Source organism: Pseudarthrobacter cremeus (genome assembly GCF_051857465.1).
Classification (GTDB): domain Bacteria; phylum Actinomycetota; class Actinomycetes; order Actinomycetales; family Micrococcaceae; genus Arthrobacter.
The window spans coordinates 57,672-114,264 of sequence record NZ_JBPZHC010000009.1; the positions used below are offsets into that span (position 1 = coordinate 57,672).

At 66.2% G+C, this 56,593-nt stretch carries 50 protein-coding genes, 2 tRNA genes and 1 riboswitch (2 of these 53 only partly in view); of the genes, 38 read left to right on the forward strand and 14 right to left on the reverse strand.

The window, feature by feature from the left end; translation table 11 throughout:
• From ACS5PJ_RS16345 to ACS5PJ_RS16385, 9 genes are all read left to right on the forward strand, one after another.
• Window positions 1-303 carry the 3' end of a hypothetical protein gene (locus ACS5PJ_RS16345; RefSeq protein ID WP_439435925.1) on the forward strand. 402 nt of this gene lie to the left of the window's left edge, so only the last 303 of its 705 coding nucleotides appear in the window; its start codon lies beyond the left edge, outside the window; the stop codon is at window positions 301-303.
• A complete protein-coding gene (locus ACS5PJ_RS16350) occupies window positions 300-4,745 on the forward strand; it encodes a type VII secretion EssC family protein (protein WP_439435926.1) in 4,446 nt (1,481 codons plus the stop codon). Before ACS5PJ_RS16345 ends, ACS5PJ_RS16350 begins: the two co-directional genes overlap by 4 nt.
• Window positions 4,746-4,867: 122 nt before the next feature.
• Entirely contained in the window at window positions 4,868-5,452 is a 585-nt protein-coding gene (locus ACS5PJ_RS16355) for a hypothetical protein (RefSeq protein WP_439435927.1), read from the forward strand.
• A 147-nt stretch (window positions 5,453-5,599) separates the two neighbouring features.
• Entirely contained in the window at window positions 5,600-5,863 is a 264-nt protein-coding gene (locus ACS5PJ_RS16360; RefSeq protein ID WP_354147146.1) for a WXG100 family type VII secretion target, read from the forward strand.
• A gap of 128 nt (window positions 5,864-5,991) precedes the next feature.
• Window positions 5,992-8,304, forward strand: a complete 2,313-nt coding sequence (ligA, locus tag ACS5PJ_RS16365; protein ID WP_439435928.1) for an NAD-dependent DNA ligase LigA — start codon at window positions 5,992-5,994, stop codon at window positions 8,302-8,304.
• Window positions 8,301-9,119, forward strand: coding sequence for an inositol monophosphatase family protein (locus ACS5PJ_RS16370; RefSeq protein ID WP_439435929.1), 819 nt, complete (start codon window positions 8,301-8,303; stop codon window positions 9,117-9,119). The genes ligA and ACS5PJ_RS16370 overlap by 4 nt, the downstream gene beginning before the upstream one ends.
• 26 nt (window positions 9,120-9,145) lie before the next feature.
• Window positions 9,146-9,649: a GNAT family N-acetyltransferase gene (locus tag ACS5PJ_RS16375; RefSeq protein ID WP_439435930.1), complete on the forward strand. Its 504-nt coding sequence runs from the start codon at window positions 9,146-9,148 to the stop codon at window positions 9,647-9,649.
• A 47-nt stretch (window positions 9,650-9,696) separates the two neighbouring features.
• Window positions 9,697-10,080, forward strand: coding sequence for a RidA family protein (locus ACS5PJ_RS16380; RefSeq protein ID WP_439435931.1), 384 nt, complete (start codon window positions 9,697-9,699; stop codon window positions 10,078-10,080).
• Between the two features lie 108 nt (window positions 10,081-10,188).
• A complete protein-coding gene (locus ACS5PJ_RS16385) occupies window positions 10,189-11,748 on the forward strand; it encodes an HNH endonuclease signature motif containing protein (RefSeq protein ID WP_439435932.1) in 1,560 nt (519 codons plus the stop codon).
• Window positions 11,749-11,879: 131 nt separating this feature from the next.
• Here the strand turns inward: ACS5PJ_RS16385 and ACS5PJ_RS16390 are convergent, their stop codons facing one another.
• A complete protein-coding gene (locus tag ACS5PJ_RS16390; RefSeq protein WP_439435933.1) occupies window positions 11,880-12,542 on the reverse strand; it encodes a response regulator in 663 nt (220 codons plus the stop codon).
• Window positions 12,535-14,355 (reverse strand): sensor histidine kinase, encoded by a 1,821-nt coding sequence (locus ACS5PJ_RS16395; RefSeq protein WP_439435934.1) that lies wholly within the window; start codon window positions 14,353-14,355, stop codon window positions 12,535-12,537. The genes ACS5PJ_RS16390 and ACS5PJ_RS16395 overlap by 8 nt, the downstream gene beginning before the upstream one ends.
• A gap of 225 nt (window positions 14,356-14,580) precedes the next feature.
• Between ACS5PJ_RS16395 and ACS5PJ_RS16400 the strand changes: the two genes are divergently transcribed.
• From ACS5PJ_RS16400 to ACS5PJ_RS16420, 5 genes are all read left to right on the forward strand, one after another.
• Window positions 14,581-16,068: a CitMHS family transporter gene (locus ACS5PJ_RS16400; protein WP_439435935.1), complete on the forward strand. Its 1,488-nt coding sequence runs from the start codon at window positions 14,581-14,583 to the stop codon at window positions 16,066-16,068.
• Window positions 16,069-16,214: 146 nt separating this feature from the next.
• On the forward strand, window positions 16,215-16,511 hold the full coding sequence (gene gatC, locus ACS5PJ_RS16405) for an Asp-tRNA(Asn)/Glu-tRNA(Gln) amidotransferase subunit GatC (protein WP_108598482.1): 297 nt from the start codon (window positions 16,215-16,217) through the stop codon (window positions 16,509-16,511).
• Window positions 16,512-16,514: 3 nt separating this feature from the next.
• A complete protein-coding gene (gene gatA / locus ACS5PJ_RS16410; RefSeq protein ID WP_439435936.1) occupies window positions 16,515-18,110 on the forward strand; it encodes an Asp-tRNA(Asn)/Glu-tRNA(Gln) amidotransferase subunit GatA in 1,596 nt (531 codons plus the stop codon).
• Entirely contained in the window at window positions 18,110-19,618 is a 1,509-nt protein-coding gene (gene gatB / locus ACS5PJ_RS16415; protein ID WP_439435937.1) for an Asp-tRNA(Asn)/Glu-tRNA(Gln) amidotransferase subunit GatB, read from the forward strand. Before gatA ends, gatB begins: the two co-directional genes overlap by 1 nt.
• 207 nt (window positions 19,619-19,825) lie before the next feature.
• Entirely contained in the window at window positions 19,826-20,434 is a 609-nt protein-coding gene (locus ACS5PJ_RS16420) for a hypothetical protein (RefSeq protein ID WP_439435938.1), read from the forward strand.
• 33 nt (window positions 20,435-20,467) lie between these two features.
• On the opposite strand, the gene ACS5PJ_RS16425 is transcribed toward ACS5PJ_RS16420, so the two are convergent.
• Window positions 20,468-21,379 carry a LysR family transcriptional regulator gene (locus ACS5PJ_RS16425; RefSeq protein WP_439435939.1) on the reverse strand — a complete coding sequence of 304 codons (912 nt, stop codon included), beginning with the start codon at window positions 21,377-21,379 and terminating at the stop codon, window positions 20,468-20,470.
• A 139-nt stretch (window positions 21,380-21,518) separates the two neighbouring features.
• Between ACS5PJ_RS16425 and tdh the strand changes: the two genes are divergently transcribed.
• The 5 genes from tdh (at window position 21,519) to ACS5PJ_RS16450 (ending at window position 27,067) form a co-directional block, all read left to right on the forward strand.
• Window positions 21,519-22,565: an L-threonine 3-dehydrogenase gene (tdh, locus tag ACS5PJ_RS16430; RefSeq protein WP_439435940.1), complete on the forward strand. Its 1,047-nt coding sequence runs from the start codon at window positions 21,519-21,521 to the stop codon at window positions 22,563-22,565.
• Window positions 22,566-22,573: 8 nt separating this feature from the next.
• A complete protein-coding gene (locus ACS5PJ_RS16435) occupies window positions 22,574-23,782 on the forward strand; it encodes a glycine C-acetyltransferase (RefSeq protein ID WP_439435941.1) in 1,209 nt (402 codons plus the stop codon).
• A 53-nt stretch (window positions 23,783-23,835) separates the two neighbouring features.
• The gene (locus tag ACS5PJ_RS16440) at window positions 23,836-24,960 is read left to right on the forward strand and encodes an NAD(P)/FAD-dependent oxidoreductase (protein ID WP_439435942.1); all 1,125 of its coding nucleotides are present in this window, start codon (window positions 23,836-23,838) and stop codon (window positions 24,958-24,960) included.
• Window positions 24,961-24,971: 11 nt separating this feature from the next.
• Window positions 24,972-26,183, forward strand: a complete 1,212-nt coding sequence (hutI, locus tag ACS5PJ_RS16445; protein ID WP_439435943.1) for an imidazolonepropionase — start codon at window positions 24,972-24,974, stop codon at window positions 26,181-26,183.
• Between the two features lie 95 nt (window positions 26,184-26,278).
• A complete protein-coding gene (locus ACS5PJ_RS16450; protein ID WP_439435944.1) occupies window positions 26,279-27,067 on the forward strand; it encodes a DeoR/GlpR family DNA-binding transcription regulator in 789 nt (262 codons plus the stop codon).
• Between the two features lie 56 nt (window positions 27,068-27,123).
• Here ACS5PJ_RS16450 and ACS5PJ_RS16455 read toward each other — a convergent pair whose 3' ends face one another.
• Entirely contained in the window at window positions 27,124-27,804 is a 681-nt protein-coding gene (locus ACS5PJ_RS16455; RefSeq protein WP_439435945.1) for a histidine phosphatase family protein, read from the reverse strand.
• A 127-nt stretch (window positions 27,805-27,931) separates the two neighbouring features.
• On the opposite strand from ACS5PJ_RS16455, the gene ACS5PJ_RS16460 reads away from it, so the two are divergent.
• Complete coding sequence (locus ACS5PJ_RS16460) at window positions 27,932-28,711, forward strand: CPBP family intramembrane glutamic endopeptidase (RefSeq protein WP_439435946.1); 780 nt, start codon at window positions 27,932-27,934, stop codon at window positions 28,709-28,711.
• 107 nt (window positions 28,712-28,818) lie between these two features.
• Here ACS5PJ_RS16460 and ACS5PJ_RS16465 read toward each other — a convergent pair whose 3' ends face one another.
• Window positions 28,819-29,457 (reverse strand): VOC family protein, encoded by a 639-nt coding sequence (locus ACS5PJ_RS16465; protein WP_439435947.1) that lies wholly within the window; start codon window positions 29,455-29,457, stop codon window positions 28,819-28,821.
• Window positions 29,458-29,629: 172 nt separating this feature from the next.
• Between ACS5PJ_RS16465 and ACS5PJ_RS16470 the strand changes: the two genes are divergently transcribed.
• The 5 genes from ACS5PJ_RS16470 to mmsB all read left to right on the forward strand — a co-directional run bounded on the left by ACS5PJ_RS16470 (window position 29,630) and on the right by mmsB (window position 36,096).
• Window positions 29,630-31,015 (forward strand): bifunctional o-acetylhomoserine/o-acetylserine sulfhydrylase, encoded by a 1,386-nt coding sequence (locus tag ACS5PJ_RS16470; RefSeq protein ID WP_439436055.1) that lies wholly within the window; start codon window positions 29,630-29,632, stop codon window positions 31,013-31,015.
• A 69-nt stretch (window positions 31,016-31,084) separates the two neighbouring features.
• Window positions 31,085-31,199, forward strand: a riboswitch (SAM riboswitch).
• A 12-nt stretch (window positions 31,200-31,211) separates the two neighbouring features.
• Window positions 31,212-32,327 (forward strand): homoserine O-acetyltransferase MetX, encoded by a 1,116-nt coding sequence (metX, locus tag ACS5PJ_RS16475; protein WP_439435948.1) that lies wholly within the window; start codon window positions 31,212-31,214, stop codon window positions 32,325-32,327.
• 262 nt (window positions 32,328-32,589) lie between these two features.
• A complete protein-coding gene (locus ACS5PJ_RS16480; RefSeq protein ID WP_439435949.1) occupies window positions 32,590-33,969 on the forward strand; it encodes an MFS transporter in 1,380 nt (459 codons plus the stop codon).
• Window positions 33,970-33,978: 9 nt separating this feature from the next.
• Window positions 33,979-35,097 carry a zinc-binding dehydrogenase gene (locus ACS5PJ_RS16485; RefSeq protein WP_439435950.1) on the forward strand — a complete coding sequence of 373 codons (1,119 nt, stop codon included), beginning with the start codon at window positions 33,979-33,981 and terminating at the stop codon, window positions 35,095-35,097.
• 90 nt (window positions 35,098-35,187) lie between these two features.
• Complete coding sequence (gene mmsB / locus ACS5PJ_RS16490) at window positions 35,188-36,096, forward strand: 3-hydroxyisobutyrate dehydrogenase (RefSeq protein ID WP_439435951.1); 909 nt, start codon at window positions 35,188-35,190, stop codon at window positions 36,094-36,096.
• Window positions 36,097-36,120: 24 nt separating this feature from the next.
• Here the strand turns inward: mmsB and ACS5PJ_RS16495 are convergent, their stop codons facing one another.
• From ACS5PJ_RS16495 to ACS5PJ_RS16505, 3 genes are read right to left on the reverse strand one after another with little or no spacing between them, the layout of a single operon-like run.
• Entirely contained in the window at window positions 36,121-36,624 is a 504-nt protein-coding gene (locus ACS5PJ_RS16495; protein ID WP_439435952.1) for a hypothetical protein, read from the reverse strand.
• Window positions 36,625-36,637: 13 nt separating this feature from the next.
• Window positions 36,638-37,873, reverse strand: coding sequence for a winged helix DNA-binding domain-containing protein (locus ACS5PJ_RS16500; RefSeq protein WP_439435953.1), 1,236 nt, complete (start codon window positions 37,871-37,873; stop codon window positions 36,638-36,640).
• A gap of 60 nt (window positions 37,874-37,933) precedes the next feature.
• Entirely contained in the window at window positions 37,934-38,782 is an 849-nt protein-coding gene (locus ACS5PJ_RS16505) for an SGNH/GDSL hydrolase family protein (RefSeq protein ID WP_439435954.1), read from the reverse strand.
• Window positions 38,783-38,877: 95 nt separating this feature from the next.
• Here ACS5PJ_RS16505 and ACS5PJ_RS16510 point away from each other — a divergent pair, with 95 nt between their 5' ends.
• Complete coding sequence (locus tag ACS5PJ_RS16510; protein WP_439435955.1) at window positions 38,878-39,528, forward strand: alpha/beta hydrolase; 651 nt, start codon at window positions 38,878-38,880, stop codon at window positions 39,526-39,528.
• Between the two features lie 65 nt (window positions 39,529-39,593).
• Here the strand turns inward: ACS5PJ_RS16510 and ACS5PJ_RS16515 are convergent, their stop codons facing one another.
• On the reverse strand, window positions 39,594-39,830 hold the full coding sequence (locus tag ACS5PJ_RS16515; RefSeq protein WP_439435956.1) for an RNA-binding S4 domain-containing protein: 237 nt from the start codon (window positions 39,828-39,830) through the stop codon (window positions 39,594-39,596).
• A gap of 32 nt (window positions 39,831-39,862) precedes the next feature.
• Between ACS5PJ_RS16515 and ACS5PJ_RS16520 the strand changes: the two genes are divergently transcribed.
• From ACS5PJ_RS16520 to ACS5PJ_RS16530, 3 genes are all read left to right on the forward strand, one after another.
• On the forward strand, window positions 39,863-40,870 hold the full coding sequence (locus ACS5PJ_RS16520) for a DMT family transporter (protein ID WP_439435957.1): 1,008 nt from the start codon (window positions 39,863-39,865) through the stop codon (window positions 40,868-40,870).
• Window positions 40,871-41,010: 140 nt separating this feature from the next.
• Window positions 41,011-42,396: a glycine--tRNA ligase gene (locus tag ACS5PJ_RS16525; protein ID WP_439435958.1), complete on the forward strand. Its 1,386-nt coding sequence runs from the start codon at window positions 41,011-41,013 to the stop codon at window positions 42,394-42,396.
• A 2-nt stretch (window positions 42,397-42,398) separates the two neighbouring features.
• A complete protein-coding gene (locus ACS5PJ_RS16530; RefSeq protein ID WP_439435959.1) occupies window positions 42,399-43,436 on the forward strand; it encodes a GNAT family N-acetyltransferase in 1,038 nt (345 codons plus the stop codon).
• Between the two features lie 109 nt (window positions 43,437-43,545).
• Here ACS5PJ_RS16530 and ACS5PJ_RS16535 read toward each other — a convergent pair whose 3' ends face one another.
• Together ACS5PJ_RS16535 and ACS5PJ_RS16540 are read right to left on the reverse strand one after the other, a co-directional pair.
• The gene (locus ACS5PJ_RS16535) at window positions 43,546-44,346 is read right to left on the reverse strand and encodes a DUF1295 domain-containing protein (RefSeq protein ID WP_439435960.1); all 801 of its coding nucleotides are present in this window, start codon (window positions 44,344-44,346) and stop codon (window positions 43,546-43,548) included.
• A complete protein-coding gene (locus ACS5PJ_RS16540; protein WP_439435961.1) occupies window positions 44,343-45,095 on the reverse strand; it encodes an alpha/beta hydrolase in 753 nt (250 codons plus the stop codon). The genes ACS5PJ_RS16535 and ACS5PJ_RS16540 overlap by 4 nt, the downstream gene beginning before the upstream one ends.
• An 83-nt stretch (window positions 45,096-45,178) precedes the next feature.
• Between ACS5PJ_RS16540 and ACS5PJ_RS16545 the strand changes: the two genes are divergently transcribed.
• The 7 genes from ACS5PJ_RS16545 to ACS5PJ_RS16575 all read left to right on the forward strand — a co-directional run bounded on the left by ACS5PJ_RS16545 (window position 45,179) and on the right by ACS5PJ_RS16575 (window position 52,977).
• On the forward strand, window positions 45,179-46,678 hold the full coding sequence (locus ACS5PJ_RS16545) for a YibE/F family protein (protein ID WP_439435962.1): 1,500 nt from the start codon (window positions 45,179-45,181) through the stop codon (window positions 46,676-46,678).
• 76 nt (window positions 46,679-46,754) lie between these two features.
• Window positions 46,755-47,933, forward strand: coding sequence for a tRNA dihydrouridine synthase DusB (gene dusB / locus ACS5PJ_RS16550; protein WP_439435963.1), 1,179 nt, complete (start codon window positions 46,755-46,757; stop codon window positions 47,931-47,933).
• Window positions 47,917-49,215 carry a deoxyguanosinetriphosphate triphosphohydrolase gene (locus tag ACS5PJ_RS16555; protein WP_108599964.1) on the forward strand — a complete coding sequence of 433 codons (1,299 nt, stop codon included), beginning with the start codon at window positions 47,917-47,919 and terminating at the stop codon, window positions 49,213-49,215. Before dusB ends, ACS5PJ_RS16555 begins: the two co-directional genes overlap by 17 nt.
• 87 nt (window positions 49,216-49,302) lie before the next feature.
• Window positions 49,303-51,228, forward strand: a complete 1,926-nt coding sequence (dnaG, locus tag ACS5PJ_RS16560) for a DNA primase (protein ID WP_439435964.1) — start codon at window positions 49,303-49,305, stop codon at window positions 51,226-51,228.
• A gap of 79 nt (window positions 51,229-51,307) precedes the next feature.
• A tRNA-Asn gene (locus tag ACS5PJ_RS16565) sits at window positions 51,308-51,380 on the forward strand.
• A gap of 125 nt (window positions 51,381-51,505) precedes the next feature.
• Window positions 51,506-51,578: transfer RNA gene (locus ACS5PJ_RS16570), tRNA-Asn, on the forward strand.
• Window positions 51,579-51,780: 202 nt separating this feature from the next.
• A complete protein-coding gene (locus ACS5PJ_RS16575) occupies window positions 51,781-52,977 on the forward strand; it encodes an FAD-dependent monooxygenase (protein WP_439435965.1) in 1,197 nt (398 codons plus the stop codon).
• A 7-nt stretch (window positions 52,978-52,984) separates the two neighbouring features.
• Here the strand turns inward: ACS5PJ_RS16575 and ACS5PJ_RS16580 are convergent, their stop codons facing one another.
• From ACS5PJ_RS16580 to ACS5PJ_RS16590, 3 genes are all read right to left on the reverse strand, one after another.
• A complete protein-coding gene (locus tag ACS5PJ_RS16580; protein WP_439435966.1) occupies window positions 52,985-53,392 on the reverse strand; it encodes a hypothetical protein in 408 nt (135 codons plus the stop codon).
• Between the two features lie 89 nt (window positions 53,393-53,481).
• Window positions 53,482-53,661: a YMGG-like glycine zipper-containing protein gene (locus ACS5PJ_RS16585; RefSeq protein WP_439435967.1), complete on the reverse strand. Its 180-nt coding sequence runs from the start codon at window positions 53,659-53,661 to the stop codon at window positions 53,482-53,484.
• Window positions 53,662-53,686: 25 nt separating this feature from the next.
• Window positions 53,687-54,910 (reverse strand): multidrug effflux MFS transporter, encoded by a 1,224-nt coding sequence (locus ACS5PJ_RS16590; protein WP_439435968.1) that lies wholly within the window; start codon window positions 54,908-54,910, stop codon window positions 53,687-53,689.
• Between the two features lie 188 nt (window positions 54,911-55,098).
• On the opposite strand from ACS5PJ_RS16590, the gene ACS5PJ_RS16595 reads away from it, so the two are divergent.
• Window positions 55,099-55,953: a phage holin family protein gene (locus tag ACS5PJ_RS16595; protein WP_439435969.1), complete on the forward strand. Its 855-nt coding sequence runs from the start codon at window positions 55,099-55,101 to the stop codon at window positions 55,951-55,953.
• Window positions 55,954-55,999: 46 nt separating this feature from the next.
• Window positions 56,000-56,593: the 5' portion of a CDP-alcohol phosphatidyltransferase family protein gene (locus ACS5PJ_RS16600; protein WP_439435970.1), read on the forward strand. It continues 48 nt past the right edge of the window; 594 of the gene's 642 nt are visible here — the first part of the coding sequence; it begins with the start codon at window positions 56,000-56,002; its stop codon lies off the right edge, out of view.

The window sequence follows — 56,593 nt, forward strand, 5'->3', positions numbered from 1 at the left end:
CGGGCCCTCATTGTGGCCCTCGCAGAACCCATGCTCCGCCGCGAAGGGACGGGCTTCAGCGCCATCCCGTCGTCGGCTGCAGCCGCCAAGACCCTTGGCTGGGCCCTCACCCGGTTCAACCGGAAACTCGACAACGTCTGCGACAAACTCGACCGGGTGGGCGTGGTGGGGCTGCGCGGCGGCGGCGGCAAGCTGGCCACCAACCGGCGGGCGAGGCTCGTCGAACACGCAGTCACCTCGCATCTGGTCACGGCAGAGGACCTGCCTTTGCTTGAAAAGATGAGGGGCGTGGACGAAGGATGAGAATCCGGCTGACACTCCGCCGGGACCCGGCGGAAACGAAGGACCTGGCCGTCACGGTTGACGGACTGGCCACGGTGGCGGACATCGCCACCCAACTGTGGGCCGCCGACCCCGAGCGGAAGGGATCAACCCCTCCGGAGAACCTTTCGCTGCGCATCGACGAGGCATTTGTGGCCGGCGGAATGCGCGGCAACGTCCTTTCCCGTTCGGACAACCTTCTGGAGTCGGGCCTGCGGCCGGGGTCCGTGGTGTCGCTGACCGAGGTCAGCGAACTCTTCAACGTTCCGGGCGCCAACCGCGGCCCCGCCGCTGCGACGCTCCGGATCCTTTCAGGGCCCGACGTCGGCCAGGAATTCTCGCTGCCCTCCGGCACCAGCTACATTGGCCGGGACCGGGACGTTGACATCCGGCTCTCCGATCCACTGACTTCGAAACGCCACGCGCGCATCAACGTTGGCGAAAGCGTGGAAATCGTTGACACCAACTCCGCCAACGGGCTGCTGATGGACGGCCTTCCCGTTACGCGGGCCACGCTGAACTCGTCGGACACGGTGACCCTGGGTGATACGACGCTCACAGTGGTTCCACTGGGCCGCAACCATGCGGCAGCACCGACGTCGCCCCTTGTCGATTTCAACCGCTCCCCACGCGTGGTTCCCCGCTTCGAAGCCCCCAAACGTGTGCCGCCGGCCGGGCCCAAGAGGCCCGACCACCAGCCGTTCCCGTACATCATGCTGATGGCCCCGCTCCTGATGGGCGGAATCATGTTCGCAGCCACCCGGAACGTGCTGTCCGTGGTGTTCATGATGATGATGCCGCTGTTCATTGTGGGCCATTACGTGGACCACAAGATGCAGGCCAGGCGCCAGCAGAAGGAACAGCTCAAGCACTTCCGGGAATCCATGGCGGCTTTCCGCCAGGACATCACCGAGCTGCAGCATGTGGAACGCGCAGTCCGCCTGCAGGAGGCCCCGTCGGTCAGCGACACCGTGGATTCCATCTACAAACTGGGCCCGCTGCTGTGGACCCACCGTCCGGAGCACATCGGCTTCCTGGGCCTCCGGTTCGGGCTCGGCACCAGCCCCTCACGCATCATTTTCGATGAACCGGCCAGCAACGACACCGACGTTGAGCACATGCGCGAGATCCAGGACTGCCTCAAGCAGTTCCAGGACATAGAGGGCGTCCCTGTGGTCTCCCAGCTCCGGGCTGCGGGGTCTTTCGGCGTAGCCGGGGCGCGCGGCCTCGTTGACGACGTCGCCCGCGGCATGGTGCTGCAGTTCGTGGGACTGCACTCGCCGGCGGAAGCCGTGGTCACCGCCATGACGTCGGCGCAGTCCCGGCAGCGCTGGGACTGGCTGCAGTGGCTGCCCCACGTCGGCTCGGGCCACAGCCCGCTCGCCGGGGACCACCTTGCCGCAGGTTCCGCCAGCGGCTCAACCCTGCTGGCCAGGCTGGAGGACCTGCTCGACGCCAGGGAAGCCATAGCCGGACGCTCAGCCCCCGAGCCCAGGGCGGAAATCAACCCGGCCAGGGACGAGCTCCCGGCTCCGGTGCTCCCGGCAGTCCTGGTGATCGTCGAAGATGACGCCCCGGTGGACCGTGGCAGGCTGACCCGCCTCGCTGAGCGCGGGCCGGACTCCGGCGTGCACGTGATGTGGGTGGCTACCGACATCCAGGCCCTCCCGGCTGCCTGCCGGGACTTCATGGTGGTCGACGGCGAGAACGGCACCACCACCGGGCAGGTCCGCCTGGGGCGCCACTCCTACCCGGTCAGCTGTGAAAGCCTCGACGCTGAACTGGCCGCCCAGCTGGCCAGGATGCTCGCGCCGGTGGTCGACGTCGGCAAACCCGTCAGTGACGACTCGGACCTGCCGCGCGCAGTGTCCTATGCGACATTGATCGGCAAGGACTTCCTGGACAATCCGAAGGCCGTGGCGGAGCGCTGGGTGGAGAACAATTCCGTTCACGCGTCCGCTGTGCCGAACCGCAAGGACAATGGCACACTCCGCGCGCTGGTGGGTTCCAAGGGCATCGAGCCCCTCTACCTGGACCTTAAGAACGAGGGACCGCACGCACTGGTGGGCGGCACCACCGGTGCCGGCAAATCCGAGTTCCTGCAGTCCTGGGTCATGGGCATGGCCGCCGCGTACAGCCCCGACAGGGTGAGCTTCCTCTTTGTCGACTACAAGGGCGGCGCGGCGTTCGCCGATTGCCTCAACCTGCCCCACACTGTTGGCCTGGTCACGGACCTGTCCCAGCACCTGGTCCGCCGAGCCCTGACGTCCCTCCGCGCCGAGCTGCATTACCGCGAACACCTGCTGAACCGGAAGAAGGCTAAGGACCTGCTGGCGCTCCAGCGCGAAGCTGATCCTGAGGCCCCGCCGTACCTTGTCATTGTCGTGGACGAGTTCGCGGCACTGGCCACGGAAGTACCGGAATTCGTGGACGGGGTGGTGGATGTGGCTGCCCGCGGCCGGTCCCTGGGCCTGCACCTGATCCTGGCCACGCAACGTCCGGCCGGCGTCATCAAGGAGAGCCTCCGGGCGAACACCAACCTCCGGGTTGCTTTGCGCATGGCTGATGAGGACGATGCCACTGACATCCTCGGGGTGCCTGACGCGGCCTACTTCGACCCGACCATCCCGGGCCGCGGCGCCGCGAAAACCGGCCCCGGCCGCATCCAGGGATTCCAGACCGGTTACGCCGGCGGCTGGACCACCGAGAAACCCCAGCGGCCCCGGATCGACATCGTCGAAATGGCGTTCGGCTCCGGGCCCAGCTGGGAGGCGCCTGCACCGGAGAAGCCTGTCAGGGAAGCCCCGGCCGGACCCAACGACATCTCCCGGATGACCACCAACATCGTCAGCGCAGCCGATTCGCTGGCCATCAGGCCGCCGCGGAAACCGTGGCTGGACGAGCTGGCCAAGACCTATGACTTCTCCTTGTTGCCCAACCCGCGCACGGACGAGCGGCTGCTGCTGGGTGTTGCGGATGACCCCGCGCGCCAGGATCAGCCCACGGTGTTCTACGAGCCGGACAAAGACGGCAACATGGCCATCTACGGCACCGGGGGTTCCGGAAAGTCCGCTGCCCTGCGGGGCATTGCGATCGCCGCAGCGGTCACGCCGCGCGGCGGTCCGGTGCATATCTATGGGATAGATTGCGGTTCCGCGGGACTGAGCATGCTTGAAGACCTGCCGCACGTGGGCGAGATCATCAGTGGCGACGACATCGAACGCGTCGGGCGGCTGCTGCGCCTGCTTCGGGACATCGCTGACCAAAGGTCAGCCCGGTTTGCCGACGTCAGGGCATCCACCATCGGCGAATACCGGACCCTTGCCGGCAAGCCGGACGAGAAACGCATCTTTGTGCTGGTGGACGGCATGTCAGCCTTCCGTGAAACGTACGAATACAGCCGCCTGTCCGCGCTCTGGGACATCTTCCTCCAGCTGGCCACGGACGGCCGTCCCCTCGGAATCCACCTCGTGGTCACCGGTGACCGTCCCAGCTCTGTACCGGCGTCGTTGCTCGCATCGATCCAGCGCCGGCTGGTGCTGCGGCTTTCCTCCGAGGAGGACTACCTGTCCTTGGACGTTCCCAAGGACGTCCTGAGCAGTTCGTCGCCGCCGGGGCGTGGCCTGCTGGGCGGCATGGAGGTTCAGCTGGCAGTCCTGGGCGGCAACTCCAACCTGGCGCTGCAGGCCCGCGAGGTCCATAAGCTCAGCCAGGCGATGCTGCGCCAGGGACTGGAGCAGGCACCGAAAATCCAGCGGCTTCCGGAGCAGGTGGACCTGGACGTCCTCCCCGCCGGCAGCCCGGACCTGCCCGTCATCGGCGTCGATGACGAGACTCTCCAGCCCGCCGCGATCATGGCCAAGGGCACCCTCCTTCTCGCAGGTCCTCCCGGGGCGGGCCGGACGGTGGCCCTGGTCAGCCTGGCCTACGCCCTTCGCCGGTCCAACCCCGACACGGAGCTGGTCTACATCGGTTCGCGCCGGTCAGCGGTGGCCTCGCTGCCCGTCTGGAACCGGTCGGTGGTGGGTGCTGATGACCTTTCGGACGTCGTCGAGGACCTGATCGCGCACTCCAGCGGAAACCCGGGCAAGGTGGCGATCTTCATTGAGGGACTGACCGAGTTCACGGATTCTGTGGCCGAATCGGGCGTCTCGCAGCTCGTGACGGCGTCGCTCAAAGCCGACCAGTGGGTGATCGGAGAGTCCGAAACCTCCACCTGGTCCTCGGCGTGGTCATTGTCCCAGCCGTTCAAATCGGGGCGCCGGGGCCTGCTCATCAACCCCGGGGACATTGAAGGGGACAGCCTGCTCAATACGTCGCTGGGCCGGGTCAGTCCGGAGTTCATTCCGGGCCGGGGCTACATTGTGGGACGGGGCAAGGCACGCAAACTGCAGATCGCGTTGCCGCCCGAAAACAGGGACTGAAAACCGGCTTTTCCGGCGGAGCCGGGAACCGGGGGATTTGCGGCCCCGTTGTGCGCTGTAGGAGACTACGGGAAACACAAGTTCGCCGCGGAGGGGTGCCGCGCGCCGTCGAAAAGGAAAACATGATCCGATCCTCCGCTGTGCTCCGGAACGTCTCCGCAACTGTTGCAGGTGCGTTTCTGGCGTTGTCGGTGGGGCTCTCGGCGGCTGTACCGGTGCATGCCCAAACCGTTGAACCCACCCCGTCGTGCCTGCTCAACTGCGGTGTCATCCTCGTCGACTCCGGGGATAAGACACCCCCCGGGAACCCCGGAAAACAGGACCCCAGGCCGACCATAGAGCCACCCGCCCCGGCGCCGGCGCTTCCTGCACCACCGGCGGCGCCGGCACCTGCAGCCCCGGAACCGATCGCCACCACGGCTCCGGAACCAATCGTTTCGCCAACCGAGGAGACGGCATCTTCCGCGCCCTCCACCACTGGCCCCAGCACATCGCCGTCGTCCACAACCCCGTCCACGGAATCGAACTGGAACACACCAGTCACCAAGTCGGCCAAGCCCACCCAGGCCGCCGGGGTGTCGCGGAACGACGGCTCCGGCCTCTTCGGCAGCCCCGGGCTGCTGGCCATCATGGCCGGGGTGCTGCTGGTGGGCGTCGCCGGGCTGGCATTTGCCTGGTGGGGCCGGAACCGGCTCTCCTCGCACTGACCTGCATGGGCAGTCCGGGATGGGCAGCGGTGCCCATCGACAGTGTTTCGGGGGCCGGGATAGGTTCTAGGTGATGGATCTTCCGGATGAGCCGGAGGCCGCTGGGGATGCCGACGAGTTCGGATCCAAGATATGAGGAGAAAACTGATGGCTATTTGGGGCGCAGATGTAGAGCAGCTCAGGACTCTGGGAAACAAGCTGAAGGCCGGTGCATCGGAAATCGAGCAGCAGCGGACCAACCTCGGCCGCGTGCTGGAGAGCACCAACTGGGAAGGCCCGGACGCACAGCACTTCCGCAGCGAATGGAACGGCGCCCACACCAGCGCGCTGAACCAGGTCATCCAGGCGCTGAACGAAGCCGGCCAGAAGGCCACCAAGAACGCCAACGAGCAGGACCAGGCTTCACGCTAGCCGCCGGCACCACAAATATCACCGCGAGGGCCCGGACACAGCACAGTGTCCGGGCCCTCCGGCGTTGAGGAGCCACGGTGCCACCTGGCGTAAGGCAAGAGATGCTGCGGGTAGGGCAAGATAGGTTTGTGAGCAAAGCACCCGTCCCCGCAGGGAAGACAGCCGCCAGCACCGATGACCCTACCGGGCCGGACCACGTTCCCTCAGGGTCAGTGCGCGAGGAATACGAGAACCTCGCAGACCTCGTCCGGAAGTACAGGTTCGCGTACTACCAGGAGGATGAACCCCTGGTCTCGGATGCCGAATTCGACACCCTCTTCCGTCGGCTGGAGGAGATCGAGGCGCTCCACCCCGAACTGGTGGCCAATGACTCACCCACGCAGGAGGTGGGCGGCGAAGTCTCCGCCGCGTTTGCCGCCGTCGAACATCTGCAGCGCATGTACAGCCTTGAAGACGTCTTTTCCCTCGAGGAGCTGGAGGCGTGGATCACCAAAGCCGAGGCATCAGTCGCCAGGATCGGGAACGGCACGGCCGGGCCTGCCTGGCTGACGGAACTGAAGATCGACGGCCTGGCCGTCAACCTGCTGTACCGCGACGGGAAACTGGTACGCGCCGCCACCCGCGGGGACGGCACCACCGGCGAGGACATCACCCACAACGTGCTCACCATCAAGGAAATCCCGCAGGAACTGACCGGCACCGGCTTTCCGCCGGAGATGGAAGTCCGGGGCGAGGTCTTTATTCCCTCCAAGGCGTTCGCGGAATTCAATGAGGCACTGATCGAAGCGGGAAAGGCGCCGCTGGCCAACCCACGGAACGCCGCGGCGGGGTCCATCCGCCAGAAGGACCCCGCAGAAACCGCGAAGCGTCCACTGAAGATGTTTGTCCACGGCATCGGGGCGCGCGAGGGGCTGGAGACGCAAAGCCAGTCCCAGACGTATGCCGCGATGGAGAATTGGGGGCTCCCCGTCAGCCCCTACTTCGAAGTGCTCGGCAGCCTCGAGGAAATCCTTGCGTTCATTAAGCGATACGGCGATAAACGCCACAGCCTGATGCATGAAATCGACGGCATTGTGGTCAAGGTTGATGATCTCGCCACCCAACGCGCCCTGGGTTACACCACGCGGGTGCCGCGCTGGGCCGTCGCGTACAAGTACCCGCCGGAAGAAGTCCACACCAAGCTGCTTGATATAGCCGTGAACGTCGGGCGCACCGGACGCGTGACCCCGTTCGGGGTGATGGAGCCCGTGAAGGTGGCCGGGTCCACAGTGGGAATGGCGACTCTCCACAACCAGGACGTAGTCAAGGCCAAGGGCGTGAAAATCGGCGACATCGTGGTCCTGCGGAAAGCAGGCGACGTCATTCCCGAAATCGTGGGTCCCGTGCTCGCACTCCGCGATCAGCAGGATCCGCCTGTCCGGGACTTTGTGATGCCCACCGAATGCCCCTCGTGCGGTACTCCGCTTGCCCCGGGCAAGGAAGGGGACGTGGATATCCGCTGCCCCAACTCCCGGTCCTGCCCGGCGCAGCTCCGGGAACGCGTCTTCCACCTCGCCGGCCGCGGAGCGTTCGATATCGAGGCGCTTGGCTGGGAAGCCGCCATCGCCCTCACCCAGCCCGCCGAGCCGGACGTGCCGCCGTTGACCACCGAGGCTGCCCTGTTCGACATCACCCCCGAAGACCTGGCGAACGTCCGGATCAGGCGTGAGAAGCGCTCCAAGGGAGTGGCCACCGGCGAGTTCGAACTGGTGCCTTACTTCTTCAGCAAGGGCACCGCCAAGTCGCCGTCCAAGCCGACAGCCAACACGGAGAAGCTGTTCAAGGAACTGGAAAAAGCGAAGAGCCAGCCTCTGTGGCGTTTGCTGGTTGCGCTCTCCATCCGGCACGTGGGCCCGCGGGCCTCCCGGGCGCTCGCCCAGACTTTCGGCTCCATGGACGCCATCCGGAACGCCTCGGAGGAAGACCTGGCCCATGTGGACGGGGTTGGCCCCACCATCGCGGCCGCACTCAAGGAATGGTTTGCCGAGGACTGGCACCTGGAAATCATTGACCGCTGGGCGGCAGCCGGGGTCCGGATGGAGGACGAACGGGACGAGTCCACACCGCGCACGCTGGAAGGCCTGACCATTGTGGTGACGGGCTCGCTTCCGAACTTCAGCCGGGACGAGGCCAAGGAAGCAATCCTGGTCCGGGGAGGAAAGGCCGCGGGCTCGGTATCGAAGAACACCAGCTATGTGGTGGCCGGCGAAAATGCCGGCACCAAGTTGGATAAGGCCGAGCAGCTGGGGGTGCCGGTGCTGGACGAGGACGGTTTCCGGGAGTTGCTGGCCAACGGCCCGGCTGCGGCCGCCGCCTCTGCGGGAGCCGTCGACGACGGCGCGGCCGTCGCATCTGCACCTGCCGGAGAAGCTGCGGCCAGCGAACCGGATGAGGCCGAATGAACCACCCGGACCTCGTCACCGAGCTGCTGGCGGTGGCCAGGCGCGCCGCCGCTGCGGGCGCCGCCGTTCTGGCCTCCCGGAACGGCGATGCCCTGGAAGTCAGCAATAAAGGCGACTCGGGCGACTGGGTCACAGCCTTTGACGTCGCCGCGGAGAACGCGGTGAGGAACGCGATCACCGCTGACAGGCCGCTGGACACCATCACAGGCGAGGAACACGGCACCTTGCGGCCGGCGGAACCCAGCGGCTACCGCTGGTCCATCGACCCGCTGGACGGCACCACCAACTTCATCCGGAACATCGTTTACTACGCCACTTCGGTGGCGGTGGCGGATCCCGACGGCGTCTGGCTGGCCGGCGTCGTACACGCGCCAGCGCTGAGCCGCATCTACTATGCTGCCCGGGGACAAGGGGCGTGGCTGGAAGAACGCGACCGGGTAACGCGGCTGGAGGGCCCCGTAGCCGGCCGTGCCGGCCAGATCCTGGCCACCGGCTTCAGCTATGATCCCGCCGTCCGCACGGAACAGGCCGCTTTGCTGGCGGACCTGATGGACGGATTCGCCGACGTCAGACGGCTGGGTTCGGCCGCGCTGGACCTTTGCCTGGTAGCCGATGGGACCCATGACGCCTACGGCGAACGTGGGCTCAACGAACACGATTTCTCCGCCGGCGCTCTGATTGCCGAGGAAGCCGGCTGCTGGGTCCGGCGGCCCCGCCTGGCCAGTCCGCTGGACGGCGGACCCACCGATGACGACAGGCTCGCGGCCTGGACCTGCGCCGGAACGCTGGAGCTCTCGGGCAAGTTTCCGCTTTGACCATGCACGGCCACTAACATTGTCGGGTGCAGCCGCAGATAACCATCCGACCCGCCATTGAGGCCGACTTCGATTCCATCGCCCGGATTACCAGGGACTCCTATCTGGCTGCCGGATATTTCGACAGCCCGGACCACCCTTACATGCGGCAGATCCAGGAGGTTGCCGAGCGTGCAGCGAAGGCCACCATCTGGGTTGCCGAGCGTGAGGGGCGCGTCGTGGGCTCGGTGACCCTGGCGGTGGCCGGAGAACCGTACGCCGACATCGCGTTGGCGGATGAGCTGGAGTTCCGGATGCTTGTGGTGGACCCCGCCGTTCAGCGCAGCGGGGCGGGCAAGGCCATGGTGGAAGCCATCATCGACCACGCCCGGTCCCTCCCGGGAATCAAGGCGGTGGCCCTCACCACCGGCAAGACGTGGGAGAGCGCCCATGGCCTGTACCGGAAATCGGGCTTCACACGGGTCCCGGAACGTGACTGGCTGGTTCCAGGCACCGACATAAAGCTGCTGGTTTACCGGCTCGACGTCTAGCAGCCCTAAAGTGGTGCCGACTCATTTTCGGCACTGAAAGGCCCACCATGCGAAAAACCTTCGGCACCGGCTCCGTCTGGGAACAGACCCTCGGCTACTCACGGGCTGTCCAGGTGGACAACACGCTCTTCATCTCGGCAACGGCCGCCAGCGGTGAGGACGGCATTGTGGGCGACGACTTCTACACCCAGACCCGGTTCATCCTGCAGAAACTCGGGACGGTCCTGGCCGACGCCGGCTTCAGCTTCGAAGACGTCGTCCAGTCCAAGCTGTACCTCACGGACATCAGCAAGTGGGAAGAGGCCGGCCGGGCCCACGGCGAGGTCTTTGGCGAGATCCGTCCCACGCTCGCGCTGGTGCACGTCCTGCCGTTCCTGGACCCAGAGATGCTCGTGGAAATCGAACTCGTGGCCCAGAAAAGCGCCAGCTGACAGCGGCACTTTAACACTGAGGATGTGACGGTGGTCCGCCTGCCCACGTTATCCACATAGGCATTTAGCTTCGCCGTTTTTGTCGGTGCCCGGCGAGATGATGTGGGTATGGGAAACAGGGCAGCGGTTGAGGCGGCGGAGGCTGTTTGTGCTTCCGCGGCCTTGCTGCTCGCTGCGGCTCAGCGCGGGACTGATTCGGGCGGGACCGCGGAGCCTGCCGAGGTGGCTGGGTGTGCTGATGATGATCCGTTGCGCCGGGAAGCTGATGGCTGGTTGGACACGCTGGCGCTGACTACCAGGATTAATGCTCAGGTCGCCGCAGTGATGGTCCACGCGGCCGCCGGGTACGCGGATACGGCCCAGGCGCTGGCGTCCCCTGACATGTCTGATCGCGCCCAGGAGATGGCGGTCGTGGCCGAAGTCGCGTGTGCATTGACGGTCGGCGAAAGGACCGCCTCAGCCCTGCTGGCCGAATCCCAGGCGCTGACGACTGCTTTGCCGTTGACCCTGTCCGCGCTGACGGCCGGGTCCTTGTCGTGGCAGCATGCCCGGGTGATGGTGGATGAGACCACCAGCCTGGACCCCGCCGCCGCTGCTGCGTTGGAGGCGCATTTCCTGGACCCCGGGGTGGAGAACCCCAATCGGGGCTGCCCGGCCGGTGAACTGGTCGCCTCCAGGTTCCGGCACAAGGCCCGGATCTGGCGGGAACGGCACCACCCGGTCAGCATCGAAAAACGCCACAACAGGTCGGTCGCGGACCGGCGGCTGGAATACCGGCCGGACCGGGACGGGATGGCCTGGCTTTCGGCGTACCTGCCCGCGGACCAGGCCGCCGGGATCTGGAACCGGGTAACCGCCGCCGCCCGCGCCTTGCAGGGCCCGGACGAGGACCGCACCCTCACCCAGAGGCGGGCCGACACCGCCGCCAACCTGCTCCTCGGCGGCGACATCACGCCCAACACGGAAGCCAGCGGCACCGTGGTTCCCGCTGACGGAGGCACCGGGCTGACGGCGGACACGGGTAGCGGCAAGGGCGGAAGTGCCGCGGGGCGGGTGCCGTCGCCGCGGGCGCAGGTCCTGCTCACCGCGCCCATCATGGCGTTGCTCGGCGCCACCGATGAGCCGGCGATGCTGGACGGGTACGGGCCGATTCCGATCACCATGGCACGCAGGCTCATCGCCGACGGCGCCACGTCCTTCCACCGCGTCCTGATCGACCCCCGGGACGGTGCACCGCTGGAGATCGGCCGGACCAGCTACCCGGTCACTAAAGCCCAGCGCCAATGGCTGCGCCTCCGCGACGGGAAGTGCCCGTTCCCCGGCTGCCACAACCAGTCCCTGGACAACGAAGCGGACCACCTCCTCGCCTGGACAAAGGGCGGCACCACCGGCATCAGCAACCTGGCCCAGCCCTGCCCCAAACACCACAAGCTCCGGCACACCGGCGGCTGGGAACCCGGCCCGGCCACCAAAGACCACCCGCCCGGCTGGATCTCACCCACCGGCCGACGCTACGCCAGCGAATACCCCGACTGGGAACCACCACACTGGCCAGAAGACCTGCCGGAAGACCTGCAGGTTCACCTGCCGGCCGTGAGCATCCCCGCCGGTCCGGGGTTGCATGCTTCCTCAGGCCCGCACGAGGATGCGATACCGGTTGATCCGTGAGGGTTGCAGGCTGATTCAAGCCCGTCCGAGGATGCCATGATCCGTTGATCCGTGAGGGTTGCCGCGGCTTTCCGGCCCCGGAGTGCTTGACGGCTGCGGGCCAACGATGACTTCAGCCGGGTCGACCGAACCTACCGGGCTGGAAGGCCGTAGCGGTGTTCGGGACGGCCGGTGCTTCCATAGCGCAGCTGGATGTCCACGGCGCCGTCGTCGGCCAGCGAGGACAGGTAGCGTTGCGCCGTGGCCCGGGATACCCCCACGCGCGTCGCGACTTCAGCGGCCGAGTACTGCTCACCGGGAACCAGTGACTCCAGGACGGCGGCCTCCGTGGCCGAGCGGGGTTTGGCCGACGGCGTCACATCGCCGGGAATCAGGGCACGTTTGGCACGCTCCACCGCTTCCTGGTCCAGCACGCCCGGCTGGCCCAGGATGCGGCGGTACCTGGCATAGGACCTCAACTGCTGGGAGAGGGACTCGGCGGTGAACGGCTTCAACAGATACCCCAAGGCTCCGCGGCGGAACGCAATGCGCAGGGATGCAGCGTCCGACGCCGCGCTGAGGATCATCGTGTCCACGTCAAGCTGCTGCAGCAGGTCCAGACCGGACGCATCCGGCAGATACACATCGAGCAGCACCAGGTCCGGGCGCAGGCTGTGGATCGCCTGCAGGGCCAGCGACGCCGAACCCACCGGCGAAAGCGCGAGGAACCCAGCCACCGAATCCACATAGGCGGAGTGCAGCTTGGCCACGTGGAAGTCGTCGTCCACAATCAACACCCTGTAATCCTCAGGCATCGTTATCCCTTCCAGCTGTGTCCCTGATGGCGGCTGCGTGCTCGGTTCCAGTTGTTTCCCTGCTGCCAGCTGCCGGTCTGTCTGTTGTGCTGCTTCCTGCAGTGGTGCGGGGCAGCGACGCCATAAACACGGCGCCCGGTCCTCCCGGCGAGCCGGCCTCCAATACCCTCACGTCGCCGCCGCGGCGGCGGGCCAACTGCCGGGCAAGAGCCAGGCCCAACCCTTGGCCACCGCTGGAACGGCTGAACCCGGGAGCCCCTGATCCTTTTGCCGCTGTTGCCGCCGCACCGGACATAGTGCCCGCCGTTGTGAATCCTTCGACGAAGACAGCTTCAGCGTCCGTCCCGGCGCCCAGCCCGTCGCCGGAGTCGGCGACAACGATGTGCAGCGTGCCGCCGTCGTCGTCCGGTTCGTCGAGCACTTCCAGCTCCACCCAGCGGTCAGGGGAGGAGCCGGCGACGGCGGCGTTCACAGCATTGTCGATCAGGTTGCCCAGGACCGTGGTCACATCCTGAGGCTCGGTGACCTGGCCGCGGACCAGAGTCTCGGGGCCAATCCGCAGCGCAACGCCCCGTTCGTCTGCCTCCACACCCTTGGCGCCCACGAATGCCTGGAGGTAAGGGTCCTGGAGCAGTTCGGCCTGGTCCACCGGAAATTTGAGTGGCCCGGTGGCCGCAAGCCCCGCCAGGTAGTCGCGGGCCTGCTGGTGTTGCCCGATGCTCATGAGCCCGGCGATGGTGTGCAATTGATTTGCGAACTCGTGGCGCTGGGCGCGCAATGCCGTGGACATCGTGCCCACGGCGTCCAGCTGCCTGGTCAGCTGCTGCAGTTCGGTGCGGTCGCGCAGCATGATCACCCAGCCAAGGTCCTCCCGGCGGTGCAGGGCCTTGCGGGCGCTGACCACCAGCACCCGCCCGCCGGCCACCAGCTCAATGGCGTCCCCTTCCGTGGCATCGGGCAGTGTCAACGCTTTGAGCTGCTCCGGCACCGGCGCATCTGCCCAGGGGGTCCCGGCAAGGTCCGGCTGCGACAGGAGGCGCTGGGCGGCGGCGTTGAACACGCTGATCCTGCCATCGGCCGACACGCCGATGACGCCGTCGTCCACGCCCTGCAGCACGGCCACCTGATCGTGGACCAGGGTGCTGATTTCCTCCGGCTCCAGGCCCAGCGTCAGGCGTTGAAGTCTGCGCCGCAGCAGAAACGACGCCAACACGCCCGTCAGCAGCGCACCGGCAGCAGCCAGGGCAACCGGCCCGATGTCCCGCGCAACACTCTGGCCGACGCTCTCCATGGAGTATCCGACGCTCACTTCACCCACAATGGTCTCTGTCCCGGGTGCATACACCGGGACTTTGGCGCCGGCCGATGGGCCGAGCGTGCCGGTGTTGCGGGTGGTCACCTCCCGTCCTGCGAGGGCCTCGGAGGGATCGGTGCTGACCTTTTCGCCCAGCCGGCCAGGGTCCGGGTGGGCGAGCCGCAGCCCGGTCTCATCGGTGATCACCACAAAGAGGGCACCGGTCCGGGTGCGTGCGGCCTCAGCGGTGGCCATCAGCGGGCCGGCAAGGAGCTCCGCGGGCGGGGGAGTGCCGGGCTGTTCACTGATGGCCAGCACGTCGGCCCGTACAGACGGGTCCGAGGCCACGGTGCGTGCCAGCGTCAGGGCCTGGTTTTCGGCTTCGGCGCCGATCCTGCCGTAGGTCAGCCACGTGTGCACGCCGGCGCTAAGCACGACCACCAGCAGCACCACGCCCAACTGCAGGAGCAGGGTCTGGGTGGAGAACCGCATCGGCGGCCGGGCGGCTGGACGCTGCATGATCCTCCTTTGGAAAGCGCATCTTCGGCTGGCAGGGGCACCACGCGGAACCCTCACGCAGGGGCGCCATCCAGCGGCACCACGGCGTGAGCACAATGCGCAAAATGCTCTGAATAAGCAGTATGCCAATCAATTGAGCCAAAGGCACAGCCGTGACGTCCGCCACCCTAATGTCTGTAGCACGCGTCACGTCGTTGTGTCGCCGTTCACAAGAAGGAGCCGGCCGTGCTGGTATTACTTGGATTCGCCATGATCGCGGTATTCATGGTGCTGATCATGACGAAGAAGTTGACGCCAGTCCTGGCGCTGATCATTGTTCCCACCGTTTTTGGCCTCTTTGCAGGTGCAGGACTTGGCATCGGGGACATGGTCCTTGACTCGATGAAGTCCATGACCTCCACCGCGGCACTGCTGATGTTCGCCATCATCTACTTCGGGTTGATGATCGACGTCGGCCTGTTCGACCCGCTGGTGAAATTCATCCTCCGCAAACTCGGCAACGACCCCGCCAAGGTGGTCCTCGGCACGGCCGTCCTCGCCGCAGCAGTGTCCCTTGACGGGGACGGCTCCACCACCTTCATCCTCACCACCGCGGCCATGCTGCCGGTCTACCTGCGGCTCAAAATGAGCCCGGTGGTCCTCACCTGCGTCGCCGGCCTCGCCAACGGCACCATGAACATCCTGCCGTGGGGCGGCCCCACCGCCCGCGCCGCCACCGCCCTGAAGCTCGACGTCAACGACGTTTTCGTCCCCATGATCCCGTCCCTCATCGCCGGCCTCGTTGTGGTCTTCGCCTTCGCCTGGGTGCTGGGCATGCAGGAACGCAACCGCCTCCGCGCCACCGAACCTGACATCTGGGGCGTGCCGGATACCGCTGAAAAGTTCGACGGCGGCACTGAAGCAGGCGCCGGTGGCGCCCCCGCCGGTGGTACCGCAGCCGGTGGTACCGTCCGCAAGGGTTCCGGCATCCTCGGAACCGGGGCTCCCGCCGTCGGAGGCTCTTCAGTTGCCGTCCTTGAGCGCACCGAAACGCTGGTGGATGACAAAGACACCGCCATGGCTGACACGGCCCTGGACCCCAACCGCCCCACGCTGCGGCCCAAGCTGTTCTGGTTCAACCTGGGCCTGACCGTCGCCGTCATGGCGGTGCTGGTTGCCAACGTCGTGCCCCTGCCGTTCGTCTTCATGGTGGGGTCCGCCGTCGCCATGCTGGTGAACTTCCCCAAGGTCAAGGACCAGGGTGCCCAGCTGATCGCGCATGCACCTTCCATCGTGGCTGTGGTCAGCATGGTCATGGCCGCCGCCGTCCTGACCGGTGTCCTGAAGGGGACCGGCATGGTGGAGGCAATGTCCGCGTGGCTGGTCCAGATCATCCCCACGAGCATGGGTCCCTTCATGGCCGTCATCACCGGCGTCCTCAGCATCCCCATGACGTTCTTCATGAGCAACGATGCCTTCTACTTCGGCGTCCTGCCCGTGCTGAGCGAGACCGCCGGACACTACGGCATCAGTGCTGCCGAAATGGCCCGGGCCTCCATCACAGGCCAGCCGTTCCACCTGCAGAGCCCGCTGGTTCCGGCCATCCTGCTGCTCGTTTCATTGGCCAGGGTTGACCTGGGCGATCACCACAAAAAGGTGCTCTGGCGGACCGCTGTGGTCTCCCTCGTCATGCTCGGCGTAGGGATGCTTACCGGAGCCATCGGAATCGGTTAGTCTTATCCTGCCTGTGGCCGGCCCCCGGGGCCGGGACCACGGTACCGAGGTGCCCGTCTGAAGCCCGCTGGGGGTCGTCAGACGGGCACTGACGTTTCCCCACTAGACTGGTTCGGAAAACAATTCAAACTTTGCAGGGGAGATCCATGGCTGCGATCAACCGTGACGACGTTGCGCACCTCGCGCGGCTCGCTCACATCGAGATGAGTGCCGAAGAGCTGGACAGGATGGCCGGCGAACTCGCCGTCATCGTTGATTCGGTCAAATCAGTCAGTGAAGCCGCCGGCGACGACGTCCCGGCCACCTCCCACCCGATCCCGCTGAGCAATGTGTTCCGCGAGGACGTCGTGGGCCACACCTTTACGGCTGAGCAGGCACTCTCGGGAGCACCGGACTCGGATGACAACCGGTTCAAGGTCCCCGCAATCCTGGATGAGGCATAAGACATGACTGAACAGAACCAGAACGGGTCCATCAGCGCCGAGCGCCTGATCCGTTCCTCCGCCGCGCAGCTGGCCGGCATGCTGGCGGCCGGCCAGGTCACCTCCGTCGAGGTCACCCAGGCATACCTTGACCGGATCGCAGCCGTCGACGGCGGCGAACGCGGCGTCAACGCCTTCCTGCACGTGAACACCGAAGAAGCGCTCGCCGTTGCCGCCGAGGTGGACGCCATCCGCGCCGCCGGTGGCGCCGCAGCAGCGGAACTCCACGAACTCGCCGGCGTGCCCATCGCCGTCAAAGACCTGATCGTCACCATCGGCCAGCCCACCACGGCCGGCTCGAAGATCCTCGAAGGCTGGCACAGCCCTTACGACGCCACAGTGGTCAAGCGGCTTCGTGCCGCCAAAATGCCCATCCTGGGCAAGACCAACCTCGACGAATTCGCCATGGGGTCCTCCACCGAGCACTCCGCGTATGGTCCCACCCGTAATCCATGGGACCTGGACCGCATCCCGGGCGGCTCGGGCGGCGGTTCCGCTGCCGCCGTCGCCGCCTTCGAGGCCCCGCTGGCCCTCGGTACCGACACCGGCGGATCCATCCGCCAGCCGGGCGCCGTCACCGGAACCGTGGGAGTCAAGCCCACCTACGGCGGCGTTTCCCGCTACGGCGCGATCGCCATGGCCTCCTCGCTTGACCAGATCGGACCCGTTTCGCGGACCGTCCTGGACTCCGCCCTCCTGCACCAGGTCATCGGCGGGCACGACCCCCACGACTCCACATCCCTGCCGGACCCGCTGGCAGACCTCGTGGCTGCCGCCCGGACCGGCAACGTCGAGGGCATGCGGATCGGCATCATCAAGGAACTCCATGGCGAGGGCTACCAGGCCGGCGTCGAGAACCGCTTCAACGACTCCCTGGAACTGCTGAAGCAGGCGGGCGCCGAGATCGTTGAGGTCTCCTGCCCCAACTTCCAGTACGCCCTGGGCGCCTATTACCTGATCATGCCGTCGGAGGCCTCCTCCAACCTGGCAAAGTTCGACGGCGTCCGGTACGGCCTGCGCGTCCTGCCCGAAGAGGGCCCGATGACCATTGAGCGGGTCATGGGCGCCACCCGTGCCGCCGGCTTCGGCGACGAGGTCAAGCGCCGCATCATCCTGGGCACCTACGCCCTGAGTGCTGGCTACTACGACGCCTACTACGGCTCCGCCCAGAAGGTCCGCACCCTGGTCCAGCGCGACTTTGACGCCGCCTTCACGGTGGCTGACGTCCTGATCTCGCCCACGGCCCCCACCACAGCGTTCAAGCTGGGGGAGAAACTGAACGATCCGCTGGCTATGTACCTCAACGACGTCGCCACCATCCCGGCAAACCTCGCCGGCGTGCCGGGGCTGACCCTGCCGGGCGGACTGGCGGACGAGGACGGCCTGCCGGTTGGCATCCAGTTGCTCGCCCCCGCCCGCGAGGACGCCCGCCTCTACCGGGTGGGTGCTGTGTTGGAGTCGTTGCTGGAGGCCAAGTGGGGTGGCCCGCTGCTGGGTCAGGCCCCGGAACTTGCGGAACAGCCGGTGGCCGGACTTGTCGGAACCCAGGAGGCAAAATAATGATCACTGAACCAACCCTGAGCTTCGAAGAGGCCATGGAGAAATACGATCCCGTCCTGGGGTTCGAGGTCCACGTGGAGCTCAACACCAAGACCAAGATGTTCTCCTCCGCGCCCAACGTCTTCGGCGACGAGCCCAACACCAACGTCAACGAGGTGGACCTGGGCATGCCCGGCGTCCTGCCCGTGGTGAACAAGGCCGCTATCGAGTCCTCGATCAAGATCGGCCTTGCCCTTAACTGCAAGATCGCCGAATCCTGCACCTTTGCCCGGAAGCAGTACTTCTACCCGGACACCCCCAAGAACTTCCAGACCTCACAGTACGAGGACCCGATTGCCTATGACGGTTACCTGGACATCGAACTCTCCGACGGCACCATCTTCCGCGTGGAGATCGAACGCGCGCACATGGAAGAGGATGCCGGCAAGCTGACCCACATGGGCGGTGCCACCGGCCGCATCCAGGGCGCCGACTTCTCCCTGGTGGACTACAACCGGGCCGGCGTTCCGCTCGTGGAAATCGTCACCAAGCCCATTGAGGGCGCAGGATCCCGCGCCCCCGAGCTGGCCAAGGCCTACGTGGCAGCGGTCCGGGAAATCGTCAAGAACCTCGGCGTCTCGGACGCGAAGATGGAACGCGGCAACGTGCGCTGTGATGCAAACGTCTCGCTGCGCCCGCACGGCCGCGAACGCTTCGGTATCCGCTCCGAGACCAAGAACGTGAACTCGCTGCGCGCCGTCGAACACGCCGTCCACTACGAAATCCGGCGGCATGCGGCCGTCCTGGACTCCGGCGTGCCGGTCACCCAGGAGACCCGCCACTGGCACGAGGACACCCGCACGACGACGTCGGGCCGGGCCAAGTCCGACGCCGATGACTACCGCTACTTCCCGGAGCCTGACCTGGTTCCGATCGTTGCCTCCCGCGAATGGGTGGAGGAACTCCGCGCTACCCTGCCCGAGCCGCCCGCGGCGCGCCGCAAGCGGCTCCAGGCCGACTGGGGCTATTCGGACCTGGAATTCCGCGACGTGGTCAACGCCGGCGTCATGGACGAGATCGAAGAAACCATCGCCGCCGGTGCTACCGCTTCCGTGGCCCGCAAGTGGTGGATGGGCGAGATCGTCGGCCGTGCCAAGAACGCCGACGTCGATCCCGGCCAGCTGGGCGTACGGCCCGCCACCATCGTGGAGCTCAGCAAAATGGTGGAGGACGGCAAGATCAACAACAAGATGGCCACCGAGGTCCTCGACGGCGTGCTCGCCGGCGAAGGCACACCGGCGGAAATCGTTGAGAAGCGCGGCCTGGCCGTGGTCTCCGACGATGGCCCCCTGCTGGAAGCCATCGATGCTGCCCTGGCCGCGCAGCCCGACGTCGCCGAGAAGATCCGCGGCGGCAAGCTCCAGGCCATCGGCGCGATCGTGGGTGGCGTGATGAAGGCCACCCGCGGGCAGGCCGACGCCGCCCGCGTCCGCGAGCTGATCCTGGAAAAACTGGGCGTCGAAGGCTGATTGGCCTGATTTAACCCAACCGTGTCGCTTTAACCCCACCGGGTCGCAGCTGCTGCTGCGGCCCGGTTTGGCTTTTACCGGTGTGGCTTTAAGTAGCAGTACTCACTTTCCACAGTCCGCAAAGTACTCGTTTTCAGCGGCGGTTCCCGGACCTACACTGAAGGTTCAGGGCGCCGCCGCCCTGCAGATGCTGTGGGAGGAATGGCCATGTCGGTCCGGGAACCGTTGAGAATCCGCAAGGCATTGTTGGCCGGTGCGGTGGCGCTAGCGCTGACCGGAACAGGCGTGGCGATCGCGTGGTCCGCCTCCGACCCGCCATCACCCTCCCCGTCTGCGTCGCCGTCCGCCCCCGCGAAGAAGGACAAGTCCGACCGGCCCCAGCATGTGCACAGCGAAAGCGTGGTCAAGAAGGCGGACGGGACCTTCGAAACCGAGCTGAGCCAGCAAGGCACCGTCGAAGCCGTCAGCGCAACATCGATCACCGTGAAGAGCGAGGACGGCTTCACACAGAACTATGCCGTCAACGCTGAGACCCGGATCATCAAGTTCCCGGCGCCGAAAGCGGACGGAGCCCCTGCAACGGGCGACGACGGCAAGCGGCTGCGGCCCTCCGAGGTCACCATTGAAGAAATCGCCACGGGCGGGTCCGTCAGGGTCACGGGGGTAAAAAAGGGAAACGACGTCACGGCGCGGAACATCGTGGAAGGCGCCGGGACCGGTCCGGGCAAAGGAATCGGCAAGGGCCTCGGCAAAGGTATGGGCCAGGGCCACGGTCATGGGCTGGGCAAACCCAAGGGTTCTGGAACCGGCAGCTGAACCGCCCGCAAACCCAGTCTCAAGAAGCCGGGCTCAGCTTTCTTCCACCAGCCCGGTCATGATGGCCTGCAGCGCTTCGCACACAATCATCACCGAGCGGCGCTTCAGGTTCTCGGGACGGGCCAGGATGTCGATCCGCCGCCGGGTGCTGATGCCTTCGAGCGGCCGCAGCACGATGCCCGGGTTGAGTACCGGCCGTGCCGTGTGCCGTGGCAGCAGGCCCAGCACGCCACCGGCCGCCACCAGCGCCGCCACGATGGAGTAGTCGTTGATGCGGTGGACGATGTTCAGTTCCCTGCTGGAGACGGCCGCGACGGCGGACAGGACATCGGCGGGGGAGTAGCCCGTGTGGCTGGTCACCCAGGGTTCCCCCACGACGTCGGCCGCGGTCACCGTGTCCTGCCCGGCGAGACGGTGTCCGGCGGGGAGGGCCACGTCCAGTGGCTCGTGGGCCAGGGGGATCACGGCCACCCGCTCCTGGGGCCATCGGGGGCTGTGGTCCATCCTGTGCGCCAGCACCAGATCGTACCGGGCCGTGAGCGCCGGGAAGTCCTGCTGCGCCACATCCTCGTCGGACAGCTGGATTCTCGGCTGGCCGGGCGCGTCGAGGCGCCGCGCCAGCTGGGCGAACATGGCCTGGCCCGCGCTGTGGAACCCGCTGATGGTCACCGGGCCCACAGGTGACCCGTGGTAGGCGCCGATCGCGGTCCGCGCGTCAGCCATGGCACTGACCACGGCGGCGCCGGCGTCGGCCAGCACCTGGCCGGCTTCGGTGAGCACCAGGTTCCGGCCCTCTTTGCGGGTGAGGGGAACCTCGACGTTCCGCTGCAGCAGGGCGAGTTGCTGCGAGACGGCGGAAGGGGTGACCATCAGGGTCTCGGCGACAGCTTTCACGCTGCCCAGCGCACCAAGCTCACGGAGGATCTCCAGTTGGTGAATTTCCATGGGCTCAGTCTACGCATTAGGAGAAACTTCATCGTCGATTGAGAAATTACTGCTTGTGCTAATGCTTCGTTAGTGGCTCTAATGAAGGAAGATCTCCGCCCCCACGCCGCGGGGCGATTGCCAAGAAGTTAGGAAGCCGATGAAGGCCCTCTACAAGTCCGGCGCCCATGCCGGGTTCGAGCTCGTTGACCGCCCGGAACCCGAAACCGGCCCGGACGACGTCAAGATCCGCGTGATGACCACCGGGATCTGCGGCACAGACCTCCACATCCAGTCCTGGGACACCTGGGCGCAGGGCATGATCGAGGCCCCGTTGATCGCCGGCCACGAATTCTACGGCGAAGTGGTGGAAACCGGCGCCGACGTCCGCGACGTCAAAGTAGGGGACCGGGTCTCCGGCGAGGGGCATGTGGTCTGCGGAATCTGCCGTAACTGCCGGGCAGGCCGCCGCCAGATGTGCATCCACACCGTCAGCGTCGGGGTCCAGCGTGACGGCGCGTTCGCAGAGTACGTGGTAATCCCCGAGACCAACGTCTGGGTGCACCACGACCCCTCGATCACCCCCGAACTGGGCGCCATTTTCGATCCTTTCGGCAATGCCGTCCACACTGCCCTCAGCTTCCCGCTGGTGGGCGAGGACGTGCTCATTACCGGCGCCGGTCCCATCGGACTGATGGCCATCGCCGTCGCCCGCCACGCCGGGGCACGCAAGATCGCCATCACCGACGTGTCCGCGCCGCGGCTTGAGCTGGCGCGCCGGCTCGGGGTGGACCTCGCCATCGACGTCTCAAAAACCCGCATCAGGGAAGCCCAGCGTGAACTCGGCATGCGGGAGGGCTTCGATATCGGGATGGAAATGTCGGGCCACCCCACGGCCCTTCCTGAGATGATCGAGAACATGAACCACGGCGGCCGCATTGCCATGCTCGGCCTGCCCAGCCAGGACATCACCATCGACTGGGCCAAAGTGGTCACGCACATGCTGACCCTCAAAGGCATCTACGGCCGGGAGATGTACGAAACCTGGTATGCGATGAGCGCCATGCTCTCCTCCAATCCGGTGCTGCACGCCGCCATTTCCGCTGTTGTGACGGACAAACTGCCTGCCGCGGAATGGGAAAAAGGCTTTGAGATTGCCCGCGCCGGCCTCGGTGGCAAAGTTGTCCTCGACTGGACTGAACTCTAAGGAACGCCATGTACACCACCATCAAGGACCAGCTGCAGACCGAGCTGGACGAGATCCGCGCCGCAGGGCTCTTCAAGACCGAGCGGACCATCAGCTCACCGCAATCGAGCCACGTCACGGCCGGGCAGCTGGGCCGGCCGGGGGCACCGGTCCTGAACTTCTGCGCCAACAACTACCTGGGCCTGGCGGACCACCCGGACATCATCGCGGCCGCGAAATCCGCCATGGATTCCCGCGGCTTCGGCATGGCCAGCGTCCGGTTCATCTGCGGCACCCAGGACCTGCACCTTGAGCTGGAGGCCCGGGTCTCGAAGTTCCTGGGGACTGAGGACACCATCCTGTTCTCCAGCTGCTTCGATGCCAACGGCGGCGTGTTCGAGTCCCTTTTCGGGCCGGAGGACGCCATCATCTCCGACGCCCTCAACCACGCCAGCATCATCGACGGCATCCGGCTCTGCAAGGCCCAGAGGTTCCGTTATGCCAACCAGGATATGGCAGACCTTGAGGCCAAGCTGATCGAGGCCACCACACAGGATCAGCCCGCCCGGCGCAAAATCATTGTGACCGACGGCGTGTTCTCCATGGACGGCTACCTGGCGCCCCTGGAGGCCATTTGCGACCTCGCCGAGCAGTACGACGCCATGGTGATGGTGGACGACTCCCATGCCGTCGGATTCATGGGTGCCACGGGTGCCGGAACCCCTGAGCACGCCGGCGTATCGCACCGGGTGGACATCTACACCGGGACGTTCGGCAAGGCGCTGGGCGGCGCCTCGGGAGGCTACGTCTCCGGCCGCAGCGAGGTGGTGGCCATGCTCCGCCAGAAGGCGCGGCCCTACCTGTTCTCCAACTCCCTCGCCCCGGCGATCGTCGCAGCCACCATCAAGGCGCTTGACCTGGTGGAGAACTCGGGCGAACTGCGGACCAGGCTCTTCGAGAACGCCGGCCTGTTCCGCCGCCGGATGACCGAGGAAGGCTTTGACCTGCTGGCCGGCGAACACGCGATCGTCCCGGTGATGTTCGGGGACGCGGTGATGGCCGCCAAGGTGGCCGACCAGATGCTCCAGCACGGCGTCTTCGTCACAGCGTTCAGTTTCCCGGTGGTCCCGCGCGGGGCGGCCCGGATCAGGGTGCAGCTCTCCGCTTCACACTCAGCGGACGACGTCGAAGCATGCGTGCGTGCCTTCGTCGCCAGCCGTGCAGCGGTACAGGACTAAACCACACCGGCCAACCCGGGCGCGGCGCCCGGCAATTCTGCAAGGATGGTGCCATGGCAGCTCACTACGATGTCCTGATTGTCGGCGGCGGCATAGCCGGCCTGTCCCTGGCTTCCGCGCTCGCCGGAAGCTGCAGCGTGGGACTCGTCGAGGCGGAGCAGGAGCTGGCCTACCACGCGTCCTCCCGCTCCGCCCGCCAGCTCATTCCCAGCTATGGACCGGACGTGGTCCAGGAGCTGACCGCACGGACCCTGGAGCTGATGGCGGCCCGGGACCCGGACCTGCCCGAACCCGTGCTGTCGCCGCGCAGCTTCATGCTCATCGGCACCGAGGAAGCCGTCCTCGCGGAGGCCAGTGGCCACATGCAGGCCATTTCGCATGCCCGTGCCCTGGAGCTGTGCCCGGTGCTGGTGCCTGACGCCTTCGCGGCAGCGGGCCTGGACACCGGCTCCTTCGGCTGCAACGCCCCCGTGCTGCTGGCCGACCACCGCCAGCGGGCAGAGGCAGCAGGAGCAGACATCATTACCGGCGCCCGGGTGCACTCCGCCCAGCGCCTGGGCGCAGGGTGGGAAGTGGGTGCCGGCCAGGAGGCATTCCAGGCCGGCGTGATGGTCAACGCTGCCGGTGCCTGGGCTGACGAACTTGCCGTCATCAGCGGTGTGGAGAAGCTCGGGCTGCAGCCGTACCGGCGCACCGCGGCGATTGTCGACGTCGAACGTCCCCTGCCCGAGGGCAGTCCCATGGTCGCGGCAGCGGACCACTCCTTCTACTTCCGCCGTGAGGCCAACGGGGTGCTGATCTCGCCGTCGGAGTCGGTCCCCAGCGGACCGGAGGACGCCCGGCCGCGGCCCGGCGACGTCGAGCGCCTGATCTCACACCTCAACCAGGTGACCACGCTCGGGATCGGCGGAATCCGCAACGCCTGGACCGGACTCCGGACAGAGGCTGCCGACGGCATCCCGGTAGCCGGGTTCGACGCCGAGGCCGCCGGCTTCTACTGGCTCGCCGGGCAGGGCGGCTACGGCTTCCAGACCTCCTCTGCCATGGCTGAACTCGCAGCGGCACAGATCCTGGCCGGCCACGGCGCCGGGCAGAGTGGCGGGCAGGGAGCCGCGGATGGTCCGGCATCCCGGACGGCGGATGCGCTCGCGGCCACGCGCTGGTCCATCCGGCGCTGAAGAATGGTCTTATGAGTACCCTGATCACCAATATTTCCGAGCTGATGACCCAGGACCTGGAACACCGGGTCCTGGCTGACGCCGCGGTGGTGATCGAGGGCGAACGGATCGCGTGGCTCGGTGCCGCAGCGTCCGCCCCGGCCGCGGACACTGTGGTGGATGCCGGTGGACGCGCGGTGCTGCCCGGCTGGGTGGATTCCCACACCCACCTGGTGTTCGCCGGGGACCGCACAGCGGAGTTCGAGGCCAGGATGGCGGGGGAGGCGTACGCGGCAGGCGGTATCGCCGTGACCGTGGATGCCACGCGCCGCACCTCTGATTTCGATCTCACCCGGCTGGCCATGGCGCGGGTGTCCGAAGCCGTGTCCCAGGGCACCACCTATCTGGAGACCAAAACAGGCTACGGGCTGGACGTCGAGCACGAGGCCCGCAGCGCGCGGATTGCCTCCACCCTGGCCGATGAAGTCACTTTCCTCGGCGCGCACCTGGTCCCCGCCGGTTCCGATGCCGCGGATTATACGGACCTGGTCTGCGGCCCCATGCTGGAGGCCGTCCGGCCCTATGCCCGCTGGGCTGACGTGTTCTGCGAAGAGGGCGCCTTCACGGCCGCACAGTCCCGGCGCGTGCTTGAGGCGTGCAGGGAAGCCGGCCTGGGGATCCGCGTGCACGGCAACCAGCTCGGTCCCGGCCCCGGCGTGCAGCTGGCAGTGGACCTGGGTGCTGCGAGCGTGGACCATGTGAATTATCTGTCGGCCGATGACGTGGCGGCGCTGGCGGAAAGCTGGTCCGGGTGGAATGCCGCCGCCGGAACAGGACGCCGGGGGACCGTGGCCACGTGCCTCCCCGCCTGTGACCTCTCCACCCGGGCGCCTCTCGCGCCGGGGCGTGAGCTGCTTGATGCCGGGGTTCAGGTGGCGCTGGCCTCCAACTGCAACCCGGGTACGTCCTACACGAGTTCCATGGCGTTCTGTGTTGCCACCGCGGTGCTCCAGATGGGGCTCACGGTTCACGAGGCCGTCCGTGCCGCAACGTATGGGGGTGCGCTGGCGCTGCACCGGGAGGCAGGGGACGACGCCGACGGCGGCCGGGCGGTGGGTTCTCTTGCCGTCGGGCACCGCGCCGACCTGCACATGCTGAATGCCCCCTCAGCCACGCATCTCGCCTACCGTCCGGGCATGCCGCTGACGTACGCTGTGTGGCGGGAAGGTGTCCGGGCCAGGTAGCCCGCACCCACAATTCTGACGTAATCTGCACCTTTGGCCTCTGTTATAATCAGGAAGCGTCATTTCTTGGCGAGTTCTGACTCCGAAAGGCCAGCATGACCCGCACTGACCGCCTCACGGCCATCCTGGACCTCCTTGCCAAAACAGGCCAGGTGGAGGTTGAGGAGATCGTCAGCACGCTGGAGGTGTCACCGGCCACCGCGCGGCGTGACCTGGACAGCCTGGCCAAGCGGCGCCTGCTGACCCGGACCCGCGGGGGAGCCACCACAGGGGCGCTGGCCTACGACCTCCCCGGCCGGTACAACCGCGATGACCATGCAGAGGCCAAAGAGCAGATCGCACAGGCTGCGTCCGCGCTGATCTGGCCCGGTGCGGTGATCGGGATCTGCGGCGGAACCACCAGCACCGCCCTCGCACAGATCCTCGCGACCCGCGAGGACCTCAACGCGCCGGCCAACCAGCCCACGCTCACGGTGGTCACCAACGCCATCAACATCGCCGCCCAGCTCGCGGTCCGGCCGAACATCAAAGTCATGGTGACCGGCGGGATCCTGAACCCGCGCTCCTACGAACTGGTGGGCCCGTACACGGACATCATCATGCAGAAGGTGGTGCTGGACATTGCCTTCATCGGTGTGAACGGCATCGATCCCGAAGTGGGCCCCACCAACACCGGCGAAGGCGAAGCATCCGTCAATGCGCTGCTGGCAAGCCGGGCCAGGGTCTCCTACGTGCTGGCCGATTCCTCCAAGGTGGGGGTCCGGGCCTTCGCCACCATGGACGGCTACGCATTCAACCGGCTGATCACCGACGCCGGCATTTCCGCCCGGGACAAAGCGGCGTTCGAAGCCAACGGCACCGAAGTGATTGTGGCGCCGCGCTAGAAAACCGCTTGCTTGGAAACCATGCCCTAAGAACGACTGCCCTAAAAACGACTGCTCTAAAAAACCACAGGCGGTGCGTCCAGGACGGTCTCGTCCACCCGGCGGTCCACCCACTGGCTGAATGGGACGTCGAGCTGGTACTTGTCCAGGTCGGTGCGCACCAGGGTCCGTACATCGGCGTTGTCCGGGTTGTTCAAGGACTCGAAGTACTCCACGGACCAGTGGAACCAGCGCATGCAGAACAGTCTCATCGTCAGTCCGTGGGTCACCAGCAGGGCGTTGGGGGCGTAGTCCGGCTTGGACCAGTGGCGGTAGAGGGTCTCCATAAAGGATGAGATCCGGTCGTACACATCCGAACCGGACTCGCCCTCCCGGAAGCGGTAAAAGAAGTGGCCGTACGCGTTGCGGAGTTCCTTCTGGTCCTCGATGTCGCCGCTTATCTGGAAGTTTGCCCAGTCCTGCTCCCGGAGCCGCGGCTCCTCGATCACACGTTCGGTAAGGGAGCCAAGGTTCAGTGCCTCGAGTGTCTGGTAGGCCCTGAGGTACGGGGAGACGTAGACGCAGACCTGCCGGCCGTCCAGCTCCCGGCGGATGCGTTCGCCGGCCGCGGTGGCCTGTTCCAGCCCCAGGGGTGTCAGCGGAATACGGTAGTCCGGGACCCTGTTGTAGATGGACGTATCGGCGTTCGCTGCGGACTGGCCGTGCCGGATCATGATGATTTTGCCGGGAGCACTCATAAGCCCCAAGCATATGGTCCTACCCCCTTCAGACGCTCTCTCACTTAATGCGGGTTTTTGGCCAACGCTCTCTCACTGCGGCAGGGTGAACCAGCGAAGAACCAGAAACTACAGGCAAGATGGAACCATGTTGGTTCCCTCCCGCCGTCGGCTGCGGATTGAAGTCTGGATTGTGCTGGGACTGTCCCTGGGGCAGTCCGCCGTCTATTCCGTGGTGCAGTTGCTTGACAAGATGACCCGGGCGCCGCTGGCGGAGGGCACGTCCACGCTGAACCGTTCGCAGAGTACCCGCGAATACTTCGACCTCACCTACCAGCTGCTGGACATCATTTTCGCCCTGGTGCCTGTCCTGCTGGTCATATACTTCCTCACCGATCACCGGCAGCCGGCGGCAGGGGAGGGGCGCCAGCGTGGTTCAGCGTTCGCCAAGCTGGGGTTCAACTTTGCCCGGCCAAGGCAGGACCTGCTGCGGGGCTTCGGCCTGGCGGCACTGATCGGGATTCCATCCCTGGGACTTTACGCGGCCGGCCGCGCGCTGGGCATCACCACCGCCATCATCCCCAGCGCCCTCGACGCGTACTGGTGGACGGTGCCGGTGCTGATTCTCTCAGCAGTGCGGCATGCCGTAGTGGAGGAAGTCATCGTGGTGGGCTACCTCCTGAACCGCTTCGGGAAGTTCGGCTGGAGCGTTCCGCTGGCCATCTTCACCAGCGCCATGCTGCGGGGCAGCTACCACCTGTACCAGGGCTTTGGCCCGTTCATCGGCAACGCCGTCATGGGCGTTGTCTTCGCGTGGCTATACACCAGGACGAAGCGTGTGATGCCGCTGGTCATCGCCCATGCCCTGCTGGACATCGTTGCCTTCGTCGGCTTCAGCCTCTTCGGCAGGGCCGTCGGACTGGGCTGAGCACTGTGCCCAGAGTCTGCTTAAAAAGATTCGGCCGCCATCGGTAGGTGACATCATTGGCACCCGCTGATGGCGGCCGAAGTTTTCCGGTCAAACAGTGACTGGCCTCAGATAGTGACTGCTCCGGTGGCGGTTTCAAAGGTGACGGACAGGATGCCCGGCGTTCCGTGCGGAGCAACCCATTCGACGGCCACGTCCTCAAGGGGCTTCTCCACGGGCTCGCCCAGCCACTCCGTCACGCGCTCGGCGGAGCCGGCGATGGTCAGGCAGCTCATCTTGACGTTGCTTTCGTAGGCGTTCGAGGGGTGCAGGGCGGGATCGCCCTCCCACTTGAGCATGTAGGGAACCTGAGGGTCCGCGATCAGGCCCAGGATGCCGATCTGCTTCCAGACCAGCTCACGGCCGTCCGGGAACTTGCGGTTGCCGTTGACTGCGGCGCGGCCGAGGCGGTTTTCGAACGGGGCGAGGTCGTCCACTTCGACGCACCAGCCCATCCAGCCGCCGCCGGCCTCGGACCGCGCCCGGACAGCCTGCCCGAAGGGAGCCTTGTCAGACGCGGGGTGGTTCAGCACCTCCACAACTTCAAGATACTTGTGGCCGGCCAGGGGAATAATCATGTTCCGGGTCCCGAAGCGCGGGTGCACTCCGCCCTTCACAGCTTCGACGCCGAGGGCGGACGAAATACGTTCGGTGGTGGCAACGAGGCCATCTTGTTCACAGGCGTAAGAGACGTGATCCATGCGCATGCCCTCATCTTGGCACTTTGTGATGAGCCTCTCAGCTAAGGGTATCCTTACTTGGTTTTGGGGCCGTTCTGGGCGACTCTTCCCCTGCTCGCGGCACGCGGGCAGCCGGTGACCATGTTCGTCACAATGCTGTTCCCGGCCCGCAGCCCGTTCCTACACTGAACCGAAGGTGATAAGCGCCAGTACCACGTCAAAGGAGCCGTACATGTCCCAGGGATGGTCTTTCGAAACACGCCAGATCCATGCAGGCCAGGAGCCTGACACGGCCACCGGTGCGCGCGCGCTGCCGATCTACCAGACGACGTCGTTCGTTTTCCCCACCGCGGAAAGCGCCGCGAACCGTTTCGCGCTCGCGGAGCTCGCTCCCATCTATACCCGGATCGGCAACCCCACGCAGGATGCCGTCGAACAGCGGATCGCCAGCCTGGAAGGCGGTTTGGCGGCCTTGCTGCTGAGTTCGGGACAGGCAGCGGAAACGTTTGCCATCCTGAACGTCGCCGAGGCCGGCGACCATGTCGTGGCGAGCCCCAGCTTGTATGGCGGCACCTATAACCTGCTGGCGCACACGCTGAAGAAGTTCGGCATCTCGGTCACGTTCGTGGCTGATCCGGACAACCTGGACCAGTGGCGGGAGGCTGTCCAGCCGAACACGAAGCTCTTCTTCGGCGAAGTGGTCTCCAATCCCCGCCAGGACGTGCTCGACATCGAGGGAATTTCAGCCGTGGCGCATGAGGCCGGCGTCCCATTGATCGTGGACAACACGCTGTCCACTCCATACCTGATCCGGCCCATCGAGTGGGGCGCGGACATTGTGGTGCACTCCGCCACCAAGTACCTCGGCGGCCACGGCGCTGCAATCGCCGGTGTCATTGTGGACTCGGGCAACTTCGATTTCGGCAAGGACCCGGAGCGGTTCCCCGGTTTCAACACCCCTGACCCCACCTACAACGGCCTGGTCTACGCCCGGGACCTTGGCGCGGAAGGTGCCCTGGGCGCCAACCTTTCCTACATCCTGAAGGCCCGCGTCCAGCTGCTCCGGGACCTCGGCTCGGCGGTGTCCCCGTTCAACGCCTTCCTCATCGCCCAGGGCATCGAGACCCTCAGCCTTCGGGTGGAGCGGCATGTTTCCAACGCCACCACTGTGGCGCAGTGGCTCGAGGCAAGGGACGACGTCGAATCCGTCGCCTACGCGGGGCTGCCCTCAAGCCCCTGGTACGAGCGGGGCCTGAAGTACGGGCCCAAAGGGACAGGGGCTGTGGTGTCCTTTACCGTCGCCGGGGGAGCGGAAGCGGGCAAGCGGTTCGTGGACGCGCTGGAACTCCACTCCCACGTGGCCAACATCGGCGACGTCCGCTCCCTGGTCATCCACCCGGCCTCCACCACCCACAGCCAGCTCTCGCCCGAGCAGCAGACAGCAGCCGGAGTGGCCCCCGGGCTGGTCCGCCTCTCCGTCGGCATCGAGCACATCGACGACATCCTCGCCGACCTCGAAGCCGGCTTCCGTGCCGCCAAAAGCGCGGCGGAAGCAGCCGCAGTGGCAGGCGGCGCCGGGCAGTGAACATCCGCGGAAGTCACAACCTGTCACAGGCTTAGCGCGAGGCACCGGCTATTTCGTACACTCGAAGCAGGTCATGAGTGCCAGTGACAGCCCCGGCTTGCTGGCCGGCAACCCTCCTCCGCGGCGGGGTGCCCCGGGTGAGGACCTGGCCTGCCGGTCAATTGACGGCGGGCAAGCGCGTAGAAAAGGTCCTGCCATGACGATCACGATTTCCCGAACAGCGGCCCCTGGACACGGGGTTGTCCGTTATGCCGCCATCGGCGCACTGCAGCTGGAAGCCGGCGGCTACCTCCCCGATGTCACCCTGGCCTATGAAACCTGGGGCACGTTGAATGCCGACGGTTCAAACGCCGTCCTCATCGAGCACGCCCTGACCGGAAGCACCCATGTGACCCGCGGGGACAGCGACGAGGAGGGCTGGTGGGAACAGCTCGCCGGACCCGGCGCGCCGGTGGACACTGAGCGGTTCTTCGTGGTCTCCATCAACATCCTGGGTGGCTGTTATGGCTCCACCGGACCGTCCTCCGAAGCCCCTGACGGGAAGCCGTGGGGGTCCCGTTTTCCGCTGGTGACCCTCCGCGACACCACGGCGGCTGAGGCCCGGCTGGCCGACGCGCTGGGCATCGGCAGCTGGTTCGCTGTGCTGGGCGGATCCATGGGCGGCGCGCGTGCCCTCGAATGGGCAGTCACCTACCCTGAGCGGGTGCAGCGCTGCGCCGTCATCTCGGTCGGCGCAGCCAGCACCGCCGAACAGATCGCGTTCGCCCAGGCCCAGACCCTGGCGATCCGCCAGGACATCAACTTCAACGACGGCGACTATTACGGCGGCCCGCTCCCCGAGGATGGCCTGGCACTGGCACGGCGCATTGCGCACATCACCTACCGTTCGGCCGCTGAATTTCATGGCCGGTTCGGACGGGCAGCCCAGCTTGCCGAATCGCCGCTGCAGGCTGAAGCGCTGGGGACGCGCGGCCGCTACCAGGTGGAAAGCTACCTCGACCACCAGGGCACGAAACTCGTGCGGCGGTTCGACGCCAACAGCTACATCGCCATCACGGACGCTTTGATGAGCCACGACATCACCCGCGGACGCGGTTCCCTGGAGGAAGCGCTTGGCCGTGCCACGGCCAGGTTCTTCGTGGCCGCAGTGGACAGCGACCGGCTCTACTTCCCGTCCCAGTCCCGTGAGTTGGCTGATGCCCTTCCCGGCGACGTGGACGTCCACGTGATCCAGGCTCCTATCGGCCATGACGGCTTCCTCACGGAAATCGGCCAGCTCAGTGGCCCGCTCCGCCTGCACCTCTCCGACTGAACACCCCGATGATTAATCACCCCTCCCGCTGAAGACCCCGCCGGCTGAACACTTCGTCGGCTGAACCCCTCGCTGCATGAAAACCTGCCGTCGGTCAGACAGGTTGTGCATTTTTGCAGAGGCGGCCTGCATTATTCGGCGTTGAGGTTGTGACGGGTGCGGACCATAATCTTTGGATCCGGCGATCCGTGGTGCGCGTCATGCACGGCCGCCAAAGGCTGGTCCCAGTGGTGTCGATGGTGACGCCGAAGGAGAGTTCATCATGAGCATGGAAAACACCGCCGGAAGGCGGGCAGAGCAAACCGATGTCAAAACCTCGGGCCTGAGGAAAGTCGTCACGGCCTCCATGGCCGGAACCGTTGTTGAATGGTACGAATTCTTCCTCTATGCCTCGGCGGCCACACTGGTGTTCGGCAAAATGTTCTTCCCCAACTCAGGGACGGAGCTGGACGGGATCATTGCCGCGTTCGTGACCTACGCCGTCGGCTTCGTTGCCCGCCCCATCGGCGGGATCGTGTTCGGGCACTTCGGTGACAAGTTCGGGCGGAAACAGCTCCTGCAGCTCAGCATCATCCTGGTGGGCGTTGCCACATTCCTGATGGGCTGCCTGCCCACGTTCGCCCAGATCGGTTACTGGGCGCCGGCGCTCCTGGTGTTCCTGCGCTTCCTCCAGGGCTTCGCCGTCGGCGGTGAATGGGGCGGCGCCGTTCTGCTTGTAGCCGAACACAGCCCCAACAAGTCACGCGGATTCTGGGCCAGCTGGCCGCAGTCCGCGGTCCCGGTGGGGAACCTGCTGGCCACAGCAGTGCTGTTTACTCTTTCCTCCACGCTCACCCAGGAAGCGTTCCTCGGCTGGGGCTGGCGCGTGGCGTTCTGGCTCTCCGCCGTGATCGTCATCATCGGCTACTACATCCGCACCAAGGTCCAGGACGCCCCCATCTTCCTGGAGGCGCGCAAGGAAGTCACTGAGGAGAAGAAGGGCTACGGCGTGGCGGAAGTGTTCCGCCGCTACCCGCGTGGTGTCTTTACCGCCATGGGCCTGCGCTTTGCCGAGAACATCCTCTACTACCTGGTGGTGACGTTCTCCATCACCTACCTGAAGGTCGTCGTACAGACCGATACCTCCCGGATCCTGCTCCTGCTGCTGATCGCGCACTTCATCCACTTCCTTGCCATCCCGCTCGTCGGCAAAATGTCCGATGCCTTCGGGCGGAAGCCGGTGTACATGGCCGGTGCGATCCTCGGCGCGACCTGGGGCTTCTTCGCCTTCCCGATGATGGACACAGCCAACGATTTCATTATCCTTGCGTCAATCATCATCGGCCTGCTGTTCCACGCACTGATGTACGCGGGCCAGCCGTCGCTCATGGCGGAGATGTTCCCCACCCGGATGCGCTACTCCGGTGTTTCCCTCGGCTACCAGGTCACCTCGATCGTGGCGGGCTCACTGGCACCGATCATCGCCAGCTCGCTGCTGAGCAGCTTCAAATCCTCCACCCCCGTGGCGTTCTACCTCCTGGCGGCATGCGTCGTCACGGCGGTTTCCGTGCTCTTCCTTAAGGAAACCCGCGGTATTTCACTGCACGACGTCGATGCTGCCGACGCCCAGGGCACGGCGGACATCCTGGCAGCCAGGAAGTAAGGGCACCGGATGCGAGCAGCGGTCCTGTATTCCACAGTTCCTGCCGGTGCCAGCTTCACCGAAGCCAGGCCCCTGGTGGTGGAGGAACTCGACCGGCCCGCACCCCGTGCCGGCGAGCTGGGGGTGGCCATCACCTACTCCAGCCTGTGCCATTCGGACCTGTCCGTGGTGGACGGTTCCAGAGTCAGGCCGCTGCCGATGGCGCTGGGCCACGAGGCCGTGGGCCGTGTCGAAACGGTGGGTGAGGGCGTCGGTGACGTCCAGGTGGGGGACCACGTGGTGCTGGTCTTCGTCCCGAGCTGCGGCACGTGCCGCGCCTGTACCGCCGGCCGGCCCGCGCTCTGCCACCGCGCCGCCGAGGTCAACGGCTCCGGTGACCTGCTCCATGGGGAAGCTCTGCTCCGGACAAGGGCGGGGGAGCGCATCAACCATCACCTGGGCGTCTCGGCCTTCGCCGATTACGCCGTAGTGGCCCGTGAATCCGTCGTGGTCATTGACGACGACGTCCCGGACACCGTTGCGGCGATGTTCGGCTGCGCAGTCCTCACCGGAATGGGTGCGGTGCTCAATACAGCGGCCCTGAAGACGGGCCAGTCCGTGGCTGTGTTCGGCCTCGGTGCGGTGGGGCTTTCCGCGGTCATGGCTGCTGCGCTCGCCGGTGCTTCGTCCGTGATTGCCATTGATCCCAACACCGGCAAGCATCAGCTGGCGCGGGACTGCGGCGCCACGGCCGTGGGAACGCCCGAGGATGCTGCACGGTTGATCGCCGAGGCCACGGGGGACGGCGTGGACACAGCCATCGAAGCAGTGGGCTCGGCCCGGGTGATCGCTTCATGCCTGGACCACGTGACGCGCGGCGGCGCAGTGGTCTCGGTTGGCCTTCCGCACCCGTCCGCGGAACTGACCGTCCCGGCGTTGCAGTTCGCAGGCGCGGGCAAACGCCTCCTCGGTTCGTACATGGGGGACGCGGTGCCTGAGCGGGACATACCCCTCTATGTGGGCTACTGGCGGGAGGGGCGGCTGCCCGTCGAGCTGCTGCACACTGACACCAGGCCGCTGGAGGAGATCAACGAGGGCCTTGACGCCCTGAGCGCCGGAAAAGTTGTCCGGCGGCTGTTCCAGGCCTGAAGGCGGGGAGCCGTGCCTGTGGGCCCGGTGCCATCGCTACCACGTAACGTCCCGGCGCAGGTGCCGGGCATCAAGCAAAGGAGCTCACTGATGGCTGTAGTCGGTTGGATAGGCCTGGGCAACATGGGCGGTTTTATGTCCGCGAACCTGGCGAAGGAGGGCCACGATGTCCGCGGCTTCGATCTCAATGAAGGCGCCGTCGCGGCCGCTGAAGCCAACGGTGTGAAGCCGGCGAAGAGCATCGCGGAGGCTGTGGAGGGTGCGGACGTCGTCTTCACCATGCTGCCGAAGGGCGAGCACGCCAAGGCTGTCTACCTGGGCGGGGACGGCGTCCTTGCACATGCCGACAAGCGCACCCTCCTGGTGGACTCCTCCACCATTGACATCGCTTCCGCCCAGGAACTGCACGACGCCGCCGCTGCCGCCGGCTTCCGCTTTGTGGATGCCCCGGTTTCCGGTGGCGTGAGTGGAGCCGAGGCCGGAACGCTGACATTCATGGTGGGTGGTGAGGACAATGCCGTTGCGGACGCCACCGCCTTCATTGGGCCCATGGCCGCCAACATCATTCCTACCGGCGGTGCCACCACCGGCCAGGCTGCCAAGATCTGCAACAACCTCATGCTCTTCATCAATCTCGCCTCCACGGCCGAGGGCGCCGTGCTGGCTGACCGGCTGGGCCTGGACAAGCAGGTGTTCTGGGACATCGCCTCTGTCTCCTCGGGAGACAGTTGGGCGCTGCGCACCTGGTACCCGGTGCCGGGGGTGGTTCCCACGTCAGCCTCGAACAAAGGCTTCGCCCCCACCTTCACCACGGAGCTGGCGAACAAGGACATCGGCCTGGCCATCAGTGCCGCCGAGGACACCGGTACCCCGCTTGAAATCGGCCGCCACGTCCAGCAGCTCTTCCAGAGGCTCATCGATGCCGGGGAGGCCGGCAAGGACTGCTCCATGATCATCAAGCTGGTCGACGGCTCGCTGGATCCCTCGAAGCGGGACTAAGCAGGGTTTTTGGGATCAGGCAGGTTAGCCGTCCATGATTTCGGAGCGGCGCTTCATATACTCATCCACCGGCATCTCACCATTGCTGTACTGCTGGTCAAGTTCGGCAAGCTTCCGGGCGCGGAATCCCAACGGGGCCGACGGCGGCGGGGGAGTAACAGGGGCGGCCGGAGGCTGCGGCGCTTCCGCGCGGGGCGCCGGCTGGCCATAGGGCTGCTGGCCGTAGGGCGGGAACTGCTGGTTCATGGGCGGAACCGGCTGCATGGGCGGAAGCGGCTCCGCCGGCGGAAGCGGCTGGGGTCCATCGATCTGGCGGAATCCACCGCCCATGTAATCCTGCTGGGTGTAGCCGTCGCGGGGCTGCCGGCTTTGCTGGCCCGGGAACTGCCCGCCGCCGGGAAACTGGTCCGGGTAGCGTCCGGAGAAGCTCTGTTCCTGGTTTCGCTTGTTGACGGACTTCCGGTACATCCGCATCGCCATGGGAATCAGGAACGACAGAACGATGATCCAGAAAAACAAGCTGTTCACGGTATAGCGCCTCTCAATTGTGTCCTTCCAGCTTAACCCCGGTGTGTACCGGGGCGGTGGGGACGCCGAGGAATGACCCGTACCTGTCCACGGCGTCCTGCACGGCGCCATCAACCGCCTGGGCCCGCGCCGATCCCGCCGGCGCGTCCGCGGCGCGGGACAGACGGATATCGATCTCACAGCGGCCGGGGAACAACGTGTGCCGCCAGGAACCTGCCATCCGGCCGTCCAGCAGCACCACATGCACGGGCGCACCCGCTGCGGGGAGGGCAGGAGCAGTTCCACCCAGATAATGCCGGGTGGGGAAATAGCCCATGACGTATTCGTCGTAGCACTGGATCAGGTCGATCCTCGGCCCGGTGCCTGCCGGAACGCCTTCTGCGCCGCCTTCTGCGCCGGCTTCTGTGCCTGCTTCTGTGCCTGCTGCCGTGCCGGGGGCTTCCGCGGCGGCGTCGAAATAGTATGCGACGCCGTCCATCACCATGGCCGCCAGGGCGTCCGGATGGGTCTCCTGCGCCACGTGCAGACCGCGCCGCACCTCAGTGACGGTGAGTCCGGACCAGCCTGCACAGTCCTTCAGCGTGGCCGGACCACGGCTGGTGAAGTAGCGCCGGGCCAGCCGGCCGAGGGCCTCGTCCCGGGATACCGGAGTGGCCGGGGCAGGCGGGACACGCTCATCAAAGAGGGCGTACGTCTGCTTCAGAGCACCGCCCGGACTCCTCACCGGCGCCCCGCTGACCAGTATGGAGCCGGCTTCGGCATACATGATCAGGTAGGCGAGCCGCAGGCCAACCGCGTCGAACCCGGCCTCCTGGAGCCGCATTGCCAACTGGTCGCGGGTCTGGTGCCGCCCGCCCCGTACAGCGTCTGCCAGGACCTGTGTGCCGGCCTCCGCCGTAGCCGCGTCAATCCCTGTCCTGCGGTAGGTGGCTTCATTTCCCTGGTGGAGCCGCGGCGCGGACAGCGCCATCAGCCAGCGGAGATCTTCCCGGTGGACAAAATGCCAGGTGGGACGCAGGATGTGCGTGCGCAGGATCCGGCCGTCCGCCACAGCCCGCTCAACGTCCCCTGCCGTGACCGCGGCTGTCCGGGGGCGTTGCGTGCGCTGGGCCAGGCTCCAGCGGGCGTAGGGGAATTCCTGGGCCTGGACAGCCAGCAGGTGCCGCACGACGTCGTCGGGGGAGGCCAGGCCGGGGCCGCGTAGCCGCTGGGCGATCAGCCGCCGCCGCACCACCTCGTCCGGGTCCATGGCTGCCTGCTCTCCCTCTCCTGGCTGCTGCCCTTACCGGCGTCACCACCGGCGCTGCCGCTACCGGCGGGCTTCGGTGGTGCCCAGCGGACCCTCGCCGGAACCCAACGGGACGCCCGGGCCGAACACCGGGCCCGGCGTCGGGCGTTTTGCGGTGACACCGTCTCCGGAGGAGCGGTTGCGCAGGCGGCGTACCACCCACGGGACAAAATGCGTGCGGGCCCACACCAGGTCTTCGGTCCGGGCCGCGCGCCAGGTGCGGCCCGGCAGGGGCTTGGGCTGAAGCGGCTCGAGGGTATGGCTGACGTTGAGCGAATCAAGCACCATGGCAGCGATGGTGTGGTGGCCCAGCGGCGAGAAGTGCAGGCGGTCCTCGTCCCACATCTGCGGATCGTTCAGCTGCTTGAGCGACCACATGTCCGCGATGATCGCATCATGGCGGGCCGCTACAGTGCGGAGGTTCTCGTTGTAGATGGCCACCTTGCTGCGGACGCGCCCCAGCACTGAAGAACCTGTATCCGGGCCGTTGAACAGGACCACCGTGGCCCCGCTCATGGACAGGATCTGGACGACCGAATCGAGCTTCTCAGCCAACGCATCGGGATCGCCGCCCGGCCTGATGAGATCGTTGCCGCCGGCGGACAGCGTCACGAGGTCGGGTTTAAGAGCAAGGCAGGCAGCAAGCTGCTGATCCACGATCTGCTGGAGCAGCCGCCCGCGGACCGCAAGGTTGGCGTACGCAAAGTCAGCCTGCCCGCGGCCGAGTTCCTCTGCCACCCGGTCTGCCCAGCCGCGGTAGCCGCCGGGGCTGACGGGATCGGGGTCGCCAATGCCCTCCGTAAAGGAGTCTCCCATGGCCACATACCTGCTCCACGGGTGGGATTCGGTGGTCACGGTCGGATTTTGCATGGCTTCGGCTCCATTCACGGTCCTATCCTTCCTCGTCCCCGTCCAGGTGCGCCACCGTGGGCAGCTACTGATGGGTAGCTGTAAGAATGGAAACCATGACTGACGCCCAAGTATTTCCTGCCCCCGTTGTTCTGTGGTCCAAGCCCGAGGACCAGCGCGCCGGAAAGCCCCTCCTCGTACTCTTGCACGGCTACGGCGCCAATGAACAGGACCTCCTGAGCCTGGCGGATCTGCTGCCCCCGGAATTTGTCGTGGCCTCCGTCCGGGCGCCGCTGCCCACCGGTCCGGGGTTCATGTGGTTCCCGCTCACGGCATCGGTGGAATACTCGCTGGACGCAGTCAAGAAGGCAGCCGCATATGTGCAGGACTGGATCGACTCCGTCAAGGCCAACCACCCGTCGGTGACGCTGCTCGGCTTTTCCATGGGAATGGCGATGGCCACCACGCTGCTGCGGCAGCGGCCCGCTGACTATGCCGCCGTCGTCGGGCTTTCCGGCTTTGTTGTCAACGCCGACGGCGATCCCAGCTTCCGGGACGGCGAGCTGGACGGCACGGTGCCCCTGTTCTGGGGCCGAGACCAGCAGGATCCCGTGATCACGCCGGACAAGATTGACTACACCATGGGCTGGGTCCGTGAACACGTCCACCTGACCAAGGTGCTCTACACCGGGATGTGGCATGGCATCAACCAGCAGGAAATCGGGCATGTGTCCGAGTTCCTGACCCATGAGGTGCTGAACAAATAACAGGCTGAGCAGGTAACGGGCGACGGCGGCCGGCGGCTCAGTGCCGCCGGCACCTTTTGATGCGGTCAGTCAGCCTCCGGGGCAACGACCTTCACGGTCTGGGAGTTGACGGTCACGGTGTCGCCATTGTGGAGTTGCCGGCCGCGCCGTTCGTCGATCTCGCCGTTGACCTTCACCAGTCCGTTCTTGATGAGTTCTGCCGCTTCCACCCCGTCTTCCACCAGATTGGCGAGCTTGAGGAGTTGGCCAAGGCGGATCATGCTGTCACGGATGGGGATCTCTTCAATGTCCTGGTTGCTCATACAGCCATGATGCCTGACGTAAGGTACTTTCAATGACCCTTTCCCCGCGACTGCCGCTGCCGGCAGGGTTCCTGCTGGCCGTCGGAGCCGGGTTGGCCATCCCCGTCCAGGGCCGCATCAACGGAGCCCTCGGAGCGCACCTCAACGACGGCATCGCCGCCGGGGTGGTCAGCTTCAGCATCGGCCTGGTCGTCATGATCCTGATTTCGCTGGTCCTCCCCAAGGGGCGCGCGGGACTGGCCAGGGTTATACCCGCCGTCCGCAGCCGTGCCTTCCCGCCGGGATATGTCCTGGCCGGTGGGATCGGCGCCTTATTTGTCTTTGCGCAGTCCTTCACCGTCGGCCTCCTGGGGGTGGCGCTGTTTACGGTGTCCACCGTGACAGGGCAGACGCTCAGCGGGCTGCTGGTGGACCGGCTGGGCATCGGGCCTGCCGGCAAAAGGCCTGTTACCGCCATCCGGGTGATTGGCAGTGTCCTGACCATCGCCGCCGTCGCCTGGGCGGTCTCGCCGCGGTTTGCCCAGACTGCGGGGGCAACGGGTGCGGCCGGCAGCACCGGCGGGGGTCCGGAAACCTTGCTGGTGCCTCTCCTGCTCCCTGTCCTCGCCGGGTTCCTCATGAGCTTTCAGCAGGCGATGAACGGAACCGCCACTGTCCACTACGGCACACCCATCGCCGCCACGCTGGTGAACTTTGTGGCAGGCACGGTGGTTCTGTGGATTGCGTGGGGCGTCAAGCTGGCGCTGTCCGGCCCGGGCAACCCGCTGCCGGTCGAGTGGTGGTTTTACCTTGGCGGTCCCATGGGTTGCCTCTTCATTGGCCTGGGCGCGCTGCTGGTACGCAGCCTGGGCGTGCTGGTCACCGGCCTGGGCATGATTGCAGGGCAGCTTCTTGGTTCCCTGGGCCTGGACCTGTTGGTGCCTTCCCCGGGCTCGGTGGTTGCTCCTGCCACAGTCCTTGGCACCCTGCTCACCCTGGCCGCCATCATCCTGGCCACCCTTCCCTGGCCACGGGGCGCCTTACGGAGGCCGGGCCGGTAGGCTAGGACAAGCGGCTGACGCCGCACCTTAGTTTCCTTCGCCCGCCCCGCCCGCATCCTGCGGTGATGCACGCACGTGCAGCGGGGCCAGATAAACCGCGGACCGCACCCAGCGGCCCTGTAGAAATTGGAGTTCCACCCATGGCACCTAAATCCGTTCTCGACCAGGTCATTTCCCTCTCCAAGCGGCGGGGCTTTGTGTTCCAGGCCGGTGAGATCTACGGTGGTTCGCGTTCTGCCTGGGATTACGGGCCCCTTGGTGCGGAGCTGAAGGAAAACATCAAGCGCCAGTGGTGGCAGTCCATGGTCCGCGGCCGCGAAGACGTGGTGGGCCTTGACTCCTCCGTCATCCTGCCCCGCCAGGTCTGGGAAGCTTCCGGCCACGTGGACGTCTTCTCCGATCCGCTGGTTGAGTGCCTGTCCTGCCACAAGCGTTACCGGGCCGACCACCTCGAGGAAGAATACGAGGAAAAGAAGGGCCGCCCCGCAGAAAACGGCTTGAAGGACATTGCGTGCGCCAACTGCGGCACCCGCGGCCAATGGACCGAACCCCACGAGTTCTCCGGCCTGCTGAAGACCTACCTTGGCCCTGTGGCAAGCGAAGAAGGCCTGCACTACCTGCGTCCCGAGACGGCCCAGGGCATTTTCGTGAACTTCAGCAACGTCCTCACCACCTCCCGCAAGAAGCCGCCGTTCGGCATCGGCCAGATCGGCAAGTCCTTCCGCAACGAGATCACGCCGGGCAACTTCATCTTCCGCACCCGTGAGTTCGAGCAGATGGAAATGGAGTTCTTCGTCGAGCCCGGCACCGACGAGGAATGGCACCAGTACTGGATGAAGGAGCGCATGTCCTGGTACACCGGCCTGGGCATCCGCGAGGAGAACCTGCGCTTCTTCGAGCACCCGCTGGAGAAGCTCAGCCACTACTCCAAGGGCACCACGGACATTGAGTACCGCTTCGGCTTCCAGGGCTCGGAGTGGGGCGAGCTTGAAGGCATCGCCAACCGCACCGACTTTGACCTCTCCACCCACTCCAAGGCCTCCGGCCAGGACCTGAGCTACTTCAACCAGGCCACCAACGAGCGCTACACGCCCTATGTCATTGAGCCCGCCGCCGGGCTGACCCGTTCCTTCATGGCGTTCCTGGTGGACGCCTACACCGAGGACGAGGCACCCAACGCCAAGGGCGGCGTCGATGTCCGCACGGTCCTGCGCCTGGACCCGCGCCTGGCCCCGGTCAAGGCCGCAGTGCTGCCGCTGAGCCGCAACGAGGACCTCTCCCCGAAGGCCAAGGACCTGGGTGCGCAGCTGCGTAAGAACTGGAACATCGACTTCGACGACGCCGGCGCGATCGGCCGCCGCTACCGCCGCCAGGACGAGATCGGTACGCCGTTCTGCATCACCGTGGACTTCGACACCCTCGATGACCAGGCAGTCACCATCCGCGAGCGGGACACCATGAGCCAGGAACGCGTCTCGCTGGACAAGGTGGAAGGCTACCTGGCCGCCCGCCTGATCGGCGCCTGAGCATGGCCATCGAATACCGCGAATGGCGTGACGGCGATGACCTGACGCTCCTGGAAATCTGGGGCGGCCCCGAAACGGACCAGGCCCGGCAGTTCCGCGGTGCCCTGACCGTGTCCTCGGCCGGGACGGACGGAACGCCGTGGCGACGCACCATCGTGGCCGAGGACGTCATCGACGGCGTCGGCATCCCGGTGGCAGCCGGAGTGGTGTACGAGGCCTCGCTGCACCCGGAACGGCTCTGGGCCTACATCGAGGTGGCGCGGGACCACCGCCGCGCCGGCATCGGTGCCACGCTGCTGGCCATGTTGCGCCGCGAAGCCGAACAGTCGCCGTCGGGCGTCACCAGGCTCCGAGCGAAGGTGCAGCCCGGCACCCCGGGCGCCGCGTTTGCCGAGGCCGCCGGCCTCTCGCCCATCCAGCGCTCACGGCTGGTGGTGGTGGAGCCCGGCGCCCTCAAGCTGCCGGTTTTCCCCGCAAAGAACGACGGCGGCGGGCCGTCCAACGATGAAAATGCCGGGTCCGACGTCGTGATGGACCTCGCCACCGGCTCCGTGGAGCTGACCGAGGTGGTGGGGCGTTACTACACCTCCATCCACGGCTGGGATTCCCCCGGCGTGCTGTCTGCGGGGCAGGTGCAGAAGCTGTTCCTGGACGACCTCACCGGCGCCCACGGAGCGATCGTGCTCCGGGCCGAGCCGGAGTCCGCCTTCGGCAAAGGCGTGGCTCCCAGCAAAAAGGGCAGGATCCGTGCTTTCGCTGTCAGCTATGCGGAAGCAGCTCAGGACCCGATGGCCGCTGAAGGATCAACCCAGGGTCCGGCTTCGCAGGCCACGGATGTGTTTGTTGGCCACGAACCCGCGTTGGCGCCGGATGACGCCGCAGCAGCTGTCCGTGACCTGCTCGCGCTCCTGGCCTACCAGCACCCGGTCATGCTGGAACTGGATGATTCCATGACTGCGCTGCGCGCCGCCGTCGAACCCCTGCTGGACAGCGGCAAAGCGCGGCAGGCCGGCGCTGAAACCCTGGTTGTCTCTGACTGACTGGCTGACTGACTGACGGACTGACTGACGGACACCGGGCAGGGACTGACGCCAGGCAGGACCGGCGCACCGCGCAGGTGAAAGGCGCAGTTGAAAGCGCGCGGGGCGTTCACCTGCGCCGGGGCGGCCACGGGATGAACCCGGAGGTCGCCTCGACGTATTCCTTGTAGCCGCGACGGCCGGACATCGCCTTTTCCGTCAGCGGTTTCCCCGTTTTTCCTGCCAGCGTCCACACCATCAGGGCCGGGGACAGGATGGTGAGGATGCCGGGCCAGGAGTCCGCGGCGATGAGGAACAGGCCCGTCCAGACAGCTGCATCGCCAAAGTAGTTGGGGTGCCGGGTGTAGCGCCACAGGCCGGTGTCCAGCACCGTGCCGCGGCGGGACGGATCCTTCTTGAACTGCGATAACTGCCAGTCGCCCACGGTTTCGAACACGAACCCGGTGACCCACAGCAGGATTCCGGGCAGCGCCACCCAGGACACCGGGCCGGTGGCGAACATGCCCACCTGCAGGGTCAGGGACACGAAGAACATGACCAGGCCCTGCGGCAGGTAGACCTGCCGGAGGGCGTACGTGTCCCGGGACCCCGGCGCCGTGCTGAGCATGCTTTGGTAGCGCGGGTCCTCGTGCCCGTCGCGCGCCCGCCAGCCGATGTGGAATCCCAGGCGCAGCCCCCAGACTGCGGTCAGCAGCAGGAGCAGCAGCCGCCGGGTGTCATCTCCGGATCCTGCCGACAGGAACCAGGACACGGCGGCGATGGCAACAAACCCCGGGCCCCACGCGACGTCCATTACCGAGTGTCGCCGCTGACGGACGGCCACCGCAAAAGTCACAGCCAGGACAATGAGCACAGCCAGGGCTGCCCACGGCAGTGAAGCGGTGAATTCCGGCCAGGGAAAGGGGCTCACAGGGTCACCTGGACGCAGGACTCCGGGAGCAGTTCCTCCAGGGCCTGTGAGGCCGGGTGGGAGAAGCCAGTCCGCTCGCAGAATGCCTTCATGACGAAGCCGGTGGACAGGGCCTGCCACACGCGGACCCGGCGGATCATGAAATGCCCGGCGGCTTTCAACGATACGTACTGCATGGAGGCGGCGTCCTCGGCGGCGCGGCGAGCGAACTTCAGGGACTCTGCGGCGCTGGTCATCCGGTCCCCGGTGCCGTGGACAATCAGGACTTTGCGGCCGGCCACGCTTGCCGCAGGTGTTCCCGGGTTCAGCCAGGGCGCGAGCGCCACAACGGCTTCCACCTGCGGATGGCCGGCGGCGCAGACTGCGGTAAGCCCGCCCATGGAGTGGCCGACCAGATACACGGGCAACCCCGGATGTTTCATGGTGATTTGCTGGAGGGCCCAGCGGGCGTCCTTCAGCGCGGACATGTCCTGGCCGTTCCAGCCGCGGACACTGTTCCTCAGCGACCAGACAGCCAGCCCGTGGTTCTTCCCGGCGCGGTGCAGGTGGCGGGCGAGAGGAACCATCCTGAGCGGGCTGAGCTGCCATGCTTCCACCGCCTCGAAGCTGTGCGACTTGCCACCATGCAGCACCAGCGCGACGCCCTTCGTGGGCCCCGATGCCTCCAGGACCGTGAGGACTGCCCGCTGCCTCACCGCGGAGCCGGTGTCAGGTACATTGCCGTACTGCTCAGTCTTACCGTTCGTCACGCCGATTCCTTCCGGTTCCTGCTCCCCATTTATCAACCCTATGGTGCCGGACGTAGAGTTCAAGGTATGAGGATTAACTGCTGATGGGATCCGGTCACTCCCACGCTCCGACAGGTCATTCGGAGCCGACAGCAGAAGCGATTGCCGCACGACGGAAAGCCAACCGCATCCTTGCGGCCGTGCTGGTGCCGCTGACGCTTCTGACCCTCGCCGCCATGGCGATGCTCTGGCCGTCCGGGTCCAAGGAGGGGATCACCCTCGCCAGCCCGTATTCGGCCGCGCCCGGGGTCACCTTCGACACCGGGAAGATCCAGAGCGTCGTGGAGGAAAGCTGCACGCAGGGCTCTGCAGGCACCTTGCAGCAGGGCGCCCTGCCGCCGGACACAGCAGGGCAGGCCGCACCCAAGGGCTCGGACTGCATGTTTGCCTTGACCCAACCGGATCAGGGCGGCAGCCCGGTCAAAGTGGTGATCAACCCTGAAGTGGCACAGTCCCATGGCGTGAAGCCCGGCGACCAGATCAGGTACCTGAACCTGTCCCACGCTCCCGGCGCCGCGGCGTCGCAGGGTTCCCCGGCCTTTATCTTCGTTGACTTCGTCCGGACTTTGCCCATCGTGCTGCTGGCGATCCTCTACGCCGTCGTGGTCATAGCCGTGGCGCGCTGGCGCGGGTTCCGCGCCCTCGTGGGGCTGGTGGGTGCCTATTTCGTCCTGGCCGGCTTTATGCTGCCCGGCCTGGTGGAAGGCAAACCGCCGCTGCTGCTGGCGCTGGTGGGTTCGACAGTGATCATGGTCGGGGTGCTCTATTTTGCCCACGGATTCTCGGCCCGGACATCCACCGCGTTGCTGGGCACCATGTTCGGTCTGGCCATCACCGCGCTCCTGGCCGCCTGGGCCACCGAAGCGGCCAACCTCGCCGGGGTGGGCAGCCACGATGCCACCACCCTGATCAACACCTCGGCCAACATCTCCATTTCCGGGGTCATCCTGTGCGGCCTGATCATCTCCGGACTGGGCGTCCTGAACGACGTCACCATCACGCAGTCCTCGGCCGTCTGGGAACTTTACGAACTCGCACCGGCTACCAGCGCACGGAAACTCTTCTCCTCCGCCATGCGGATCGGCCGGGACCACATCGCCTCCACTGTCTACACCATCGCCTTCGCCTACGCGGGCGCCGCGCTGCCCATCCTGATCATCGTGATGCTCTACGACCGACCGCTGGCGGACACCCTGACCAGCGCCGAGCTGTCCGAGGAAGTCATCCGGACACTTGTTGGCTCCATTGGCCTGGTGCTCGCCATCCCCGTTACCACGCTGATCGCGGTGCTGGTGGTCAAGGCAACGGGCATCCAGACGGCGGGAACGGCCGACGGCGGCCCTGGCAGTCAGCACGGCACCATCGCCGGCGCTCCTCCTCCCGTGAACCCGGACGACGTCGTCGATACCGGTGCGCTGGCAGCGGCGGCTGCCAGCAGCCGCTCCCGCCGGGTAACGACGGGAACAACCACCGACGCCGGGACGCGCAGTGCCGACGCCGACGTGCCGGAGACCCGGCGGGGACGCCGCGCAGACCGCGGCTGACGCTCTTGCTGACCCCCGCGCGCCGTCCCGTGGGCGCGCGGCCTGCCGATTTGTCCGTCTTTGAGACAATGGACGGGTGACTGTTGTAGCAACGCCTCCTGCCCCCAAGCTGGAACTCCCGCCCCTGAAGCTGGGCCCCATCACGGTGGATACCCCCGTGATCCTGGCTCCTATGGCCGGCATCACCAACTCCGCGTTCCGCCGCCTCTGCCGTGAGTACGGCGGCGGTATGTACGTAGCCGAGATGGTGACCTCGCGCGCCCTCGTGGAGCGCACCCCGGAGTCCCTGCGCATCATCTCGCACGACGACGACGAGAAAGTCCGCTCAGTCCAGCTGTACGGCGTGGACCCCGTCACTGTCGGCCAGGCAGTGCGCATGCTGGTGGAAGAGGACAGGGCTGACCACATCGACCTGAACTTCGGCTGCCCGGTCCCGAAGGTGACACGGCGCGGCGGCGGCTCCGCCCTGCCCTGGAAGATCGACCTGTTCACCTCCATCGTCCAGACCGCGGTGAAGGAGGCGTCCAAGGGCAACGTCCCGCTCACCATCAAAATGCGCAAAGGCATCGACGAAGACCACCTGACATACCTCGAGGCGGGCCGGATCGCCCGCGATGCCGGGGTCGCCGCCGTCGCGCTTCATGGCCGCACCGCGGCGCAGTTCTACTCCGGCCAGGCCGACTGGACCGCGATCGCCCGCCTGCGCGAAGCCCTCCCCGACATTCCCGTCCTGGGCAACGGCGACATCTGGTCCGCTGAGGACGCCGTCCGGATGGTCCGGGAAACCGGAGTGGATGGCGTGGTGGTGGGCCGCGGCTGCCAGGGACGGCCGTGGCTGTTCGGCGACCTGATGGCTGCTTTCGAAGGAAGCGACGTCCGTCACCAACCGGATCTGGGCAAGGTTTCCGAGAGCGTCTACCGGCACGCCGAACTGATGGTCGAAACCTTCGGCGACGAGGGCAAAGCCCTGCGCGAGATACGCAAGCATATTGCCTGGTACTTCAAGGGCTACGTGGTGGGCGGCGAACTGCGGACCCGGATGACGCTGGTGAACAGCCTTGAGGAACTTCGGGCGGCTTTGGACGAACTGGACTCCGCATCGCCGTACCCCGGCGTCGACGCCGAAGGCCCCCGCGGCCGCGCCGGCTCGCCGAAAACTCCTGCGCTGCCCAAGGACTGGCTGGAGTCCCGCTCCCTGAACGAGGCACAGTCCAAGGACATCTCCGCCGCCGAACTGGATGTCTCCGGTGGCTGAAACCCGCACTACGGCCCCGGTCCTGCCCGGCTACGAGCCCCACGACTCTGCCCGGTGGGTGGAGGAGTCACCTAAGAACACCTACCGCTCCGACTTCGAACGGGACCGCGCCCGGGTGCTCCATTCGTCGGCCCTGCGCCGCCTGGGAGCCAAGACGCAGGTGGTGGCGCCGGACACCGACGACTTCGTCCGCACCCGCCTGACCCACAGCCTGGAAGTTGCCCAGGTGGGCCGGGAACTCGGCCGCGCCCTGGGCTGCGACCCGGATGTGGTGGACACCGCCTGCCTCAGCCATGACCTCGGCCACCCGCCGTTCGGCCACAACGGTGAATCGGCCCTGAACGAAGTGGCCCATGCGATCGGCGGCTTTGAAGGCAATGCCCAGACCCTGCGGCTGCTCACCCGGCTTGAACCGAAGGTCCTGGCTCCGGACGGAAGCCCCGCCGGACTGAACCTGACCCGGGCCAGCCTGGACGCCGCCGCCAAATACCCTTGGTCGGCGCTGGAAGCGCCGGTGATCCATGGTCAGCGCACCAGCAAGTTCGGTGCCTACGAGGATGACCTGCCGATCTTCAACTGGCTCCGCGAAGGCGCCCCGGTGCGCCGGTCCTGCCTGGAAGCCCAGGTCATGGACCTGGCCGACGACATCTCCTACTCAGTCCACGACGTCGAGGACGCGATCGTGGCGGGCCATTTCCAGCTGCGGTGGATGGACAATCCGGACCACCGCGCCCGCGTGGTGGGCTATGCCAAACAGTGGTACCTCCCGCACAACGATCCCGCGGCCATCGACGCCGCCCTGGCCCGGCTCGAGGCAACCGACGTCTGGGTGCGCGAGGCCGACGGCAGCCGCAAGTCCATGGCGGCCCTGAAAAACATGACCAGCCAGCTCATCGGCAGGTTCTGCCAGAGTGCATTGGAGACCACCCGCGCCCTCTACGGCCCGGAAAACCTCACCCGCTACAACGCCGAGCTGATGGTCCCGGATGAGACGGTGATGGAGATCGCCGTGATGAAGGGCCTGGCCACAACTTTCGTCATGACCACCGAGCACCGGCAGCCCATCTACGAGCGCCAGCGCGAGGTGCTCCACGCCCTGGTGACGGCTTTGAACTCCACCGGGGACCGCCACCTGGAGCCCATGTTCGCCGCGGACTGGCGGGATGCAGCAGACGACGGCGCCCGGCTGAGGGTTGTGATCGACCAGGTCGCCTCGCTGACCGACGGTTCGGCGCTGGCCATGTACGAACGGCTGGTGGGCAGCCTGCCCTCGCTGTGGTGACTGGATGGTGGTGACCTTCGACGCAACTGCCCACATATGGCAGGCCCCGCTTCAACCCCAGCCCTGCGGCGGGTCTAGGATGGCTCTGTGGCTGGCCTGATCAAACGTGAAGATATTGACGAAGTACGCCAGCGCACGGACATCAAGGAAGTGGTTGACGGCTACGTCACGCTCAAGGGTGCCGGGCTGGGGACCTACAAGGGCCTGTGCCCCTTCCACGACGAACGCTCGCCGTCGTTCACTGTCCGCCCGCAGGTGGGCAGATACCACTGCTTCGGCTGCGGCGAAGACGGCGACGTCATCGCCTTTGTCCAGAAGCAGGACCACACCTCCTTCCATGAAGCCGTGGAAAAGCTGGCCGCCCGTATCGGCTACGAGCTGCGCTACGAGGACGGCGGAACGGGGCCCAACCGGGAAGAGGTCGGCAAACGCCAGCGCCTCCTGGATGCCCACAAGATCGCCGACGAGTTCTTCCGTGCCCAGCTCCTCACCCCGGGTGCGGCCGAGGGCCGCAACTTCCTCTACAACCGCGGCTTTGACCGGGCTGCTTCGGAACAGTTCGGTGTCGGTTATGCCCCGCAGGGCTGGGACGCGCTCCTGAAGCACCTCCGTGGCCGCGGGTTCACGGACGCTGAGCTTAAGCTCACCGGAATGTTCTCGGAAGGCAACCGGGGGATCTATGACCGTTTCCGTGGCCGGCTGATCTGGCCCATCCGTGACATTGCGGGGGACACCATCGGCTTCGGCGCCCGCAAGCTCTACGAGGACGATCAGGGCCCCAAGTACCTCAACACGCCCGAAACCACGCTCTACAAGAAGTCCCAGGTCCTGTACGGGATCGACCTCGCCAAGCGGAACATCGCCAAAGACCGCCAACTGGTGGTGGTGGAAGGCTATACGGACGTCATGGCCTGCCACCTCGCGGGAATTCCGACGGCGGTAGCCACCTGCGGCACAGCGTTCGGCACCGAGCACATCAAGATTGCCCGGCGCCTGTTGTCCGACGACGGCACCGGGGGAGAGGTCATCTTCACCTTCGACGGCGACGCCGCCGGGCAGAAGGCCGCCCTGCGCGCCTTCGAGGAGGACCAGCGCTTTACGGCCCAGACCTACGTTGCGGTGGAGCCCTCCGGGGCGGATCCTTGCGAGCTGCGGCAAAGCAAAGGCGATGCGGCTGTCCGCGACCTCATCAACACACGGCGGCCGCTGTTCGAGTTTGCCATCCGGGCCACGTTGAAGCGCCACAACCTGGACACCGTAGAGGGAAGGGTGGCAGCCCTGCGGGAATCGGCTCCCGTCGTGGCCCAGATCCGCGACGCCGGCATCAGGCCCGCTTATGCCCGCGAACTGGCCGGCTGGCTGGGCATGTCGGTTGAAGAGGTCTCCCGCGCTGTCGGCGCCGCCATGAAGGCGGCCAGTAGCGGCGCCCAGGCGTCCCCGGGGACGCCGTCCGGGGCCGCGGCTCCCGTGAGGACGGCACAGGCCGGCGGGCCCGGCGTAGCTGCCGGACCGGCGTCGGGCGCTGTCCCGTCCTTCAACCGGCCGGACCCCCGGGACCCCGTGGCGTCCATGGAGCGGCAGGCGCTGGAGGTGGCGCTGCAGGAGCCCGCCCTGCTGGGCGGCGGCATCTGGGAGCGCTTCTCCGCGGCCCGGTTCGTGACGCCCGCTTTCCAGGCTGTGCACGACGCCATGCGGGCGTCCGGTCCGGGGCTGATCGGCGAGCCGGTGCGCTGGGTCGAACAGATCATGAACGAGGTCCCGGAACCGCTCCGTCCCCTCGTGTCCGAACTTGCCGTGGTGCCTTTGCCGGCAAGCACCGCCGAGGCAGTCCAGAAATACTGCAGGGACATTCTGTCGCGGCTTTTCGAGCTGCAGATCACCCGGGTGAAGGCGGACAAGATGGGCCAGCTGCAGCGGCTGGATGCCGCGGCGCATCCGGAGGACTACCAGCGTCTCAACCGCGAACTGATGATGCTGGAAATGGAACGCCGGGCATTGCGCTCGGACGCCTGATCTGTTGGCGCTGCGGGCCCGTTCCATTGCCCGATTTCACTTCCCCGCGGGGAGTTTGCTAGGCTGATACCCGCTTCATTCCTCCTTAGCTCAATTGGCAGAGCATTCGACTGTTAATCGAAGGGTTGCTGGTTCAAGTCCAGCAGGAGGAGCGCACAATCCCCGTTCCGGTCCTCCGGAGCGGGGATTTTTTTATACCCGGGGAGGGTATCCTGCGCACCGCGTCTGCCGATTTCCCATAGCCGGGAAACCTTTGCTAATGTCATACCTGCTTCATTCCTCCTTAGCTCAATTGGCAGAGCATTCGACTGTTAATCGAAGGGTTGCTGGTTCAAGTCCAGCAGGAGGAGCAATCAACGAATAATCCCCGTTCTCCGAGTGAGGGCGGGGATTTTTCTTGCCCTCCCGCCGTGGAAGCCGCAGCCAGTAAACGGCCGCAGGGCCCACGGCCTGAACCAGCACGGAAATCCCGTCTTCCGGTTGGCGCGGTGCAGGTGCATGATGTGTCTACCGCCGCCGTTCCGGGGCGACAGGGGGACGCGGAGGCGCGAAATGACGGGGACGGCGCGACAACGGGCAATCATCATCGGTGCGGGCATTGGCGGCCTTACGGCGGCCCTGGCCCTGGCGGGCAAAGGCTGGGACGTTCAGGTCATTGAACGGACTCCGAAGCTCAAACCCGTCGGCTACGCCCTGGCCATGGCGCCGAACGCCCAGCGGGCGCTGGACGCCATCCCTGGAGGCATCGTGGCAAGGATCCACGCCCTCGCCGCGCTGCAGGGCGATGGAGGCATCAGGAACGCCCGGGGTGCCTGGCTGTCCCACAATGACTCCGCCATCGCCCTTGAGCGGTACGGGCATCCCTTCGTGGCGGTGCGCCGTGCCGAGCTCGTCGGGATGCTGCACTCCCTCCTGCCGGAAGGCTCCCTGCGGCTCGGTACGATGGCGGCGACGGTCAACGCCCACGAGGGCGAGGTCACGCTGGACACCGGCGAAGTGCTCCGCGGCGACCTGGTGGTCGCAGCCGACGGAATACACTCCCGAACCCGCCCGGCACTCTTTCCCGGGCATCCGGCGCCGGCGTTTGCCGGGCTGACGGCCTGGCAGGCCGTCATTGAGGCCGATGGCGTCGGCACGCACATCGGCACGACGTGGAGTTCCGGCGGCGAATTCGGCATGCTGCCGCTAGCCAACGGATGGCTGTACGTCTTCGCGGAGGCGGCCGTCGATGCTCCGATGACCCGGGGCGGGCACGAGGACGGGAACGCCGAACTGACACGGCGCTTCGGACACCTGCATGCACCGATTCCGGAGGCCATCGCCCGGATCGACGCCTCGTCGGTCCTCCGCACGGACATCCATTCGATGCGGGTACCGTTGCCGTCATTCAACGTGGGCAGGGTGGCCATCCTTGGTGATGCTGCCCATGCCATGGCCCCGAACCTGGGACAGGGCGCGTGCCAGGCGATCGAGGATGCGGTGACTTTGGCTTACTGCCTCAGCGTCGCCGGGACAGTAGCGGACGGCCTGGCGGATTACACCGCAGCGAGGCTCCCGCGCACCTCACTCATGGTCCGCCGGTCGGAGGCAATGGCACGGCTCGCGACGGCACGCCACCCTCTCACGCGTGCTCTCCGGAACGGGATGCTGCGCGCCATGGGACTCCTGGGCCCCTCGGCAGCCCTCCGGCAGGCCGACTTCGTAATGCGCTGGGAGCATCCTGCGGTATCGGGCGCGCCGCAGTCCTAGGCATCCCTTACACGAAGTCCATTTCCACCTGCAGGAACCGCTCCGCCTCGGCGATGGCCGCCAGGAAGGCTTCCTGTTCGGTGGGGGACTTGCGCGGCTCGCGCGGATGCCATTCATGGGGTGCCGAGTGCACCCGGGAAAACCCCGAACCCGGCGGTGCGTAAAAGATTCCGAAGCGCTGGACCGGCCACTCAGGGGACGTCTCGGGCGCCACCAGCAGGGCTGCATTGAAAGCCGGGTTAAACCATTGGGCGATGGGCCGGCGGCGGTCCTCCGTGAACAGGCCGGCAGCATAGAGCGCCGCGGACTGCTCACCGGTCTGGGCGCACAACCGTTCCCACCACAGGGGCAGGATGCCGGAGTCGCAGCGTTGCCATGTGGCTGGAAGCGGTGAGGGATACTGCCAGCTGGCCACGGATTTATTTTATCGCGGTAAGTGTCCCGGGCGGCAATGGCAGGACACCCTTGGCACTGGCACTGGCACCGCCACAGGATCAGCAGCGGTCAGGGACGGTTCCACGGGCCGGGGTTGAGCCGGTACAACAGGGCAGCGCCAGCCAGCGCGCCGAGGATGATCCCGATGGCGGCACTGCCGAACATCCGCCCCGCGAAGTAACCTGCGACGGCGCCCAGCACCGCCCCGAGGAACAGTCCCCGGGGGTTGCGGTGCGGTTTGCGTTGCATCAGGCCACCTTTCAGGCAGGGGAAGTCAGTGGATGGAGGGGACAGTCCGCGGCCTGACTATCAGCCAAAGGCCCGCAATCGCCACCAGGATACAGGCCGCCTGCACGGCGCCCATGGGGGTCGAGCTGGTGATGCCCAGCCAGCCCACCACGGGCGAGATCAGGCCGGCCATAAGGAACGTCGCGGCGCCCAGCAGGGATGCGGCTGTCCCGGCCTGGGCGCCGTGGCTGGCCAGTGCCAGGACCTGCACGCAGGGAAAGGTGAAGCCGGCACCCATGATGTAGAACCACAGCGGAACCATGACCCCCCAGAGCCCCAGGCCGGCCTGGTCGAAGGCGACGATCAGCAGGGCCATCAGGAACATCCAGCCTGTGGAACAGGCAATGATCCACTGGGGCGGAACCCGCCTGATCAGCCGGGAGCTGATCTGCACTCCAGCCACGATGCCCAGCGAATTTACGCCGAAGAGAAGGCCGTACTGCTGGGGCGAGAACCCGAAAATATTCTGGAACAGGAAAGGCGACGCCGACAGATACGTGAAGAGGCCGGCAAAATTCATACCGCCCACCAGCAGGAGGCCAACGAAGATCCGGTCAGTGAAGAGGACTTTGTACCGCTGGCGGGCCGTCATCCCGGACTGGCCGCGCTTTTCCGGTGGCAGTGTTTCGCGGACCAGGAAAAGTGCCGCGATGATCACCACCGTGCCGTAGCAGGCGAGGAACACGAAGATGCCGGGCCAGGGCATTACCAGAAGCAGCTGGGAGCCGATAACCGGGGCAAGGATTGGCGCCAGGCCGTTCACCAGTGCCATGCGCGAAAACATCCGGACCATGGCGTACCCGGCGAACAGGTCCCGCACCATGGCCATGGCCACCACGCCGCCGCCTGCCGCACCGACGCCCATCAGGACGCGGAAGAAGCCCAGCGTGCCGATGTCCGTGGACAACGCAGCTCCCACCGAGGACGCGATGTGCACAGCGGTGGCGAGGATCAGCGGGAGCCGCCGGCCGAACTTGTCGCTGATCGGTCCCACCACCAGCTGACCCAGGGCAAAGCCAACTGTGGTGCCGGCCAGCGTCAGCTGGACCTGCGCCGCGGTGACTCCCAGGCTTTCCTCCAGCGCAGGGAATGCCGGCAGGTACAGGTCAATCGTGAAGGGGCCCAAGGCCGTGAGGGCACCGAGAAGGAGTATGTACAACAGTTTCCGGCGGCGGCTCAGCGAATCGCCCGGATTGGAGTGAATGGTCACGGAGACCAATCCTAGGCGCGCGAGGCTCCATCTTTGCGGGGGTGCGGGCGCGCCGCACGGCCAGCCCTGAAGTTTGCCCTGAACCTGAATGATAGTTTTGGGGGCGGGACTGTGCTGCCGCACGCTCCCGCAGCACCCGGAAGCCGAGCGACCAGGCAAGAGACCAGCAACAAGTAAGGCGGTAACCGATGAGCGGACGTCACACCGGGCGGACCAGCCAGGGATTACGGATCACTGCGCTTCCCAGAACGGTGAAATTACTCCTCCGCCTGGCCCCCCGCCAACTCAATGACGAAATCGCCTTCGCCAAGGTTGAGATCAAGCGCAAGGGCATCCAGGTGGGAGTTGCCGCCGCGTTCCTGGGTGTCGCGCTCATTTTCCTGGCTTTCCTCGTGGTTGGCCTCATAGTGGCCGCCATCATGGGCCTGGCCACCATCATGCCGGCATGGCTGGCCGCTCTCCTGGTGTGCGCGGCTTTCCTGGTCATTGCCCTCATCGGCGCACTGATCGGCGTCCGGAAATTCAAGAAGGCCATGCCCTTGGTCCCCGAGGAGACAATCCGCGGGATTAAGTACGATCTTGGAATTGCCAAGGAAGGCTCGGCCTTCAACGCCGCAATTCTTGATCCGGACAGCCCGGAGGCGAAGGCCGCCAAGGCGGCCAAGGACGAGGCAGCTGCGAAGGCCAAGGCTGAGAAAGAAGCCAAAGCCGAGGCACACAAGAAGGAATTCCCGCACGCCTCCGAGCCCGAGCTCCACCGCCGCATTGAGCAGCGGCGGCGCCATATCGCTGAAGTCCGTGACGAACTGGACGCTGAGCTCGACATCAAGCCCCAGGTCAGGTTCCTCGCGGGTACCGCCAAGGAAAAGCTGGGCGAGGGCAAGACCGCGTTCGATCACGGCCTGGAAGCTGCCGGCCGGAGATTCGCTGCGCTCTCGGAGCCGGCTGAGGGTCCCGGACTCCGCTGGAAGCCGCTTGCAGCCCTTGCGGCGTCCGCAACGGTTCTTGTGGTCCTGCTTCGCAAGCTGCTCCGGAACCCATAACAACAAGCCACGCGTTCACACTGTGTTGTAGGGAGGAGGGGACGGATTGAAGTTCATTGGTGCTGGCTCACGTCCCGGCCGCCCCCAGGTGGACCACGACCGGGTCCTTACCATCCCGAACGCGCTCACGGTGCTGCGCTTTATGGGTGTGCCGCTCTTCATCTGGCTGGTGCTGGCGCAGAAGGAGTACGGCATCGCCGTGGTCGTGCTGGCGGTCATGGCCGGCAGTGACTGGGTTGACGGCTATGTGGCCCGCCGTTTCGACCAGGCGTCCAGGCTTGGCCGGGTTCTGGATCCCCTTGCCGACCGGCTCGCCCTGATAGCGGTGGCGGTCACGCTGGTGATCGCCGGCGTCGTGAATTGGCTGTACCTCGCAGCGCTCGTAGTGCCTGATGCCGTGCTCCTGGTGATGACCCTCTCCTACTTCCATGGCCATCCCGATCTCCCTGTCAGCCGGGTAGGCAAGATCCGCACGGGGCTGCTCCTGCTGGGGACGCCGCTGCTCATCCTCTCGCGCCTGGACCACCAGTTCACCGGGCCGTTGTCCGTGGCTGCCTGGATTGTCCTCGGACTGGGACTCGCAGGCCACTGGATCGCGGCCTATAACTACTTTTGGGCCATCCTGCGTAAAGGCAGAATG

Excerpts from the sequence above, each read along its gene's own strand:
- ACS5PJ_RS16350 (WP_439435926.1), top strand. The coding sequence starts at position 300 with ATGAGAATCCGGCTGACACTCCGCCGGGACCCGGCGGAAACGAAGGAC.
- ACS5PJ_RS16355 (WP_439435927.1), top strand. The coding sequence starts at position 4,868 with ATGATCCGATCCTCCGCTGTGCTCCGGAACGTCTCCGCAACTGTTGCA.
- ACS5PJ_RS16360 (WP_354147146.1), top strand. The coding sequence starts at position 5,600 with ATGGCTATTTGGGGCGCAGATGTAGAGCAGCTCAGGACTCTGGGAAAC.
- ACS5PJ_RS16370 (WP_439435929.1), top strand. The coding sequence starts at position 8,301 with ATGAACCACCCGGACCTCGTCACCGAGCTGCTGGCGGTGGCCAGGCGC.
- ACS5PJ_RS16380 (WP_439435931.1), top strand. The coding sequence starts at position 9,697 with ATGCGAAAAACCTTCGGCACCGGCTCCGTCTGGGAACAGACCCTCGGC.
- ACS5PJ_RS16385 (WP_439435932.1), top strand. The coding sequence starts at position 10,189 with ATGGGAAACAGGGCAGCGGTTGAGGCGGCGGAGGCTGTTTGTGCTTCC.
- ACS5PJ_RS16390 (WP_439435933.1), bottom strand. The coding sequence starts at position 12,542 with ATGCCTGAGGATTACAGGGTGTTGATTGTGGACGACGACTTCCACGTG.
- ACS5PJ_RS16395 (WP_439435934.1), bottom strand. The coding sequence starts at position 14,355 with ATGCAGCGTCCAGCCGCCCGGCCGCCGATGCGGTTCTCCACCCAGACC.
- gatC (WP_108598482.1), top strand. The coding sequence starts at position 16,215 with ATGGCTGCGATCAACCGTGACGACGTTGCGCACCTCGCGCGGCTCGCT.
- gatA (WP_439435936.1), top strand. The coding sequence starts at position 16,515 with ATGACTGAACAGAACCAGAACGGGTCCATCAGCGCCGAGCGCCTGATC.
- gatB (WP_439435937.1), top strand. The coding sequence starts at position 18,110 with ATGATCACTGAACCAACCCTGAGCTTCGAAGAGGCCATGGAGAAATAC.
- ACS5PJ_RS16420 (WP_439435938.1), top strand. The coding sequence starts at position 19,826 with ATGTCGGTCCGGGAACCGTTGAGAATCCGCAAGGCATTGTTGGCCGGT.
- ACS5PJ_RS16425 (WP_439435939.1), bottom strand. The coding sequence starts at position 21,379 with ATGGAAATTCACCAACTGGAGATCCTCCGTGAGCTTGGTGCGCTGGGC.
- tdh (WP_439435940.1), top strand. The coding sequence starts at position 21,519 with ATGAAGGCCCTCTACAAGTCCGGCGCCCATGCCGGGTTCGAGCTCGTT.
- ACS5PJ_RS16435 (WP_439435941.1), top strand. The coding sequence starts at position 22,574 with ATGTACACCACCATCAAGGACCAGCTGCAGACCGAGCTGGACGAGATC.
- ACS5PJ_RS16440 (WP_439435942.1), top strand. The coding sequence starts at position 23,836 with ATGGCAGCTCACTACGATGTCCTGATTGTCGGCGGCGGCATAGCCGGC.
- hutI (WP_439435943.1), top strand. The coding sequence starts at position 24,972 with ATGAGTACCCTGATCACCAATATTTCCGAGCTGATGACCCAGGACCTG.
- ACS5PJ_RS16450 (WP_439435944.1), top strand. The coding sequence starts at position 26,279 with ATGACCCGCACTGACCGCCTCACGGCCATCCTGGACCTCCTTGCCAAA.
- ACS5PJ_RS16455 (WP_439435945.1), bottom strand. The coding sequence starts at position 27,804 with ATGAGTGCTCCCGGCAAAATCATCATGATCCGGCACGGCCAGTCCGCA.
- ACS5PJ_RS16460 (WP_439435946.1), top strand. The coding sequence starts at position 27,932 with ATGTTGGTTCCCTCCCGCCGTCGGCTGCGGATTGAAGTCTGGATTGTG.
- ACS5PJ_RS16465 (WP_439435947.1), bottom strand. The coding sequence starts at position 29,457 with ATGCGCATGGATCACGTCTCTTACGCCTGTGAACAAGATGGCCTCGTT.
- metX (WP_439435948.1), top strand. The coding sequence starts at position 31,212 with ATGACGATCACGATTTCCCGAACAGCGGCCCCTGGACACGGGGTTGTC.
- ACS5PJ_RS16480 (WP_439435949.1), top strand. The coding sequence starts at position 32,590 with ATGAGCATGGAAAACACCGCCGGAAGGCGGGCAGAGCAAACCGATGTC.
- ACS5PJ_RS16485 (WP_439435950.1), top strand. The coding sequence starts at position 33,979 with ATGCGAGCAGCGGTCCTGTATTCCACAGTTCCTGCCGGTGCCAGCTTC.
- mmsB (WP_439435951.1), top strand. The coding sequence starts at position 35,188 with ATGGCTGTAGTCGGTTGGATAGGCCTGGGCAACATGGGCGGTTTTATG.
- ACS5PJ_RS16500 (WP_439435953.1), bottom strand. The coding sequence starts at position 37,873 with ATGGACCCGGACGAGGTGGTGCGGCGGCGGCTGATCGCCCAGCGGCTA.
- ACS5PJ_RS16505 (WP_439435954.1), bottom strand. The coding sequence starts at position 38,782 with ATGCAAAATCCGACCGTGACCACCGAATCCCACCCGTGGAGCAGGTAT.
- ACS5PJ_RS16510 (WP_439435955.1), top strand. The coding sequence starts at position 38,878 with ATGACTGACGCCCAAGTATTTCCTGCCCCCGTTGTTCTGTGGTCCAAG.
- ACS5PJ_RS16515 (WP_439435956.1), bottom strand. The coding sequence starts at position 39,830 with ATGAGCAACCAGGACATTGAAGAGATCCCCATCCGTGACAGCATGATC.
- ACS5PJ_RS16520 (WP_439435957.1), top strand. The coding sequence starts at position 39,863 with ATGACCCTTTCCCCGCGACTGCCGCTGCCGGCAGGGTTCCTGCTGGCC.
- ACS5PJ_RS16525 (WP_439435958.1), top strand. The coding sequence starts at position 41,011 with ATGGCACCTAAATCCGTTCTCGACCAGGTCATTTCCCTCTCCAAGCGG.
- ACS5PJ_RS16530 (WP_439435959.1), top strand. The coding sequence starts at position 42,399 with ATGGCCATCGAATACCGCGAATGGCGTGACGGCGATGACCTGACGCTC.
- ACS5PJ_RS16545 (WP_439435962.1), top strand. The coding sequence starts at position 45,179 with ATGGGATCCGGTCACTCCCACGCTCCGACAGGTCATTCGGAGCCGACA.
- ACS5PJ_RS16555 (WP_108599964.1), top strand. The coding sequence starts at position 47,917 with ATGTCTCCGGTGGCTGAAACCCGCACTACGGCCCCGGTCCTGCCCGGC.
- ACS5PJ_RS16575 (WP_439435965.1), top strand. The coding sequence starts at position 51,781 with ATGACGGGGACGGCGCGACAACGGGCAATCATCATCGGTGCGGGCATT.
- ACS5PJ_RS16585 (WP_439435967.1), bottom strand. The coding sequence starts at position 53,661 with ATGCAACGCAAACCGCACCGCAACCCCCGGGGACTGTTCCTCGGGGCG.
- ACS5PJ_RS16595 (WP_439435969.1), top strand. The coding sequence starts at position 55,099 with ATGAGCGGACGTCACACCGGGCGGACCAGCCAGGGATTACGGATCACT.